General features: G+C 71.5%; 48 protein-coding genes, 1 pseudogene and 1 riboswitch. Of the genes and pseudogenes, 21 read left to right on the top strand and 28 right to left on the bottom strand.

The annotated features are described in order from the left end of the window. Positions 1 to 606 precede the first annotated feature (606 nt). The 8 genes from MRBLMG1_RS26905 to MRBLMG1_RS26870 form a co-directional block, all read right to left on the bottom strand. Positions 607 to 1,011: a DUF3040 domain-containing protein gene (locus tag MRBLMG1_RS26905; RefSeq protein ID WP_015032957.1), complete on the bottom strand. Its 405-nt coding sequence runs from the start codon at positions 1,009 to 1,011 to the stop codon at positions 607 to 609. Positions 1,012 to 1,283: 272 nt separating this feature from the next. Beyond that, on the bottom strand, positions 1,284 to 2,072 hold the full coding sequence (locus MRBLMG1_RS26900) for a class I SAM-dependent methyltransferase (RefSeq protein WP_367826703.1): 789 nt from the start codon (positions 2,070 to 2,072) through the stop codon (positions 1,284 to 1,286). A gap of 67 nt (positions 2,073 to 2,139) precedes the next feature. After that, positions 2,140 to 2,670, bottom strand: coding sequence for an SAV_6107 family HEPN domain-containing protein (locus MRBLMG1_RS26895; RefSeq protein ID WP_367826702.1), 531 nt, complete (start codon positions 2,668 to 2,670; stop codon positions 2,140 to 2,142). Positions 2,671 to 2,812: 142 nt separating this feature from the next. After that, positions 2,813 to 3,586 carry a hypothetical protein gene (locus MRBLMG1_RS26890; protein ID WP_367826701.1) on the bottom strand — a complete coding sequence of 258 codons (774 nt, stop codon included), beginning with the start codon at positions 3,584 to 3,586 and terminating at the stop codon, positions 2,813 to 2,815. Between the two features lie 200 nt (positions 3,587 to 3,786). Further along, complete coding sequence (locus MRBLMG1_RS26885) at positions 3,787 to 4,848, bottom strand: TniB family NTP-binding protein (RefSeq protein ID WP_367826700.1); 1,062 nt, start codon at positions 4,846 to 4,848, stop codon at positions 3,787 to 3,789. Continuing rightward, positions 4,845 to 6,917: a Mu transposase C-terminal domain-containing protein gene (locus MRBLMG1_RS26880; RefSeq protein WP_367826707.1), complete on the bottom strand. Its 2,073-nt coding sequence runs from the start codon at positions 6,915 to 6,917 to the stop codon at positions 4,845 to 4,847. Before MRBLMG1_RS26880 ends, MRBLMG1_RS26885 begins: the two co-directional genes overlap by 4 nt. After that, positions 6,917 to 7,612 carry a TnsA-like heteromeric transposase endonuclease subunit gene (locus tag MRBLMG1_RS26875; protein ID WP_367826699.1) on the bottom strand — a complete coding sequence of 232 codons (696 nt, stop codon included), beginning with the start codon at positions 7,610 to 7,612 and terminating at the stop codon, positions 6,917 to 6,919. The genes MRBLMG1_RS26880 and MRBLMG1_RS26875 overlap by 1 nt, the downstream gene beginning before the upstream one ends. A gap of 309 nt (positions 7,613 to 7,921) precedes the next feature. Continuing rightward, positions 7,922 to 8,608: a hypothetical protein gene (locus MRBLMG1_RS26870; protein WP_367826698.1), complete on the bottom strand. Its 687-nt coding sequence runs from the start codon at positions 8,606 to 8,608 to the stop codon at positions 7,922 to 7,924. Between the two features lie 709 nt (positions 8,609 to 9,317). Between MRBLMG1_RS26870 and MRBLMG1_RS26865 the strand changes: the two genes are divergently transcribed. The 5 genes from MRBLMG1_RS26865 (at position 9,318) to MRBLMG1_RS26845 (ending at position 15,512) form a co-directional block, all read left to right on the top strand. Then, on the top strand, positions 9,318 to 10,283 hold the full coding sequence (locus MRBLMG1_RS26865) for an ATP-binding cassette domain-containing protein (protein ID WP_367826697.1): 966 nt from the start codon (positions 9,318 to 9,320) through the stop codon (positions 10,281 to 10,283). Continuing rightward, positions 10,255 to 12,342, top strand: a complete 2,088-nt coding sequence (locus MRBLMG1_RS26860) for a YhgE/Pip family protein (RefSeq protein WP_367826696.1) — start codon at positions 10,255 to 10,257, stop codon at positions 12,340 to 12,342. The genes MRBLMG1_RS26865 and MRBLMG1_RS26860 overlap by 29 nt, the downstream gene beginning before the upstream one ends. A gap of 43 nt (positions 12,343 to 12,385) precedes the next feature. Beyond that, a complete protein-coding gene (locus tag MRBLMG1_RS26855) occupies positions 12,386 to 12,994 on the top strand; it encodes a TetR/AcrR family transcriptional regulator (RefSeq protein ID WP_367826695.1) in 609 nt (202 codons plus the stop codon). Between the two features lie 328 nt (positions 12,995 to 13,322). Further along, a complete protein-coding gene (locus MRBLMG1_RS26850) occupies positions 13,323 to 13,973 on the top strand; it encodes a DUF4126 domain-containing protein (RefSeq protein WP_367826694.1) in 651 nt (216 codons plus the stop codon). Positions 13,974 to 14,051: 78 nt separating this feature from the next. Then, positions 14,052 to 15,512: a phytoene desaturase family protein gene (locus MRBLMG1_RS26845; RefSeq protein WP_367826693.1), complete on the top strand. Its 1,461-nt coding sequence runs from the start codon at positions 14,052 to 14,054 to the stop codon at positions 15,510 to 15,512. A 15-nt stretch (positions 15,513 to 15,527) separates the two neighbouring features. Here the strand turns inward: MRBLMG1_RS26845 and MRBLMG1_RS26840 are convergent, their stop codons facing one another. The 5 genes from MRBLMG1_RS26840 to MRBLMG1_RS26820 form a co-directional block, all read right to left on the bottom strand. After that, positions 15,528 to 16,412, bottom strand: coding sequence for a hypothetical protein (locus tag MRBLMG1_RS26840; RefSeq protein ID WP_367826692.1), 885 nt, complete (start codon positions 16,410 to 16,412; stop codon positions 15,528 to 15,530). Between the two features lie 54 nt (positions 16,413 to 16,466). Beyond that, entirely contained in the window at positions 16,467 to 17,384 is a 918-nt protein-coding gene (metF, locus tag MRBLMG1_RS26835) for a methylenetetrahydrofolate reductase [NAD(P)H] (RefSeq protein ID WP_367826691.1), read from the bottom strand. Positions 17,385 to 17,592: 208 nt separating this feature from the next. Further along, positions 17,593 to 18,246 carry a thiamine phosphate synthase gene (thiE, locus tag MRBLMG1_RS26830; protein WP_367826690.1) on the bottom strand — a complete coding sequence of 218 codons (654 nt, stop codon included), beginning with the start codon at positions 18,244 to 18,246 and terminating at the stop codon, positions 17,593 to 17,595. A gap of 165 nt (positions 18,247 to 18,411) precedes the next feature. Beyond that, positions 18,412 to 18,777, bottom strand: a complete 366-nt coding sequence (locus MRBLMG1_RS26825) for an Rv2175c family DNA-binding protein (protein ID WP_367826689.1) — start codon at positions 18,775 to 18,777, stop codon at positions 18,412 to 18,414. A 43-nt stretch (positions 18,778 to 18,820) separates the two neighbouring features. Continuing rightward, the gene (locus MRBLMG1_RS26820) at positions 18,821 to 20,035 is read right to left on the bottom strand and encodes an NAD(P)/FAD-dependent oxidoreductase (RefSeq protein WP_367826688.1); all 1,215 of its coding nucleotides are present in this window, start codon (positions 20,033 to 20,035) and stop codon (positions 18,821 to 18,823) included. Between the two features lie 82 nt (positions 20,036 to 20,117). Continuing rightward, positions 20,118 to 20,230: riboswitch (TPP riboswitch) on the top strand. Here MRBLMG1_RS26820 and thiO point away from each other — a divergent pair. The 6 genes from thiO (at position 20,228) to MRBLMG1_RS26790 (ending at position 26,010) form a co-directional block, all read left to right on the top strand. Continuing rightward, positions 20,228 to 21,421, top strand: a complete 1,194-nt coding sequence (thiO, locus tag MRBLMG1_RS26815; protein WP_367826687.1) for a glycine oxidase ThiO — start codon at positions 20,228 to 20,230, stop codon at positions 21,419 to 21,421. (Overlaps the previous riboswitch by 3 nt.) Beyond that, positions 21,418 to 21,624 carry a sulfur carrier protein ThiS gene (thiS, locus tag MRBLMG1_RS26810; RefSeq protein ID WP_367826686.1) on the top strand — a complete coding sequence of 69 codons (207 nt, stop codon included), beginning with the start codon at positions 21,418 to 21,420 and terminating at the stop codon, positions 21,622 to 21,624. Before thiO ends, thiS begins: the two co-directional genes overlap by 4 nt. Positions 21,625 to 21,629: 5 nt before the next feature. Beyond that, on the top strand, positions 21,630 to 22,424 hold the full coding sequence (locus MRBLMG1_RS26805) for a thiazole synthase (RefSeq protein WP_367826685.1): 795 nt from the start codon (positions 21,630 to 21,632) through the stop codon (positions 22,422 to 22,424). A 90-nt stretch (positions 22,425 to 22,514) separates the two neighbouring features. Next, positions 22,515 to 24,416 carry a Stk1 family PASTA domain-containing Ser/Thr kinase gene (gene pknB, locus MRBLMG1_RS26800; RefSeq protein WP_367826684.1) on the top strand — a complete coding sequence of 634 codons (1,902 nt, stop codon included), beginning with the start codon at positions 22,515 to 22,517 and terminating at the stop codon, positions 24,414 to 24,416. A 6-nt stretch (positions 24,417 to 24,422) separates the two neighbouring features. Continuing rightward, positions 24,423 to 25,274: a deoxyribonuclease IV gene (locus MRBLMG1_RS26795; RefSeq protein WP_367826683.1), complete on the top strand. Its 852-nt coding sequence runs from the start codon at positions 24,423 to 24,425 to the stop codon at positions 25,272 to 25,274. A gap of 85 nt (positions 25,275 to 25,359) precedes the next feature. Further along, the gene (locus MRBLMG1_RS26790; protein WP_414721647.1) at positions 25,360 to 26,010 is read left to right on the top strand and encodes a DUF4396 domain-containing protein; all 651 of its coding nucleotides are present in this window, start codon (positions 25,360 to 25,362) and stop codon (positions 26,008 to 26,010) included. Between the two features lie 48 nt (positions 26,011 to 26,058). Here MRBLMG1_RS26790 and MRBLMG1_RS26785 read toward each other — a convergent pair whose 3' ends face one another. Beyond that, positions 26,059 to 26,703 (bottom strand): sulfite oxidase-like oxidoreductase, encoded by a 645-nt coding sequence (locus tag MRBLMG1_RS26785; RefSeq protein ID WP_367826682.1) that lies wholly within the window; start codon positions 26,701 to 26,703, stop codon positions 26,059 to 26,061. A 183-nt stretch (positions 26,704 to 26,886) separates the two neighbouring features. Here MRBLMG1_RS26785 and bfr point away from each other — a divergent pair, with 183 nt between their 5' ends. Beyond that, a complete protein-coding gene (gene bfr / locus MRBLMG1_RS26780; RefSeq protein WP_043223049.1) occupies positions 26,887 to 27,363 on the top strand; it encodes a bacterioferritin in 477 nt (158 codons plus the stop codon). A gap of 13 nt (positions 27,364 to 27,376) precedes the next feature. On the opposite strand, the gene MRBLMG1_RS26775 is transcribed toward bfr, so the two are convergent. Together MRBLMG1_RS26775 and MRBLMG1_RS26770 are read right to left on the bottom strand one after the other, a co-directional pair. Beyond that, positions 27,377 to 27,631 carry a (2Fe-2S)-binding protein gene (locus tag MRBLMG1_RS26775; RefSeq protein WP_367826681.1) on the bottom strand — a complete coding sequence of 85 codons (255 nt, stop codon included), beginning with the start codon at positions 27,629 to 27,631 and terminating at the stop codon, positions 27,377 to 27,379. 122 nt (positions 27,632 to 27,753) lie between these two features. Further along, on the bottom strand, positions 27,754 to 29,106 hold the full coding sequence (locus MRBLMG1_RS26770) for a class II 3-deoxy-7-phosphoheptulonate synthase (protein ID WP_414721646.1): 1,353 nt from the start codon (positions 29,104 to 29,106) through the stop codon (positions 27,754 to 27,756). A gap of 154 nt (positions 29,107 to 29,260) precedes the next feature. Here MRBLMG1_RS26770 and MRBLMG1_RS26765 point away from each other — a divergent pair, with 154 nt between their 5' ends. The 3 genes from MRBLMG1_RS26765 (at position 29,261) to MRBLMG1_RS26755 (ending at position 34,195) form a co-directional block, all read left to right on the top strand. After that, positions 29,261 to 32,071: an N-acetylmuramoyl-L-alanine amidase gene (locus MRBLMG1_RS26765; protein ID WP_367826680.1), complete on the top strand. Its 2,811-nt coding sequence runs from the start codon at positions 29,261 to 29,263 to the stop codon at positions 32,069 to 32,071. Between the two features lie 95 nt (positions 32,072 to 32,166). Beyond that, the gene (locus tag MRBLMG1_RS26760) at positions 32,167 to 32,223 is read left to right on the top strand and encodes a trp operon leader peptide (protein WP_071892416.1); all 57 of its coding nucleotides are present in this window, start codon (positions 32,167 to 32,169) and stop codon (positions 32,221 to 32,223) included. A gap of 100 nt (positions 32,224 to 32,323) precedes the next feature. After that, complete coding sequence (locus tag MRBLMG1_RS26755) at positions 32,324 to 34,195, top strand: anthranilate synthase family protein (protein WP_367826679.1); 1,872 nt, start codon at positions 32,324 to 32,326, stop codon at positions 34,193 to 34,195. On the opposite strand, the gene MRBLMG1_RS26750 is transcribed toward MRBLMG1_RS26755, so the two are convergent. From MRBLMG1_RS26750 to MRBLMG1_RS26735, 4 genes are all read right to left on the bottom strand, one after another. Further along, the gene (locus tag MRBLMG1_RS26750; protein WP_367826678.1) at positions 34,192 to 35,199 is read right to left on the bottom strand and encodes a 2-hydroxyacid dehydrogenase; all 1,008 of its coding nucleotides are present in this window, start codon (positions 35,197 to 35,199) and stop codon (positions 34,192 to 34,194) included. The genes MRBLMG1_RS26755 and MRBLMG1_RS26750 overlap by 4 nt on opposite strands. 75 nt (positions 35,200 to 35,274) lie before the next feature. Next, a complete protein-coding gene (locus MRBLMG1_RS26745; protein ID WP_414721648.1) occupies positions 35,275 to 35,922 on the bottom strand; it encodes a response regulator in 648 nt (215 codons plus the stop codon). A 32-nt stretch (positions 35,923 to 35,954) separates the two neighbouring features. Next, positions 35,955 to 37,166: a MacS family sensor histidine kinase gene (gene macS / locus MRBLMG1_RS26740; RefSeq protein WP_367826676.1), complete on the bottom strand. Its 1,212-nt coding sequence runs from the start codon at positions 37,164 to 37,166 to the stop codon at positions 35,955 to 35,957. A 32-nt stretch (positions 37,167 to 37,198) separates the two neighbouring features. Continuing rightward, positions 37,199 to 37,930: a lysophospholipid acyltransferase family protein gene (locus MRBLMG1_RS26735; RefSeq protein ID WP_370468176.1), complete on the bottom strand. Its 732-nt coding sequence runs from the start codon at positions 37,928 to 37,930 to the stop codon at positions 37,199 to 37,201. Positions 37,931 to 38,117: 187 nt separating this feature from the next. Between MRBLMG1_RS26735 and MRBLMG1_RS26730 the strand changes: the two genes are divergently transcribed. Both MRBLMG1_RS26730 and MRBLMG1_RS26725 read left to right on the top strand, forming a co-directional pair. Further along, entirely contained in the window at positions 38,118 to 38,900 is a 783-nt protein-coding gene (locus MRBLMG1_RS26730; RefSeq protein ID WP_367826675.1) for an alpha/beta hydrolase, read from the top strand. Continuing rightward, positions 38,893 to 39,618 (top strand): hypothetical protein, encoded by a 726-nt coding sequence (locus tag MRBLMG1_RS26725; RefSeq protein ID WP_367826674.1) that lies wholly within the window; start codon positions 38,893 to 38,895, stop codon positions 39,616 to 39,618. Before MRBLMG1_RS26730 ends, MRBLMG1_RS26725 begins: the two co-directional genes overlap by 8 nt. A 101-nt stretch (positions 39,619 to 39,719) precedes the next feature. On the opposite strand, the gene MRBLMG1_RS26720 is transcribed toward MRBLMG1_RS26725, so the two are convergent. The 6 genes from MRBLMG1_RS26720 to MRBLMG1_RS26695 all read right to left on the bottom strand — a co-directional run bounded on the left by MRBLMG1_RS26720 (position 39,720) and on the right by MRBLMG1_RS26695 (position 44,523). Beyond that, entirely contained in the window at positions 39,720 to 40,466 is a 747-nt protein-coding gene (locus MRBLMG1_RS26720; protein WP_367826673.1) for an endonuclease/exonuclease/phosphatase family protein, read from the bottom strand. Between the two features lie 89 nt (positions 40,467 to 40,555). After that, positions 40,556 to 41,497, bottom strand: coding sequence for an ROK family glucokinase (locus MRBLMG1_RS26715; protein WP_367826672.1), 942 nt, complete (start codon positions 41,495 to 41,497; stop codon positions 40,556 to 40,558). 66 nt (positions 41,498 to 41,563) lie between these two features. Next, a complete protein-coding gene (locus MRBLMG1_RS26710; protein ID WP_367826671.1) occupies positions 41,564 to 42,022 on the bottom strand; it encodes a DUF5304 domain-containing protein in 459 nt (152 codons plus the stop codon). A gap of 41 nt (positions 42,023 to 42,063) precedes the next feature. Then, positions 42,064 to 43,194 carry an ArsA family ATPase gene (locus MRBLMG1_RS26705; RefSeq protein WP_367826670.1) on the bottom strand — a complete coding sequence of 377 codons (1,131 nt, stop codon included), beginning with the start codon at positions 43,192 to 43,194 and terminating at the stop codon, positions 42,064 to 42,066. Positions 43,195 to 43,225: 31 nt separating this feature from the next. Further along, on the bottom strand, positions 43,226 to 43,666 hold the full coding sequence (locus tag MRBLMG1_RS26700; RefSeq protein ID WP_367826669.1) for an SRPBCC family protein: 441 nt from the start codon (positions 43,664 to 43,666) through the stop codon (positions 43,226 to 43,228). Between the two features lie 89 nt (positions 43,667 to 43,755). Beyond that, positions 43,756 to 44,523: a metallophosphoesterase family protein gene (locus tag MRBLMG1_RS26695; RefSeq protein WP_367826668.1), complete on the bottom strand. Its 768-nt coding sequence runs from the start codon at positions 44,521 to 44,523 to the stop codon at positions 43,756 to 43,758. A gap of 255 nt (positions 44,524 to 44,778) precedes the next feature. Here MRBLMG1_RS26695 and MRBLMG1_RS26690 point away from each other — a divergent pair, with 255 nt between their 5' ends. Both MRBLMG1_RS26690 and MRBLMG1_RS26685 read left to right on the top strand, forming a co-directional pair. Continuing rightward, positions 44,779 to 46,575: an AMP-dependent synthetase/ligase gene (locus tag MRBLMG1_RS26690; protein WP_367826667.1), complete on the top strand. Its 1,797-nt coding sequence runs from the start codon at positions 44,779 to 44,781 to the stop codon at positions 46,573 to 46,575. A 162-nt stretch (positions 46,576 to 46,737) separates the two neighbouring features. After that, entirely contained in the window at positions 46,738 to 47,265 is a 528-nt protein-coding gene (locus tag MRBLMG1_RS26685; protein ID WP_367826666.1) for a hypothetical protein, read from the top strand. Here the strand turns inward: MRBLMG1_RS26685 and MRBLMG1_RS26680 are convergent. Continuing rightward, on the bottom strand, positions 47,249 to 48,391 hold the full coding sequence (locus MRBLMG1_RS26680) for a glycosyltransferase family 4 protein (protein WP_367826665.1): 1,143 nt from the start codon (positions 48,389 to 48,391) through the stop codon (positions 47,249 to 47,251). The two genes, MRBLMG1_RS26685 and MRBLMG1_RS26680, sit on opposite strands and share 17 nt — an antisense overlap. 91 nt (positions 48,392 to 48,482) lie before the next feature. On the opposite strand from MRBLMG1_RS26680, the gene MRBLMG1_RS26675 reads away from it, so the two are divergent. Together MRBLMG1_RS26675 and MRBLMG1_RS26670 are read left to right on the top strand one after the other, a co-directional pair. Beyond that, on the top strand, positions 48,483 to 49,760 hold the full coding sequence (locus tag MRBLMG1_RS26675) for a glycosyltransferase 87 family protein (protein WP_367826704.1): 1,278 nt from the start codon (positions 48,483 to 48,485) through the stop codon (positions 49,758 to 49,760). 54 nt (positions 49,761 to 49,814) lie between these two features. Further along, entirely contained in the window at positions 49,815 to 51,266 is a 1,452-nt protein-coding gene (locus MRBLMG1_RS26670; RefSeq protein WP_367826664.1) for a DUF2079 domain-containing protein, read from the top strand. 22 nt (positions 51,267 to 51,288) lie between these two features. Here MRBLMG1_RS26670 and MRBLMG1_RS37475 read toward each other — a convergent pair. Further along, positions 51,289 to 51,389: pseudogene (locus MRBLMG1_RS37475) on the bottom strand (IS982 family transposase); the annotation flags it as partial.

Raw genomic sequence — 51,389 nt, 5'->3', positions numbered from 1 at the left:
GCTGGGGCGGGACGGGTGGGCACACGGGACGGCGCCCTCGGCGGCGCCTCCGCCCCTTGTACCTGCCCGCACCTCTACCTGGGCGCGCAACCGGTGCGGGTTCGGGCGCGGAAGCCTAGGCCCGGCAAGGGGCGCCGTTCCGTTGTGCCCACCCGTTCCGCCCCAGCGGAACGATTGCCCACAACGAGGGGGGCCGGGGAGGGCGACGTCCGTCGCGCCCACAACGAGGGGGGCCGGGGAGGGCGACGTGCGTTGCGCCCGCGACGAGGGGGCCGGGGAGGGCGACGTCCGTCGCGCCCGCGACGAGGGGGCCGGGGAGGGCGACGTCCGTCGCGCCCACAACGAGGGAGGCCGGGGAGGGCGACGTGCGTTGCGCCCGCGACGAGGGGGCCGGGGCGGGGTAGGCACCGCCCCTGGCGGACGGATTGCCCGCAGCGGGGGTGGGCGCGGCCCGCGAGAGAGTGGGGTGGCGGCTTGCCGCAAGGGGGAGCGGGGGCTGCGGCGGGGTGGGGAGAGGGGGACGCACGGAGCCCCGCGGGGTGCGCGGGGGCGCGGGCCGCGGGGCTCGGTGGGGTAAGGGGTGCGGGGCTTCCGCTCAGGGGGCCGTCAGTGGCCGCCGCCCTGCTGTTCGTCGCGGCGGCGCTGCCACCGCTCTTCGATGCGGTTCATCATGGAGCGTCGCTGCCGGGTCTGACGGCCTCCGGCCGCCACCCCTCCTCTGGCCTGCTGCTCGCCCGGCTTGGGCGCCTTGCGCCATCCGGTGACGGCCAGGACCGCGCAGCCCAGCATGACGAGGAACCCCACCACGCTGATCCAGATCTGCTGTGCGACCATTCCGGCCATGAGGAGCGCGATACCCACCAGGAAGCCGGCGACTGCTTGGTAGACCCGTCGTCGGGTGTACGTACGCAGTCCGCTTCCCTCGAGCGCTGTCGCGAACTTGGGATCTTCGGCGTACAGCGCTCGCTCCATCTGCTCGAGCATTCGCTGCTCGTGCTCCGAGAGCGGCACGGAGTCCTCCTAGTCGTCGGTCGCGGGGGCGACCGGTTTGCGGCCCTTTCAGGATAGGCAGGGAATCGCCCCCGTGAAACCCGCCCTCAATGCCGAATAGCCAATCCGGGCCGCCATGCGGATCGGTTGCTGAGGCGTTGATTCCCCAGCCCCTTGTCCGTCATGCCGGATGGTGTCCCCCGATCATACGGGGCGGAACCCCTTGACGGGCGGGCTGTGGCGTACTGCATGGGGTGCCGTGGCCCGCACCGCCGAACGGGTGGCCGTCCCGATCAGGCGCGCTTCTCGCCCAGCAGGTGCAGCTGGGTCGCGATGGCCTGGAAGGAGGGCAGTTCGGCGGCGGCCGCTTCCAGCTTGAGGAGGGCCTCGGCGGCGCCGGGCTCGGTGTCGACGAGGGCTCCGGGGACGAGGTCGGCGAAGACCCGGACTCCGTGCACGGCGCCGACGTCGAGTCCGGCCGCGTGGGACAGCTCGGTGAGCTGTTCGGCGGTGAAGCGCCGGGGCACGGGGTCGCCGGTGCCCCAGCGGCCTGCCGGGTCGGAGAGCGCGTGCCGGGCCTCGGTGAAGTGCCCGGCGAGGGCCCTGGCCAGGACGGCTCCGCCGAGTCCGGCGGCGAGCAGGCTGAGGCTGCCGGCGGGCCGGAGCGCGGCGACCGCGTTCCGTACGCCTTCGGCGGGGTCGTCGACGTACTCCAGGACGCCGTGGCAGAGCACGGCGTCGAAGTCCTCGCGGCCGACCACGTCGAAGAGGCCCCGGATGTCTCCCTGGACGCCGGTGACGAGGTCGGCGACGCCGGCTTCGGCGGCCCGGCGCTCCAGCGCGAAGAGCGCGTTGGGGCTGGGGTCGACGACGGTGACCCGGTGGCCGAGGCGGGCCACCGGGACCGCGAAGTTCCCGGAGCCGCCGCCCGTGTCGAGGACGTCGAGGCTGTCCTTCCCGGTGGCCTCGATCCGGCGGTCGAGGGCGTCTTTGAGGACGTCCCAGACGACGGCGGTACGCAGGGAGGCTCGCGACGGTCGCGACGACGCCTCTCGACCGAAGACAGGGGAAGGGTCCGGCACGGCTGTTGACTCCTCGGTGACGGGTACGGACGCTCCCCACCCTATGGCCTCGGTAACGCCTTTCGGATCATCCGCCGGACTCGTCCGCCCCCGTCTGCCGCGGCAGCACCGGCTGGAGGACGAGGAGCCGCTCGACCAGGCGCAGGAAGAGCGCGGCGTCCCTGAGCAGGTCGTCGGCCTCGCGCCGGGTGGCGGCGCTGGTGATGCCCGCCTCGGCGCGGGCCCTGCGCTGCGCGCCCGAGGCGAAGAGGGCGCTCCACTCGGTCAGCTCGGGTGCCAGCTCGGCGAGGAGCTCCCAGGCGCTCCGTATCCGCTGCCGCCTGCGGGGGCCGGTCTCGGGTCTGGCGCGTGCGGCGAGCACCGCGGCGGCGGCGCGCAGGGCTGCCAGGTGGGCGGCGGCGTACCGCTCGTGGGGGCGGTCGAGTGCGGCGGCCTCGACGAGGCCGGCGCGGGCCTTGGCGAGGAGGTCGAGGGCGGCGGGCGGGGCGGCGGCGCGGCGCGGGACGGGGTGGATGTCGGATGCGGGTCCGGACTGTGCGGTTGCGGGACGGCCTCCGGGGCGGCGCCGGGGCGCGGCGGCTGCGGATGAGCTGGCCATGACGAACCTCCTGTCGTCGCGTGACGGCGCTGTGGCCGTATGTGTTCATCCTGCCCGCCCCCACTGACAATCGCGCTGACCTGGTGTTCTTTCCGCGTCGAGGTGGCGAGGGTGTTCGCGTCTGAGCTGGGGTTCGCCAGGTTCATCGGGTGTATCTGGGCGTTGCCGTCTCTGTGATCATGACGCTTCTGGGGTCGCGCCAGCGGGCCCGGTTGCTCTGGACGATGCGGACGAACGCCTTGATGGGATCGTTCATCGAGTACGGGATGGGGTTCAGGCCCAGGCTGGTGCGGAGGTCGGCGCTGAATCTCCGAAACTGAAACTCGGTGCGAGTGAAGTAGGCCGGGTCTGTGTAGTTGGATGCCAGAGCAGCTGTCAGGGTCGCAACCTCTGGGTGGGTGACGATCCGCGCCGGCAGTTCGTAGTTCCTGTGCCACGGCGCCAAACCGAGGGCTGTCCTCCGGGTGTGCCAGCGATCGGTGAGTTCCGGTTCTCGGCTCGCGTTGCCGATCCAACCCGCGAGGATCCAGCGGGCGTCGCGGACACCGCAGGACATCGCCTGGTTGCCGCGAAGCCTTCGAATACGACGAAGGGTGTACTGCGCCCGTTCGATCTCAGGGACCGCCGAGACGTCGCAAGGCGCAGGCGACTGCCAGACGTGGTGCCGGAGACACACGATGTCGGGAAGAGCCAGGTGGGCAAGGACGTCGGTGGTGATCCCGCGCCTGATGGTGCAGCTGCGGCAGATCACTCCGGAGGGGGCCGTCGCGGCACTCATATAGACCGCGGGGACATCGGCGGGCAGGTAGGGAGGATCGGGGTGGGACCAGGACAGCGCGGGAAGGGACCTCCGCAGTCGTTCCTCTGACAGGCCGGACATGATCACCAGTCGTTCGGTGGCCAGCCAGTTCAGCACGGCCTCCTTGGTCAACAGCGTGGCGCCCACTGTCCTGGCGCAGGGGAGGCCGATATGACGCCAGAGCGCGGTGTGACGCGTTCGGTTCGCCTCGGCAAGCCGGGCGACAAAGGAGGGCAGGGACTCGCGCCCCCAGGGTCGGACTGGGATCGGAAGACTGCGGGCGGGCGTCAGAGGCTCGGGATCGCGTGAGGCACGGCTCATCCAGCGGCCCGGCGCTCGGCAGTGCGAGCCCGGCGCGAACGCGCGCTGAGTGGTGCACTCATCTCAGCGGCAGTGTCGAGTGGGATTTCCGCCAACAGCTGTTTGGTGATCTTCTCCGTGCCCGAGGTCACAGCGCGCAGGGCCGCAGCGCGGATCAGATGAGCGAGACTTCCGATCATGCCGGAGGTGCGTTGGTAGAGGAAGTCCGCATGCAGGGCCAGCATTCCGGGGGTGTGCCTGTGAAGCCGCAAGGACTGTTCCAAAGTTGCCAGCAGTGCGAGCCACTCCTGGCGCTGGGCAGGCGTGGCGATGGTGAACGCTTTGGCATGAATACTGACGAAGCGTCCGGCGATCTGCTTACCGCGAGTGCCAGCAAACAGTCCTGCGGATTCGACATCGATGCCCGCGTAGACGAACGTGGCCGAGATCCGTTCGGAAAGATATTTGAGCTGATCAGAGACCTCGGCGCCCGACCTGGTGGTGAGAGAGATGTTGTGGATCTCATCAACCAGGACGAGCTCGCAACGCAGTTCGCCCAGTACTTCGCAGACCGCATTGGTGATGTCGGTCTGGTTCATTCGGTGAATCAACGGGATGCCGAGGAAGCGGGCGAACTCCACCGCGACCATCTTCGGAGTGGCGGCTGGAGGCACGGTCACGTAGGCGACTGGCAGCCGCGGTCCGCAGTCCGTGGGCAGACGTCGGCGAACATGCTGTTCATGGGCCTTGCCAAGTTGGGTGATGGCTGTGGTTTTGCCGGTGCCGGCCTCACCGGAGACGATGAGACCGCGGCGGGCGGAGACCTGACGGCGGTTGAGGAGGGTCAGCTCCCGACCGGTGCGGATCACTTCCATCATGGTCGGGGTCTTCGCGACGAACAGCTGGGCGTGATGCTCGGCCCGGGCCTCGTCGTAGAACTCGCGCTCGATATCGTTCAGGGCCAGCAGCGCGGGGCGGTCCAGCAGGGGTGCGCTGACCGGAACGTATTGGACGAAGCGACTCCATCCCTCCTTCGTGGTCAGGGGGAACTCGCGGTCGGCCGTCTCAGTCGCGGTCACCGGTAGTCCTCCTCACTGAAGGGGTCGAAGACGCCGAATGGGATGATCTTGGCCAGCTCGATCGGAGCGGTCTCCCCCGGATCGTCGCCGCTGTTGTCCATATCGAGTTCCGAGGCCGTCCGCAGTGGGATCGCCGCAGGTGTGTTCCCCGCCCCCACCCTGGGAGGCGGAACTTGGCGGGACTCGCCTGCCTGTCGTTCTGCCCGTCGCAGCAGCGCGTCCAAGGCCCTGGCGACGGCGGTCTGGTCGTCGCCGTCCTGGCCGCGTTCGACGACTTGGCGCCGGGCCTGGCGCCAGAGTGCGTCGGAGAATGGCCGGGCGACGAGCGGTAGCAGGGTCCACTCGGCGGTGATCCAGCCGCCTTGACGGTGGTTGCGTACGAAGATGTGACTGAGGTCGTGGGGGTCGTAGTGGACCTCCCACTTGCCGCGCTGGACCGCGACACCGGAGGATTGCCGGCGGTAGGCAGCCAACTCGGATGCGTCGTAGGTGCGGTTGGCGATGCGGATGCCGTAGTCGTTGATCACCCGCCAGGTCGCCGGCAGCAGCTCGATGTAGTCGGACGGGCCGAGCGGCATCGGCAGGTAGCCGCTGGCGGCGACCTGGAGCGCGTAGGCGTCGTTGGGGGCCAGGGGCCGGCCGGGCAGGAAGGGGTGTACCAGTCCGTCGTGCGGGCGCAACTGCCACCCGGCGATGACCCATTCCTGTAGTAGGTCGTCGAGTTCGGCAAGGCTGAAGGCGGCTTTGCGGGCCGGGTCGACGCCGCGTCGGCTGACGTCCCGTCCGGTGTAGCTGGCGACGTACTGGCAGAACAGGGTGTTGATTGAGGAGAACGTTCGCTCGACGACGCCCTTGTCGGTCGGGGTGCCGGGGTGGGCAAGCTGGACTGAGATACCCAAGCGCTGGCAGGCGGCGGTGAACGTCCGGGACAAGTAGACAGCGCCGTGATCGGTGACGATGGTCTCCGGGACGATCACCGGTTTCGCGGCAGCATGCTCGAACCGAGCGTCGATCGCCATCAGCCGGGCGTGTGGAAGCCGGGAAGCCGACGCGGCAAGGGCCTTGGGCCAGGTCGGTCGCATCGGCTCCGGCACCAGCATCTTCGCCAGCAGCAGGGCGGCATCCACCGCCTTCGTACTCTCCGGCCGCAGGACTGCCGCGCAGATCGTCCGCGTGGCGATGTCGACCGCGATGGTCAGCTCCGGCCGGCGGACGGTTCCATCGTCAAGGACCGCCAGCAAGTCAAGCTTGGTGGTGTCGATCTGTACCTGTTCGCCCGGACGGCTGGCCAGGGTTGGGGTGAACGGGCCTGTCGGCCGGTTGGCGTTCTGTCGCCGGGTGGTGGCCGCGGTGAACGTGTGCCGCCCTGCGGACAGCTGGTCGACCAGGCGGTAAAAGGACGTTCGGGATGGCGCCGGGACCGCTCCGGGTCCGTGCTCGTCGTCCAGGATCTGCCGGACTCGCCGCATCAGGCGCGAGCGGGTGCCCGTGGACACGTCGGCCTCCTCGCCGATCGCACGGACGATCGCGTCGATCACCCGCTGGTCGGTCCGTCCGGTTGGAGACGAAGGGCGCATTGCCCGGCGGTCCACCAGGCCGAGCAAGCCTTGAGCCCGGTAGCGGGCCCGCATCCGTTGCAGCGTCCGCCTCCCCACCGGATGCCCAAGCACCGCCAGTTCATCGGCCTTGGTCCGTTCCCGTTCCGCCAGCGAGGTGCGGGCCGGATCGTAATCTGGGCGGGGACGGCTGCCCGGGGCGGCGTCGCAAGGCAATCCGCACTCGACTTCTGTCACATGTCGTTCCCAGAACCGGGCCTCGGCCACTGCCGCGGGCGGCAACGACTCCAGAACCCCGACCGAGGCAAACTCCTCCGGGTCCGAGGCGGATCCGACCAGCGCGAAGCCGTCCGAGGCCAGCAGGTAGGGCAACAGGACAACCTGATCCCGCCCGTCGTCGCCGTGCAGGCGCACGGCGGTGCCCTCGATGCCGACGACCGTGTGCTCGCCCTCATCGAAGAGCACCCGGTCACCGACCCGCAGCACCCCGGGTCGGGACGACAGCCCAGCCATCACGCCGCCTCCGCCCTGCGGACCAGGGTGTACTCGCCCAGCAGTACGGACAGATCCGCCGCCAAGCGCCCTGACCACAGCAGATGAAACAGCACCGGCAGGACCGCGATCGGATCGCCCACCCGCTCCACCCCGTCACGCAAGGCCTTCTCCTGGCCGAAGGCACCCAGCAGCCGGTCCGCGACGGCACCCACCAGATGGCGGGGGTGCCGGTATCCCGCCAGCCAACGGACGTTTGCCAGCAGGACGCCATCGGGCGCCCCGGCCAGACGGAATTCCCAACCGATCTCCCGGCAGGCCCGCTCAGTCGCGGCGAACGCCTCCGCGTCCCGCGGCTTGATCCGGTTCAGAGGCCGGCAGTCCACCACCAGCCCGGTGCCGTCCGCCTTTCGCGCGAACCAGTCCGGAGCGTGAGAGCGGCGGCGCCCGCCGGATGTCCAGAACAGCCACATCGGCTGCGACGCGAACGCCGTGACCTGCTGCTCGAAGTCCAACAGCATCGCGTGATCCCGCTCCAGCCAGGACTCGTACCCAACGTGCCGGCCGAGCGTGGCCGCCCACCACAACCCCGGATAGTTGCGCTGCCCCTTCCACGACGGGAACGACCTCACAGGGCGGCAGTCCTCGAACGGAACCGCTGCCGCACCGCTGAGGTCTACGTGATGTTCACCACCGTCCGGGTCGACGTACGTCACCTCGAACCCAGCCCCCGAGGACGGGGCGCCCCCGGTCACCGCTCGCAGAACCGCACCCATGCCCCCAAGGTGGCGAGTCACGGGACGCTGCGCTCGCCACGTTCGCCATCTTCATCAGAACGAGGAGGCCTTCGGTCGCCAGTTCAGTCCGGGGCGACACGCCTCATGGGGCTGGGGTCAGGCTCGCTGGGCGAGTACGTACCAGAGGCGGCCAACGGCCCGGCCCCTCAACCACGGTTGAGCCTCCGCAGCCAACCGTCTTCCGTGGCTCGTTGCACGATCTTGGCCTGGGCGAGGTACCGCATTCCGCTACTCCACCCTGGGACTGGGCTCCGTGAAGAAGCCTGGAGTGAAGTTGCCTGCTCTGCCGCAGACCTCCACCTTGGACCACCCGGTCGCGGGGTCGAGCTTTAGGACGAAGCCTTCATAGCGGTCACCTTCTACGCTAATCACGTCTTCGGCCTTCCAAGTCACCTCGAATGCCTCACCATCTTCCAACTGCACGCGCTGGAAAATATGTTCCGGCCACTTGGACTGGAGTACGCCATCCAGGCTAGGAACCCCGGGGGCAGCCGAGTGCAACGTGCAAGCGAATGCGTACATCCACTTATCGCCGATAGGGAGACCGACGGAAGAACCGATGCGCATCATGTTCATTCTGTCCGCGACCCACCAGGATTCGATCAGAGCCCCTCGGATTCTGAACATACTACCGAGTTGCTTCACCGCAGCTCTTCTGGCCGTTGCCATCTCCGCCTTCGACCGCTCTCTCCAAAAATCAGCAGCATAATCGGCAGCGTTCTTGTGCAGCGCAGCTATGCCCTCAATCCAGTACCAGGACTGATCACCGTCAGCTCCCTGGCTCTGCATCTGGGCGATTCTCTGGGCGTGCGCCTCCACCAAAGCCTTGTAGTAGCGCCTCACATCTGGGTTGGTGCTGGGCCAGTCTGTCTGCATACCGAACTTTTTGGCCTGGCTTCGAGTGAAGAAACCCACGATTCAACCTTCTCCTGGTTGCGGTCAGGGAAATTAGCGGCAGCAGGCCCCTAAGTATCTGAACACCGCTCAGGAGCACTCGCCGCCCTGCGTCAATTAACTGGATGACTCACCCGTATATATCGGCTATGAGGCAGCGTCGCTATTACTAGGCGTAGCCGAGACACGCTTCCAGGAACCAATGGCTCCCCATCCGAGCAAAACGGAGATCGCCAGGTCGACAGCAGCACTAATGAGATCCGGCATCTTGATGGCACTGATCAAGCCACCCAGCGCCAGGCATGTGAGAAGTAGTGCAAGAACCGTCCACGCCAGACGAGCGGGAAGGGGGCGGGTTCTGCCACTCAAAGAAGCCTCCATAGCTGCGCGCACAAGCCCGCGAGCCAGCTCGCCTTCGGCGATGCGCGTGAGCGATCGTACTGGCCCGGACCGGTAGTGCACCCAAGATCTCAGGACCTGGATACCCACTCGTGACCTGCCGATTCCAAGCCGCGGAGGGCAGCGGCAGTCGCGCGTCAGCCACGGATGACCGCATCCCTCGCCACCTTCGCCGACTCAAGCGGGACACGGAGCGGACACTTCGCCAGGTTCGGTGCACATCCGCCAGGTTCGCGAGGACCGGACACCTGGGGTTTTGCCTTAGATCCAACTCGGGGGTAACTTTTGAACTGACTGGTCAGTTCAAAAAAGGGGAATGGGGGGTGAGTCCGTGGGCACGGAAGCCGAGGAGCAGCCGCACGGCGCCGCCGTCGTCGCGGACGGCTTCGGACTGAAGGGCCCGCGCGGCTGGGCCTTCGACAAGGTGTCGTTCCGGGCCGGGCCCGGGTCGCTGGTGGCGATCGAGGGACCGTCCGGTTCGGGCCGCACCTGTCTGCTGCTCGCCCTCACCGGGCGCATGAAGTCCCAGGCGGGTCACGCCGAGGTCGACGGTCTCCCGCTGCCGCGGAAGATGGCCGCCGTGCGCCGGATCACGGCACTGGGGCAGGTCCCCGGCGTCAGCGAGCTCGACCCGGCCTTCACGGTCGCCGAGCACCTGCGCGAGCGGGCCCTGCTCCAGCGCCGCTACGACGGTTCGGTCCGGGCGCTTCTGCGGCGCCCCGCCGAGCGGGCGGCGACGTCCCGGGCCCGGATCGAGGAGGCCGTGGCGGCCGCGGGTCTCGACCTCGACGCCCTGCCCAAGGGCGAGCGGACCTCCGTACGGGATCTGGAGCGACTCGAAGCCCTGCGGCTCTCGATCGCCCTCGCCCTGATCGGCCGCCCCCGGCTGCTCGCCGTCGACGACATCGACCTGAAGCTCTCGGACGCCGACCGGGCCGAGGCCTGGGCGCTGCTGCGCTCCGTGGCCGCGTCCGGGACCACCGTCCTCGCCGTCTGCAGCGAGGCCCCCGCCGACGCCCTGCGCCTCTCCACGCGCGCGGGTGCGCCGAATCCCGCGGAGGACACCCCCGAGTCGGCCGAGAACGGCACCACCGGCACCACCGAGGCGGCCGAGAGCAAGACCACCGGCACCACCGAGGCGCCCGAGAAGAGCGCCACCGGCACCACCCAGGCGTCCGACGACGACACCGCCGACGCCGCCGACCCCGCCGACCCCGCCGACACCAGCACCGATGCACCCGCATCCACGACCGAGGAGGGGGCGGCCGATGCGCTCGCCGAAACTGGCCGCGCTTGAGCTGAAGCGCTTCGGCAGGGGAAAGCTGCCGCGCGCCGCGCTCGTCGCGATCCTGCTGCTGCCGCTGCTCTACGGCGCCCTGTACCTGTACTCGTTCTGGGACCCGTACAGCAGGCTCGACAAGATCCCCGTCGCCCTGGTGAACGAGGACCGGGGGGCCACCGCCGGCGACAAGAAGATCAACGCGGGTGACGACATCACCGAGGGGCTCCTGGAGAGCAAGACCTTCGCGTGGCACCGGGTGAGCGACGCCGAGGCGCGCGAGGGCGTCGAGAACGGGACGTACTACCTGTCCCTGACCATGCCGGGCGACTTCAGCTCGCGCATCGCCTCCAGCTCCGGCGACTCCCCCGAGACCGGGGCGCTCAGGGTGCGGACGAACGACGCCAACAACTACATCGTCGGGCAGATCTCCCGGACGGTCTTCTCCGAGGTCCGCACCGCGGCCTCCACGAAGTCCTCGCGGACCTTCCTCGACAAGATCTTCATCTCCTTCTCCGACATCCACGACGCCACCGCGAAGGCGGCCAAGGGCGCCGGCGACCTCAAGCAGGGCGTGGACAAGGCGAAGAAGGGCTCCAAGGACCTGGCCGACGGGCTGAAGACCGCCAAGACCGGCAGCGGCGACCTGGCGTCGGGCCTGAAGAAGCTCGACAAGGGCGCCAAGGACCTGGAGAGCGGCTCGCGGAAGGTCGCGAACGGCACGCAGACCCTCGCCGACAAGGTGAACGGCACCGCCGACCAGGTCCGTCCGTACCTGGCGAACAACGGCAAGTCGATCCGTGACACCGCCCGGCTCGTGTCCGACTCCACCGCGGCCGCCCAGAACAACCTGGCCGACCTGGTCAGGCGGGCGCCCCTGGTCCGCTCCGCCGCCCACACGGCCGACGACGGTCTCGCCGCGTTCCACCGCGAGGCGTGCGTGGACGCCCCCGCCCCCGACGCCAAGATGTGCGAGCTGCTCAGGAAGGCGTCGGTCAGCGCCGGCGACGTGGCCACGATCGCCGACGACGTGCACGAGCTCACCAAGGACGACGCCGCCGACCTGAAGACCCTGGACGCGCGCCTGACCAAGCTCAAGAAGCAGGCCGACGAGCTGGCCGCCCGCGCCCCGCACCTGGACGAGGACGTCGAGGGCGCCATCAAGAAGATCAACGAGCTCAACGCGGGCGCCAAGCAGGTCGCGGCGGGCGCGGACCGGCTGCACACCGGCGTCACCCAGGCCAAGGCGGGCTCCGTCAGCCTCGACACCGGCGTCGGCAAGCTCACCAAGGGCGCGGGCGCCCTGGACGGCGGCCTGTACAAGCTGGCCGACGGCTCGGGCACCCTCGCGACGGGTCTGAAGGACGGCGTCGCGCAGATCCCGGACTACGACAAGCAGGACCGCGACCGCCGCACGGAGGTCATGGCCGACCCGGTGCGGCTCGCCTCGCAGTCGCTCCACAAGGCGGCGAACTACGGCACCGGCTTCGCCCCGTACTTCATCCCGCTCTCCCTGTGGGTCGGCGCGATGGTGGCGTACATGATCATCCAGCCGCTGAACCGCCGCGCCCTCGCCGCCGGCGGCTCCGCCTGGCGGATCGCGCTGGCCGGCTGGCTGCCGGTGGCGGCGATCGGCGTCCTCCAGGTCGCGGCCCTGATGTCGGTCCTGCACTGGGGCCTCGGCCTCCAGATGACCAGGGCCGCCGGCACGGTCGGCTTCCTCGCCCTGGTCACCTGCTGCTTCGCCGCGATCATCCAGTGGCTCAACGCCCGCTTCGGCGCGGCGGGCCGGATCCTGGTCCTCGCGGTGCTGATGCTCCAGCTGACCTCGGCGGGCGGCACCTACCCCGTCCAGACCAGCCCCGCCTTCTTCAACGCCGTGCACCCCTTCCTGCCGATGAGTTACGTGGTCGAGGCGCTGCGCCGGCTGATCACGGGCGGCGGGATCGGCCCGGTCTGGCAGGCCTGCGCGGTCCTGACCGCGTTCACCCTGGGCGCTCTGGCCCTGACCGCCGTCTCGGCGCGCAGGCGGCAGGTCTGGACGCTCGACCGGCTCCACCCCGAACTGACCCTGTGAGACGGGGCCGGCGACCCCCGCGACACCTGTGAGAATCGATCCCATGGACAGCAGCAGCACCCGACGCCAGGCCACGCGCGCGAAGCTCTACGAGGCGGCCGTCACCCTCATCGCGGAGCAGGGTTTCTCCGCGACGACGGTGGACGAGATCGCCGAGCGGGCCGGCGTGGCCAAGGGCACGGTCTACTACAACTTCAAGAGCAAGACCGAGCTCTTCGAGGAGCTGCTGCGCCACGGGGTGTCGCTGCTCGCCGCCTCCCTGCGGACGGCGGCCGAGGAGACCGCCGAGCGCGGCGGCAGCCGCGTCGACGCCCTCGACGCGATGATCCGGGCGGGCCTCGTCTTCATCGACCGCTACCCGGCCTTCACCCAGCTGTACGTGGCCGAGCTCTGGCGCACCAACCGGGCCTGGAACTCGACCCTCCTGGTGGTCCGCCAGGAGGCCGTGGCGGTGGTCGAGGGGGTCCTGCGGGAGGGGGTCGCGGCCGGTGAGCTCAGCGAGGAGATCGACGTCCAGCTGACGGCCGCGGCGCTGGTCGGGATGGTCCTGGTGGCCGCGCTCGACTGGCAGGCCTTCCAGAGCGAGCGGTCCCTCGACGACGTCCACGCGGCCCTCTCCCGACTGCTGCACGGCCGCGTCGGCGGCCGGTGACGACGAGCGGGGGCACGCGTGCGCGCAGGAGCGCGGTACGGCTCGGCGGATCCACGCGCGCGTAGAGGCCGGAAGCGGCGGAGGCGCGAGAAACGGAAACGCCGGTGCGGCGAGGCTCGATCCCCCCGAGCCTCGCCGCACCGGCTTCTTTCGCACCCCCGTGCCGGCAGGTACGCGGCCCCCGTTCCGCAGCCCCGTGCCGGCGGTACCGGAGCCACGCCCCTTCCGTGGGCTCCACTCTTCCTTCCGGAGGCACCGGGGCCCATCCGCGCACCTACTCATCTCGCCCTCTAGGTACGGGTACTCAGTCCTGGTTACGATCGCGGGCGTGTCCGTACTCCCCCTCGTGTTCACCAGCGGCTGGGCCAGCGGGATCAACGCGTACGCGGTGGTCCTGCTGTTCGGCGTCTTCGGCGCGACCGGGCTGACCGACGAGGTGCCCGAGTCCCTCCAGCGCACCGACGTCCTCGTCGTCGCGGGCGTGCTGTTCCTCTGCGAGGCGGTGGCGGACAAGATTCCGTACGTCGACTCGATATGGGACTCCGTCCACACCGTGATCCGGCCGATCGCCGGGGCCGTCGTGGGCGCCCTGCTCGCCGGACAGAGCGGTTCGCTGCCGGAGCTGGCGGCGGGTGCGGTCGGCGGCACGACGGCGCTGCTGAGCCACTTCGTCAAGGCGGGGACGAGGATGGCGGTCAACACCTCGCCCGAGCCGTTCTCCAACGTCGCGCTGAGCCTGGCGGAGGACCTCGCGGTGGCGGGGATCGTCACCTTCGCGCTCTTCCATCCGGTGACGGCGGCCGTCGTCGCGGCCGTCCTGCTCCTGCTCGGCCTGGCGATACTGGTCTTCCTCGCCCAGCGGATCCGGCGCTTCCTGCGCCGCAGGTCCCAGCGCCGCGAGGAGCGGAGACCGGCGTTCCCGGTGTCCCGCTCCCGGGCCCATCCGCCGCCGGACGACGACGGTTCGGCCCACTTCTGACCCCGCCGCCGCCCGGACGCCGGCAGGACGCCGACCGGGCCTCCGCCGGTGTCCGAGGTGCCGGATAGGCTCGCCGACATGGCACGGATTGTGGTGATCGGCGCGGGACTCGGCGCCATGGCGGCGGCGGCCCGACTGGCCGTGGCGGGCCACCGGGTGACGGTGTACGAGCGGGGGGCGACGTACGGCGGCGCGGTGGGCCGGTACGAGCGCGACGGGTTCGCCTTCGACACGGGCCCGGGCCTGCTGCACCTGCCCGCGGTCTACCGGGACCTGTTCGTGAAGACGGGCAAGGAGCCCCTGGAGGAGTGCGTCACCCTGACGCAGGTCGATCCGGCGAGCCGTCACGTCTTCGCCGACGGCACCGGCGTCGACCTGCCGAACGCCTCCCGGGCCGGCGCGGTCGCCGCCCTGGACGCGGCGCTCGGCGCGGGCGCGGGCGAGCGGTGGGGCGATTTCCTGACGCGGGCCCGCGAGGCCTGGGACCGGACCCGGCGCCCCCTCCTTGAGGAGCCGCAGCCGGCGGATCCGGCGCCGCTGGCCCGCGAGCCGTACCCGGCGCTCAAGGCGGGCCTGCTGCGCCGTCCGACGACGACGCTCGCCCAGGTCGGGGCGCGGGAGCTGCGCGATCCCCGGCTCGCCGCCCTCCTCGACGCGTACGCGTGGTCGTACGGCTTCGACCCGGCCACCGCCCCGGCCTCGGCCGCCGTCCTGCCGTACATGGAGCAGACGTTCGGCAGCTGGTACGTGGCCGGCGGGCTGCGGGCGCTCGCCGACGCGGTGTACGAGCGCTGCCGGAAGCGGCGGGTGGAGTTCGTCTTCGGCACGCCGGTCGAGGACGTCCTGGAGAAGGACGGGCGGGCGGTCGGTGTCCGGCTCGCCGACGGCACGACCGTCGAGGCCGACCACGTCGTCTCCGGTGCCCCGGTGCCCGCGCTCTACCGCGACCACGTCGTCGAGTGGGAGCACGGCGACGACCGGCCCCGCCACCAGGTGAACGGGACGGGGCGGGTGACGGTCTGCCTGGCCCTGCGCGGCTCCCGGGAGGCGGACGCGGTCCACCGGACCGTCGTGCACGCGGAGGGCGGGCGCCCGACCGTGACCGTGCTGCGGCCGGACGACCCGGCGCTGCGCCCGGACGGCGCCTACGAGTCGGTGACGGTCACGGCGACCGTGCGGACCTCCGCCGAGCAGGACGGGGAGCCCTTCGCCGACCGGATGGCCGGGACGGCCGTCCCGGACCTGATGGTGGAGGCGGCGGGCCGGGCGATCCCGGGGCTGCGGGAGCGGCTGCTGTGGCGGCACGTGCGCACCCCGGAGGACGTACGGCGCGACACCGGGTCCGCCGAGGTGCCCGGCCCCGCGCTCGCCGGGGCGCGGGGGGTGCTGCTGCCGGCCGCCAACCGTTCCCCGCTGCCGGGGCTCTGGTTCGCCGGCGGCTGGTCGCACCCGGGCGGCGGGCTCGCCCACGCGGGCATGTCGGGCGCGCTGGTGGCGGGCCTGATCGTGGAGGGCGACGGCTTCCGCGGCTCCCAGTAGCGAGCCGAGGGGCGCTCAGTACCGGTACTGCTGCCGGTCGTCGGGGTGCGGCTCGTAGCCGTACGGGTCCGGGGCCGGCGGCTGCTGCTGGTTCGGGTCCGGCTCGGTGTCGCGCTGCTGCGGGACCCACACCCCGCCGGGCGGGGTGTCGTAGGTGTACGAGGGGGCGTAGGGGTCGGCGTAGTACGGGGCGTACTGCTGGCCGTCCGCGCCGGGGCCGATGTACGGGTCGGAGTAGGTGGCGTACTGCTGCTGTCCGGCTGCGGTGCCGTAGTCGTAGGCCGGCTGCTGCTCGTAGGAGGCCTGTTCGTACGCGGCCTGCTCGTACCCGGCATGCGCGGGCTGCTCGTACCCGGCCTGCGCGGGCTGGTCGTACCCGGCCTGCGCGGGCTGCTCGTACCCGGTGGCGTAGGGGTCGCTTCCCGTCCCGTAGCCGGTTCCGGCGCCGTGGCCGCCGTCGTAGACCCCGTACTGGCCGGTGTCCTCGGGCATCGGCTCGGGCTCGTAGACCGCGGCGGCCCCGTCGACGGACGGGTCGGCCGTGCCGTACTCGGTGTCCTCCGCGCCGTAGGAGAGCTCGGTGACCTCCAGGGTGGGCCCGGCCTGGACCGCCGCCCCCGACCTGCGGCGGCGGCTCGCCCCCGGGTTCCCGCCGATCGCCCAGCCGGTGGAGAAGCCGCGGCGGAACGACAGGGTCACGTAGGTCTGGCCGACGGCGAAGGCGACGGCCCCGACGACGATGACCGCGACCGAGGGCATCAGCACGCCCAGGACCACGCCGAGGAAGCCGCAGAAGGCGAGAACACGCCAGCGCAGCCGCGCCTTGTACTGGAGGAGCACCTCCCCCAGCAGCCACAGTGCGACCACGCCGAACGCGATGTAGAGGACCGTCCACCCCATGCCCCGCCGCCCCTCTCCACGGTCACCGCCGCGGGTCGGGGCGGGTACGACCGGTCACGACTGCTGGTGCAGTCCGAGATTCTCGTAGATCTCGAGCGTCGCGGTGGAGTTGTTCAGCGTGATGAAGTGCAGTCCGGGGACACCCTCGGAGAGCAGACGCGCGCAGAACTCCGTCGCGAACTCGATACCGATGGAGCGTACAGCGGCGGGATCGTCCTTGACGGCGAGGATGCGGTCTTTCACATCCGCGGGGAAGGCGGCGTTGCTCAGCTGGGGCAGCCGGTCGAGCGTCCGCACGTTCACGACGGGCATGACCTCGGGGATGATCGGGGTCTCGCAGCCCGTCTTCGCGACGCTGTCGCGGAGCCGCAGATAGTTCTCCGGGTCGAAGAACATCTGGGTGATGGCGTAGTCGGCGCCGGCGCGGCACTTGTCCACGAAGTGCCGGACGTCCGTGTCCCAGTCCGTGGAACGGGGGTGCATCTCGGGGAAGGCCGCGACGCCGACGCAGAAGTCGCCCGACTCCTTGATCAGCCGGACGAGGTCGGCGGCGTACCGGACGCCCTCGGGGTGCTCGATCCAGTCCCCCAGCGGGTCGCCCGGCGGGTCGCCGCGGACGGCGAGCATGTTCCGGATGCCGGCGTCGGCGTACTGGCCGAGGATGTTGCGCAGCTCGGCGACGGAGTGGTCGACGGCCGTGAGGTGCGCGACGGGGGTGAGCGTGCTGTCGGAGGCGATCTTCTGGGTGGCCTTGACGGTGCCGCCGCGGGTGGAGCCGCCGGCGCCGTAGGTCACGGAGACGAAGCTGGGGCCGACCGCCTCGACCCGGCGCATGGTGTTCCAGAGGGCCTGCTCGCCCTTCTCGGTCCGGGGCGCGAAGAACTCGAAGGAGTACGACGCGTCACCGGAGGCGAGGATCTCGCGCACGGTGCGTGCGCGGTCCGATCGGACGGAAGCGGTACCTAGGGCCATACCGGCAGGTTAGACGGGGTCCAGGGAGGCGCGACAACCGTGTCCGAGGAGTGGACATGATTTTGGACGGTCTCCGGGGGCCCGCCGGGCCGCCGCGGGAACGTCCGCCAGGCCTCGCCCGGCATCCCGCGGACCCTGCTGAGGGCGCCCGATGGGCGTCCGCGGAGCCGCCCGCCGGGGTCTCCGCCGGGCGCCGTCCGCCGCGGTCTCAGGATCCGGCGCGCTCGCGGACGCGCTTGGCGAGGGAGGCGGTCGCGGCCACCGGGTCGTCGGCCTCGGTGATCGCCCGGACGACGACGATGCGGCGGGCGCCGGCGTCCAGGACCTCGTCGAGGTTGGTCTCGTCGATGCCGCCGATGGCGAACCAGGGCCGGTCCTGGGCGAGGCCGGCCGTGTACCGCACGAGGTCGAGCCCCGGGGCGTAGCGCCCGGGCTTGGTGGGGGTGGGCCAGCAGGGCCCGGTGCAGAAGTAGTCCACGCCCGGCTCGACGGCCGCCGCGGCGGCCTCGCTCTCGGCGTGGCAGGAGCGGCCGATCAGGACCTGGTCGCCGAGGATCGCGCGGGCGGCGGGCACGGGCAGGTCGCCCTGGCCGAGGTGCAGCACGTCGGAGCCGATGGCGTGGGCGACGTCGGCCCGGTCGTTCACCGCGACCAGCTTGCCGTGCCGGCGGGCGGCCTCGGCGAGGACGGCGAGGTGGTCGAGCTCCTCACCGGCTTCCATGCCCTTGTCGCGGAGCTGCACGATGTCCACGCCGGAGGAGAGCACGGCGTCGAGGAAGGCCGGCAGGTCGCCCTGGCGCTTCCGGGCGTCGGTGCACAGGTAGAGGCGTGCGTCGGCGAGCCGCTCACGAGGCGTGGGCATGGATGGGTTCCCCCCGTCGGATGTCGCCGGCGCCGCGGCGGGCGGCCCGGGGAGGGCCACCCGCCGCGGCACCCGCTGGTGGTGTCGTCGGTGCTCACGCACGCGCGGGGCGTACGTGCCCCGCTCATGGGGACGCGTCGGCGTCCGCGCTTCGGCGCGCGGGCGTCAGAGAGCGAGCGCCTGGGCGCGGCGCTTCACCTCCGTGCCGCGGTTCTCGTTGAGCGCCTGCGCGGGCGTGCCCGGCAGGCTCTCGTCCGGAGTGAAGAGCCACTCCAGCATCTCCTCGTCGGTGAAGCCGTCGTCCCGCAGCACGGTCAGCAGGCCGACGAGGCCCTTGACGATCTTGTCGCCCTGGATGAAGGCGGCGGGAATCTGCAGGGCGTTGTTCTCTCCACGACGCACGGCGATCAGCTGGCCTTCCTTGATCAGCTGTCGCACGCGCGTCACCTCGATGTCGAGCATCTCCGCGATGTCGGGCACGTAGAGCCAGGCGGGGATGAGCGCATCGATCTTCACGTCAATCTCGGTCACGGGACAAGCCTGCCATCCCGGACCGACACCCGGTAGTCGGGCCCTACCTGACCGCCGCCTTCAGGGGGACGGACGGGTCGGCGGCGCGCGCGGGATCGACCGGGGTGGCGGCCTCGATGAGCTTGCGACCCTGGGCCAGGTCGCGGGGGCGGCCGACGGCGAGGAGGGCGACCGGCACGCCGGCGCGCAGCCAGAGCACGGACCATGCCTCGTCGGCCGGGTCGCCGCGCCACAGCAGCTCGTCGGCGCCCGCGTGGTGTCCCGCGTACTGGACGAAGCGGCCGAACTGCTCGGACCAGAAGTACGGCACGGGGTCGTACGGCCCCGAGTCCGCTCCGGTGATCGTCGCGGCGACCGTGCGGGGGCCCTGGAGCGCGTTGTCCCAGTGGTGGACGAGGAGCCGCTCGCCGTAGCGGGCGGAGGGGAAGGAGGCGCAGTCGCCGACGGCGTACACGTCGGGCAGGGAGGTGCGCAGCCGGTCGTCGGCGGTGACGGCGCCGCTCGGGTCGAGGGCGACGCCGGAGCCGGCGAGCCAGCCGGTGGCGGGGCGGGCGCCGATGCCGACGACGACGGCGTCGGCGGGCAGGGCGCGGCCGTCGGCGAGGACGACCCGGCCGGGTTCGACGGTGTCCACGCGCGCGTGGGTGAGGAGTTCGGCGCCGTTGCCCGCGTACCACTCGGCCATGGGGGCGGCGACCTCGGCGGGGAGGGCGCCGGTGAGGGGGAGGTCGGCCGCCTCGACGACGGTGACGGCGCAGCCGGCCTCGCGCGCGGCCGTGGCGAACTCGGCGCCGATCCAGCCGGCGCCGACGACCACGACGGCGTGTCGCCGTTCCAGGACGGGCCCGAGGCGCACGGCGTCGTCGAGGGTGCGCAGCAGATGGACGCCGGGGACGCCCTCGGCGCCGGGCAGGGTGATCGGGTGGGCGCCGGTGGCGAGGACCAGGGCGTCGTATCCGACGGGTCCGGCCTCGGTGTCGATCTCGTGGTCGGCGGCGCGCAGGCCGGTGACGTCGAGGCCGAGGCGGAGTTCGATCCCGAGGTCCTCGAAGTCGACGTCGAAGGCGGAGTCCTCGGCCTTGCCGAGGAGGATCGCCTTGGAGAGCGGGGGTCGGTCGTAGGGCTGGTGGGGTTCGGCCCCGATGAGGGTCACGGGGCCGGTGAAGCCCTGCTCCCGCAGGGCGACGGCGGTCTGGACGCCCGCCATCCCCGCCCCCACGATCACGACGCGCTCCTGGGCCTGCTTCTGCTCGCTCACCCGACCACCTTACGTATCTGACGGATCATCAGGAAGGGAGGGGTCTGTGACGCCTCCGCGACGGAAGCTAGTCTGGCGGGCGTAAAGCACTCGCGGGAGCCCGGACGACCGGGCTGAGAGGGAGGCTGTACCGGCCTCCGACCGTACGAACCTGATCCGGGTCATGCCGGCGAAGGGAGGGGCTGGACGCCCATGCGTTCTTCCGATGTCCTCAGCGACGACGGAGCATCCGATTCCGGATCCGACGTCCTCGTGATCGGGGGCGGCATCATCGGCCTGGTCACGGCCTGGCGGGCCGCGCAGCGCGGACTGCGCACCGCCGTCGTCGACCCGGACCCGGGCGGCGGGGCCGCACGGGTCGCGGCCGGCATGCTCGCCGCCGTCACCGAACTCCACTACGGCGAGGAGACCCTGCTCGGTCTCAACCTCGCCTCCGCAGCCCGCTACCCCGCGTTCGTCGCCGAACTGGAGGAGTCCGCCGGCCACGACGTCGGCCACCGCTCCTGCGGCACCCTCGCCGTCGCCCTCGACGCCGACGACCGGGCCCACCTGCGCGAACTGCACGCCCTCCAGACCCGCTGCGGGCTCACCTCCGAGTGGCTCAGCGGGCGCGAGTGCCGCCGCCTGGAACCGATGCTCGCCCCCGGGGTGCGCGGCGGCCTGCGGGTGGACGGCGACCACCAGGTCGACCCGCGCCGGCTCGCCGCCGCGCTCCTCGTCGCCTGCGAACGGGCCGGGGTGGTCTTCCACCGCACCCTCGCCGAACGACTGACGGTGGTTCGGGACCGGGCCCGCGGCGCCGTGCTCGCCGGCGGCGGCGAACTGACCGCCGACCAGGTCGTCCTCGCCGCCGGCAGCCTGAGCGGGCGGCTCGCGGGCGTGCCGGACGAGGTGCTGCCGCCCGTACGCCCGGTCAAGGGCCAGGTGCTGCGGCTGCGCGTGCCCGCCGCGTACGCCCCGTTCCTCTCCCGGACCGTCCGGGCCGTCGTCCGGGGCAGCCACGTCTACCTGGTGCCCCGCGAGAACGGCGAACTGGTCGTCGGCGCCACCAGCGAGGAACTCGGCTGGGACACCACGGTGACGGCGGGCGGCGTGTACGAACTGCTGCGCGACGCCCACGAGCTCGTCCCCGGGATCACCGAGCTGCCGCTCACCGAGACGCTGGCCGGACTGCGGCCCGCCTCGCCGGACAACGCGCCGATGCTCGGCCCCACCTCCCTGCCCGGCCTGCACCTGGCCACCGGCCACTACCGCAACGGGGTGCTGCTCACCCCCGTCACCGGCGACGTCATGGCCGAGGTCCTCACCACGGGCGTCCTCCCCGACGAGGCACGCCCCTTCACCCCCCGCCGTTTCTCCTCCGTACGTCTGGAGCAGCCCGTATGAGCCTGTCCGTATCCGTGAACGGAGAACCCCGCGAACTCTCCGGCCCCGTCTCCCTGGACACCCTCGTGGCCACCCTGACCACGGCGCGCTCCGGGGTCGCCGCCGCCCTCAACGAGACGGTCGTGCCGCGCGGCGAATGGGCCGCGACACTGCTCGGCGACGGCGACCGGATCGAAGTCATCACCGCGGTGCAGGGAGGCTGAGCCCGATGTCCGACGACACCTTCCTGCTCGGCGGTACGGAGTTCTCCTCCCGCCTCATCATGGGCACCGGCGGCGCGCCCAGCCTCGACGTCCTGGAACGCTCCCTGATCGCCAGCGGTACGGAGCTCACGACGGTCGCCATGCGGCGCCTCGACCCGACCGTCCAGGGCTCGGTCCTCTCCGTGCTCGAACGGCTCGGCATCCGGGTCCTGCCCAACACCGCGGGCTGCTTCACGGCCGGCGAGGCGGTCCTGACCGCCCGGCTCGCCCGGGAGGCGCTCGGCACCGACTGGATCAAGCTGGAGGTCGTCGCCGACGAGCGGACCCTCCTGCCGGACGCGGTCGAACTCCTCGACGCGGCGGAGACCCTCGTCGACGACGGCTTCACCGTCCTGCCCTACACCAACGACGACCCCGTCCTCGCCCGGAAGCTGGAGGACGTCGGCTGCGCGGCGATCATGCCGCTCGGCTCCCCCATCGGCTCGGGCCTCGGCATCCGCAACCCGCACAACTTCCAGCTCATCGTCGAGCGCGCCGGCGTGCCGGTCATCCTCGACGCCGGCGCGGGCACCGCCTCGGACGCGGCGCTCGCCATGGAGCTCGGGTGCGCGGCGGTCATGCTGGCCTCCGCCGTGACCCGCGCCCAGGAGCCCGTCCTCATGGCCTCGGCCATGCGGCACGCCGTCGAGGCCGGCCGCCTCGCCCACCGCGCCGGCCGGATCCCGCGCCGCCACTTCGCGGAGGCCTCCTCCCCCGCGGAGGGCCGTGCGCACCTGGACCCGGAACGTCCCGCGTTCTGAGTCCGGGCGGCTGGGGCGCTCGTCACAGCTGCGCTGCAGTACCCGCCCGTCCGGGCGGGGGGCGTGTCCACGGCTCGTAGACTCGACGCCGTGGACACGACCCTTCAGGACCCCCTCGTCGGGCGGCTGCTCGACGGCCGCTACCGCGTCGACGCGCGCATCGCCGTCGGCGGGATGGCCACGGTCTACCGGGCCGTGGACGTCCGCCTCGACCGGGTGCTCGCCCTCAAGGTGATGCATCCGGCGCTGGCCGCCGACGCCACGTTCGTGGAGCGCTTCATCCGCGAGGCGAAGTCGGTGGCCCGGCTCGCCCACCCGAACGTCGTGGGCGTCTTCGACCAGGGCGCCGAGGGCGCGTACGTGTACCTGGCGATGGAGTACGTCGCGGGCTGCACCCTCCGCGACGTCCTGCGGGAGCGCGGCGCGCTGGCGCCCAGGGCGGCCCTCGACATCCTGGAGCCGATGCTCGCCGCGCTGGGCGCGGCGCACCGGGCGGGGTTCGTGCACCGGGACATCAAGCCGGAGAACGTCCTGATAGGGGACGACGGGCGGGTCAAGGTCGCGGACTTCGGTCTGGTGCGGGCGGTGGGTTCGGCGACCGCGACGACCGGCTCGGTGCTCGGCACGGTCTCGTACCTGGCACCGGAGCAGATCGAGCTCGGCACCGCCGACACCCGCGCCGACGTGTACGCCTGCGGTGTCGTCCTGTACGAGATGCTGACCGGCGCGAAGCCGCACGGGGGCGACACCCCGGCCCAGGTGCTCTACCAGCACCTCAACACCGACGTGCCGGCCCCGTCGGCCACCGTCCCCGGGCTCGCCCTGGAGCTGGACGAGCTGGTCGCGACGGCCACCGCCCGCAACCCCGACGTCCGCCCGTACGACGCGGTGGCGCTGCTCGCGCTGCTCCGGGAGGCCCGCGCCGCGCTCGGCGACGACCAGCTCGACGCCGTACCCCCGCAGGCGCGGTCCGAGGACCGGGACACCGCCGACGACCGGACCAGCGTGATCGCCCGCGCCGCGACGGCCGCGGCGGACGCCGGGCAGGTGCTGCTCACGAACCGCATGCCGGCGCCGGAGGCGCCCCCCGCGACCCGCCGGCGGCCCCCGCGCGGCCCGCTGCTCGCCGTCGTCGGCGTCCTGCTCGCGCTGGGCCTTGGCACCGGCGTCTGGTACATCAATTCGGGCCAGTTCACCCGCGTCCCGGCCGTCCTCGGACAGACCGAGGCCGTCGCGACGCAGCGGATCGCCGACGCAGGCCTGGAGGTCGGCTCGACGAAGCGCGCCTTCAGCGACGTGTACGGGCGCGGCACCGTCATGGCCGTCGACCCGGCACCCGGCGAGCGCCTCCGGGGCAACGGCACGGTCGTCCTGACGCTCTCCCGCGGCCCCGAGGTCGTGAAGGTGCCCAACATCAGGAACAAGCCGCTCGCGGAGGCCAAGCGCCTCCTTGAGCGGGAGGGCCTGGTGCCCGGTGTGGTCACCACCGAGTTCAGCGACTCCGTGGCACAGGGTGCCGTGATCGGCTCCGACCCGGAGCCCGGCACCGAACGCTCCCCGGACTCGGCCGTCGCCCTGGTGGTCAGCAAGGGCTCCCCGATCGACGTGCCCGGCGTCACCGGCGAGACGGTCGCCGACGCCACGGCCGCGCTCCAGGAGGCCGGACTCACCGTGAAGGTCGCCCCGGAGCGGGTCAACTCACCCGAGGCGGCCGGCGCCGTCGCCGCCCAGTCCCTCGCCGAGGGCAGCCGCGCCGCCGAGGGCGACACCATCACCCTCACCGTCTCCAAGGGACCCCGGCTGATCGAGGTCCCGGACGTCACGGGCGAGACGACCGCGGAGGCGCGCGCGGCCCTGGAGGACGCGGGCTTCGAGGTGAAGGTCGACAAGTCCTTCCCCTATCTCGGCGACACGGTGTCCGGCCAGTCCGTGGAGGGCGGCGCGACCGCCCCCGAGGGCTCCACCGTCACGATCACGATCAAGGGACTGTAGAGACTGATGCGCAACCCCGTCGGCGGCCACGTCCCCGTGGCCGGTGGCCTCGCCACGATCGGCCTCGGCTACGCCCGTGAGCTCGGCGCCGAGGCCGTCCAGGTCTTCGTCGCCAACCCGCGTGGCTGGGCCACCCCGGTCGGCAACCCGGCCCAGGACGAGCGGTTCCGGGCCGAGTGCGAGGCCGAGTCCCTCTCGGCCTGGGTGCACGCCCCGTACCTGATCAACTTCGGCTCCCACACCGAGGCGACCGTCGAGAAGTCGGTCGAGTCGATGCGGCACTCGCTGCGGCGGGGCCGGGAGATCGGCGCGAAGGGCGTGGTCGTGCACACCGGTTCGGCCACCGGCGGCCGCCCGCGCGCGGTGGCGCTGGCCCAGGTGCGGGAGCGGATGCTGCCGCTCCTCGACGAGCTGTCGCACGAGGACGACCCGTACCTCCTCCTGGAGTCGACGGCGGGCCAGGGCTTCTCGCTCTGCTCGCGCGCGGAGGACTTCGGGCCGTACTTCGACGCCCTCGACCACCACCCCAAGCTCGGGATCTGCCTCGACACCTGCCACGTCTTCGCCGCGGGCCACGACCTGACCGGCCCGCACGGCGCCGCGCAGACCCTCGACCAGCTGGTGGCGACCGTGGGCGAGGGGCGGCTGAGACTGATCCACGCCAACGACTCCCAGGACGTCGTCGGCGCCCGCAAGGACCGCCACGCGAACATCGGCATCGGCCACATCGGCGAGGACGGTTTCCGCAATCTCCTCCGGCATCCGGCGACCGACGGCGTACCGTTGATCATCGAGACCCCCGGCGGCAAGGCCGGTCACCTCGCGGACGTGGAGCTGCTGAAGAAGCTCCGGGACTGACCCGCATTCCCGTTGAGGAATACCCCAGGGGGGTATACGGTTCCTGTGAAGGCAGGCACCGCTACCCGACCATGGGGGGCACCCGATGCAGCACGACCCGCACACCCATCACGACCACGGCACCCACACGGACCACGCGGCCCACGGGGACCACACGGCACACACCGGCCACGCGGGCCACGCGAGCCACTCCGCCCACACGGACCACGCGGGACACGCAGGGCATGTGGGGCACGCCGACCACCAGGGCCACCACGGCCATGAGGGCCACCAGGGTCACGAGGGTCACGCCATGGGCAAGGTCTCCTGGGCCATGGCCGCGAAGGCCACGCTGCACTGCCTCACCGGCTGCGCCATCGGCGAGGTCCTCGGCATGATCATCGGCACCGCGTTCGGCTGGGGCAACACGCAGACGATGATCCTCGCGATCATCCTGGCCTTCTTCTTCGGCTACGCGCTGACCCTGCGCGGCATCCTGGCCGCCGGCGTCGACTTCAAGACGGCCTTCAAGGTCGCCCTCGCCGCCGACACCCTCTCCATCGCGGTCATGGAGATCATCGACAACGGCGTGATCGCGCTCTGGCCCGGCGCCATGGACGCGCACCTCTCCGAGCCGCTGTTCTGGATCGTGCTCGCCATCGCGCTCGCCGCCGCCTTCGTGATCACGACGCCGGTCAACAAGTGGATGATCGGCCGCGGCAAGGGCCACGCGGTGGTCCACCAGTACCACCACTGAACCAACGCGGGACGACCGCGCCGAGGGACCCTCGACGGTCCGGAGCCGCTACAGCTCCGGGCCGTCTCCCGGTTCCTCCTGGTACGAGTAGCGCTGCTCCGTCCACGGGTCGCCGAGGTTGTGGTAGCCGCGCTCCTCCCAGAAGCCCCGGCGGTCGGCGGCCATGTACTCCACGCCGCGGACCCACTTGGGGCCCTTCCAGGCGTACAGGTGCGGGACGACGAGGCGGAGCGGGAAGCCGTGCTCGGCGGTGAGCAGCTCCCCGTCCTTGTGGGTGGCGAAGATCGTGCCGTCGGCGGCGAAGTCGGCGAGCCGCATGTTGGCGCTGTAGCCGTACTCGGCCCAGACCATCACATGGGTGGCCGAGGGCGCCGGCGGGGCGAGCTCCAGGATCGTACGGGCCGCCACGCCGCCCCATTCGGAGCCGAGCATGCTGAACTTCGTGACGCAGTGCAGATCGGCCACGACCGAGGAGAACGGGAGCGCCGAGAACTCCTCGTGGTTCCAGCACCGCTTGTCGCCGTCGGCCGTCGCCCCGAAGACGCGGAACTCCCAGCGGTCCGGCTTGAACTTGGGTACGGGCCCGTAGTGGGTGACCGGCCAGCCGCGCTGGAGCCGCTGGCCCGGCGGAAGATCCGGCGAACGATCCGGCTGCCCCGCTTCCCGGTGTACTCCGCTCTCCGGCTGACCCATGTCATCCATGGTGACAGACGGCGAGGGGTGGTCATGACCAGCCGACCTTCCACCCGATCCGATTCGGGCAAGTCCGACTAAGCCTGCACTTACTGGACGCCCCCCATTCGGGGTGCGAGGATGCGGCCATCCTGCCCAGTGACGGCGTATACACACAGCGTGGAAGTGGAAGGAGCCTCTGCGATGCAGGGCGACCCCGAGGTCCTCGAATTCCTCAACGAGCAGCTGACCGGCGAGCTGACGGCCATCAACCAGTACTGGCTGCACTACCGCATCCAGGACAACAAGGGGTGGACGAAGCTCGCCAAGTACACCCGTGAAGAGTCCATCGACGAGATGAAGCACGCGGACAAGCTGACCGAGCGCATCCTGATGCTCGACGGCCTGCCCAACTACCAGCGGCTCTTCCACGTGCGCGTCGGCCAGACGATCACCGAGATGTTCCAGGCGGACCGCCAGGTCGAGGTGGAGGCGATCGACCGCCTCAAGCGGGGCATCGAGGTGATGCGCGCCAAGGGGGACGTCACGTCGGCCAACCTCTTCGAGGAGATCCTCGCCGACGAGGAGCACCACATCGACTACCTGGACACGCAGCTGGAGCTGATCGAGTCCCTGGGCGAGGCGCTCTACATCTCGACGCTGATCGAGCAGCCGAGCTAGTCCGGGGAGTCCCTCAGGCCGCTTCGCCGAGTTCCGCGACGGTGTCACTCTCGGAGGCCAGGGCGGGCATGCCCTGGTCCACGAGCTCCCGTCGCGGGCAGTTGCCGCGCCCGAGAATGGCCTGAATGCGACGGACACAGGAACCGCAGTCCGTTCCGGCCTTGCAGGCGGATGCGATCTGGCGGGGAGTGCAGGCGCCCGCGTCCGCGTGGTCCTTGACCTGCTTCTCCGTGACACCGAAGCATGAGCAGACGTACACGCGGTTCACCTCCCGCCGAGATCGATAAGGCTAACCTAACCTTACCCGGCGGCCCGGAGCCCCAAAAGCCCCCGATACCACGATGGGGCGCGGATCACATGGATCCGCGCCCCATCGTCGTGGGTATCTACTTACTGATCGCGGTACATCTCCGCCACCAGGAACGCCAGGTCGAGCGACTGGCTCCGGTTGAGGCGCGGGTCGCAGGCCGTCTCGTAGCGCTGGTGCAGGTCGTCGACGAAGATCTCGTCGCCGCCGCCCACGCACTCGGTGACGTCGTCACCGGTGAGCTCGACGTGGATGCCGCCCGGGTGGGTGCCGAGACCCTTGTGGACCTCGAAGAAGCCCTTGACCTCGTCGAGCACGTCGTCGAATCGACGCGTCTTGTGGCCGGAGGCGGCCTCGAAGGTGTTGCCGTGCATCGGGTCGGTGACCCACGCGACGACCGCACCCGACGCGGTGACCTTCTCGACCAGCTCGGGGAGCTTGTCGCGGACCTTGTCGGCGCCCATGCGGACGATGAAGGTCAGCCGGCCCGGCTCGCGGTCCGGGTCGAGGCGGTCGATGTACGTCAGCGCCTCGTCCACCGTGGTGGTCGGGCCGAGCTTGATGCCGATCGGGTTGGCGATCCGCGAGCAGAACTCGATGTGCGCGTGGTCCAGCTGACGGGTGCGCTCACCGACCCAGACCATGTGACCGGAGGTGTCGTACAGCCTGCCGGTGCGCGAGTCCGTACGGGTCAGGGCACCCTCGTAGTCGAGCAGCAGCGCCTCGTGGGAGGCGTAGAACTCGACCGCCTTGAACTCGGCCGGGTCGGTGCCGCAGGCCTTCATGAAGTTCAGCGCGTTGTCGATCTCGCGGGCGAGCGCCTCGTAGCGCTGGCCCGAGGGGGACGACTTCACGAAGTCCTGGTTCCAGGCGTGCACCTGGCGCAGGTCGGCGTATCCACCGGTGGTGAAGGCGCGCACCAGGTTGAGCGTCGAGGCGGACGCGTTGTACATCCGCTTCAGGCGCTCGGGGTCCGGGATGCGGGACTTCTCGTCGAAGTCGAAGCCGTTGACCGAGTCGCCCCGGTACGTCGGCAGGGTCACCCCGTCGCGCGTCTCGGTGCCCTTGGAGCGGGGCTTCGAGTACTGGCCGGCGATGCGGCCGACCTTCACCACCGGCACGGAGGCCGCGTAGGTGAGGACGGCGCTCATCTGGAGCAGCGTCTTGAGCTTGGCCCTGATGTGGTCGGCGGACACGGCGTCGAAGGCCTCGGCGCAGTCGCCGCCCTGGAGCAGGAACGCCTCGCCACGGGCGACGGCTCCCATCCGGGCGCGCAGCTGGTCGCACTCGCCGGCGAAGACGAGCGGAGGATACGACTCGAGGTCCGCGATCACATCGCGCAGAGCCTCGGCATCGGGGTACTCGGGCTGCTGCGCCGCGGGCAGGTCTCGCCAGGTCGCCTCGGCGACGGCGTGGGAATCAGCGTTCACGGTCACGCGCACCACATTACGGGGTTCTTCGTCCGGTCCTGTCCCCCTGACCAGTGGCTGAGACGCACGCCCGAAATGTCACCCGGTGCCGTTCACGCCTTCGAGTGGTGTTACCCTCTGGCCCGTTTCACAAGAACACAGTCGAACCACAGGGGTGGGCGTGACCCAGAGGCACCGCAGGGACCGCAAGAAGAAACGACTCTTGTACGGAGCGGCGGCAGCCGTCGTCGCCACCGCCACGATCGGCACCATCGCGGTCGCCTCTCCGGGCCTCCTCGGCGCGGCCGGCGACACGTCCGGAGGTGACCCTTCCCTCCAGGCGCAGTTCGCAAACGCGGCACGCGAGTTCGACGTGCCGCAGAGCGTGCTGATGGCGGTGTCGTACCGCCAGACGCGGTGGGAGTCGCACGACGGCGTGCCCAGCACCACGGGCGCGTACAACGTCATGGGTCTGACCAAGGTCGACCCGGAGGACGTCGAGCGGGACACGGACGAGCACCTGCTCGACCTCATGAACCGAAGCGGCGACCCTCGCATCGAGAAGAAGTTCGACAAGCAGAAGGCGCTGGCCGCTCTCCCCGAGAAGCCGGTCGACACCGCCGACCCCACCCTCCACACCCTGGACAAGGCCGCCGAGCTGATCGACAGCTCGACCGACTCCGTCCAGAAGGACAGCGCGGCGTCGATCCGCGCCGGGGCCGCCCTGCTCGCCGAGTACCAGAAGCAGGCCGGCGCCGAGCTCTCCGACGACGCGGGCGACTGGTACCCGGCCGTGGCCCGCTACAGCCAGTCGACCGACCGGAAGGGCGCCGACCTCTTCGCGAAGCGCGTCTTCGAGTCGATCAAGACGGGTGAGCGCGAGGTCACCGCGGACGGCGAGCAGGTCGTCCTGCCGGCGGATCCGTCGGTGAATCCGGTGCAGCCGTCCAACGTGCCGCTCGCGGCGGGCTTCGCGAGCACGACCGAGAACCCGCCGGTCGAGTGCCCGTCGGGCCTGGTCTGCACCTTCGATCCGGCCGCCTACTCGCAGAACGACGGCAACTACAACATCGCGAGCCGTCCCGCGAACGGCTTCGACGTCCGCCAGATCGTCATCCACGACATCGAGGGCAGCCACGACGCGGCGGTGACGGTCTTCAAGAACCCCACCAGCTACGCCAGCGCCCACTACATCGTGCGCAACGACGGTCGCGTGACCCAGATGGTCGAGACCAAGAACGAGGCGTACCACGCGGGCAACAAGACCGTGAACATGCACTCGATCGGCATCGAGCACGAGGGCTACGCCATCAAGGGCGGTGGCGGCTGGTACACCGAGCCGCAGTACGAGTCCTCCGCGGCCCTCGTGAAGTACCTGGCGGCGAAGTTCTCGCTCCCGCTCGACCGCGAGCACGTGATCGGTCACGACGACGTGCCCAGCATCCTGGACACCAAGGTCCAGGACCACTGGGATCCGGGCCCGTTCTGGGACTGGAACCGCTTCATGGCCCTGCTCGGCGCGCCCACCGGCGCCGGCGGCGCGGGCGGCCTGCTCCAGACCGGCCAGCTCGTGCGCGTGGTCCCGCCGTTCACCTCGGCCAACCAGCCGACGCTGACGTACACGGAGGACGGCACCACCAAGACGGCCCCCGCCCAGCCGGTCAACTTCGGCTACCTCTACTCGGAGCCGGTGGCCGACCCGGCGAAGTCCCTGACCGACCCGTACTTCTCGTCCCTGTGGTCGCAGGGATCGAACTGGGGCAACAAGGTCACGGCCGGCAGCACCTACGTCGTCGCCGGCACCTCGGGGACCGACTGGACCGCCATCTGGTACGGCGGCAAGAAGGCGTGGTTCCGCAACCCGGGCGGCCAGTTCACCGCGCCCGTGGGCACGACCGCCCAGACGGCGATCACCGCCAAGGACGGCGCCACCTCGATCCCGGTCTACGGCCGCGCCTACCCCGAGGACGCCGCCTACACCGGCACGGGTGTCCCGGTACAGGCGAGCAACAACGCGTCGCTGACGAAGTACAGCCTCGCCGCCGGGCAGATGTACGCGAAGGCCGGCAACGCCGTGCCGGGCGACTACTACTACAGCGCGTACAACGTCGACGGCACGCGGGTCGAGGGCAAGACCAACATCTTCATCCCGATCCGCTACAACCACCGCCTGGCGTGGGTGAAGGCGAGCGACGTGAAGGAGGTCGCCACCAAGGCGCCCGTCTCCACCACCAACCGCTACAACCTCCTCGCCCGTGACGGCTCCGGTGTGCTCTGGCAGTACCAGGGCACCGGGAAGGCCTCCGCGCCGTTCCTGGCGCGGTACAAGGTGGGGACGGGGTGGAACGCGTACAACCTGGTGACGCCGCTGACGGCGCTGCGGGCGGACGGTACGGGCGATGTGATCGCGCGGGAGCCGAGCGGGGCGCTGTGGTACTACCCGGCCAGTGGGAACCCGTCGCAGCCGTTCAAGACGCGGGTGAAGGCGGGCACCGGGTGGGGTGTGTTCAACCAGGTCGTCGGTGTGCGGGACCAGACCGGCGACGGGATGCCCGACGTGATCGGGCGGGAGAGCTCGGGCGTGCTGTGGCTGTACCCGGGCACCGGGAACCCGAGCTCGCCGCTGGGGCCGCGCCTGAAGGTGGGTACGGGCTGGCAGACGTACAACAGCATCGTCAGCACCGGTGACCTCACGGGTGACGGCAAGCCCGACGTCATGGGCCGCGACACGACGGGCGCGTTGTACCTGTACAACGGCACCGGCGTGGCATCCAAGCCGTTCGGGCCCCGGCTCAAGATCGGCACCGGCTGGCAGACGTACAACACGGTCCTCGGCCCGAGCGACCTGAACACGGACGGCCGTCCGGACGTCATCGCCCGGGACGGAGCGGGTGCGCTGTGGCTGTACGCCAACAACGGCAGCCCGACGTCACCGTTCCCGCCGCGTGCGCAGGTCGGCAGCGGCTGGCAGATCTACAACCTGATCTTCTGATCGGGTAGTCGGCCCACGGCCTCCGGGGCCCGGCCCGCACCGTCCAGGGTGCGGACCGGGCCCCGTTCCGTGCCCGGCTGCGTTACAGTGCTCGCATGTTCGCGCCTCAGATCCAGAACTGGTGGTGGACCGCTCATCCGGCGGCCCACTGACTGCGCGTACAGCGAACGCACACAGGCCGCCCCGAGGGGCGGCCTTTCTCGTACCCGGGCCGTTCCCCTCCGCACTCCACCGGAAGGAACGACGCACCCCATGGACCTCTCCCGTCTCCTCGACGACGACTGCCCTCCCTTCGCCCTGCTGCGCAGGCGCACCCCGGGCCGCGACCACGACACCGTCGAGGTCCTGATCGGCCCCGTCCACGAGGCCGAGCGCCTCGCGGACCTGCCGGTGGGACCACTCCCGACGCTCGCGCTCGTGCCCTTCCGGCAGATCCGGGAGCGCGGCTTCGACGTCCGTGACGACGGCACCCCGCTCTCCGTGCTCGTCGCCGAGGAGTCGTACGAGCTGGCGCTCACCGACGCCCTCGAAGCGCTTCCCGCGCACGACGTGACGGTCGAGGACGGCCGGTTCGACGTCTCCGACGAGGAGTACGCCGGGACGGTGCGCCGGGTCATCGACGAGGAGATCGGCTCGGGCGAGGGGGCGAACTTCGTCATCCGGCGCACCTACACCGGCGAGATCCACGGCTTCGGGCGGGCCGACGCGCTCGCCCTGTTCCGGCGGCTGCTCGCGGGCGAGCGGGGCGCGTACTGGACGTTCGTCGTGCACACCGGCGACCGGACGCTCGTCGGGGCCAGCCCCGAGGTGCACGTGCGGATGTCGGGCGGGACGGTCGTGATGAACCCGATCAGCGGCACGTACCGCTACCCGGCCGGTGACGCCCCGACCGCCGAGGGCCTGCTCGCCTTCCTCGCCGACCGCAAGGAGACGGAGGAGCTCTCCATGGTGGTCGACGAGGAGCTGAAGATGATGTGCACGGTGGGCGACATGGGCGGGGTGGTGATCGGCCCGCGCCTGAAGGAGATGGCCCATCTCGCGCATACCGAGTACGAGTTGCGCGGACGGTCCTCGCTCGACGTGCGGGAGGTGCTGCGGGAGACGATGTTCGCGGCGACCGTCACCGGCTCGCCCGTCCAGAACGCCTGCCGGGTGATCGAGCGTCACGAGACCGGCGGCCGCGGCTACTACGCGGGCGCGCTCGCGCTGCTCGGCACGGACGAGAGCGGGGCGCAGACGCTCGACTCCCCCATCCTCATCCGCACCGCCGACATCGACGCGGGAGGGCGGCTGCGGGTGCCCGTCGGGGCGACCCTCGTCCGGCACTCGGAACCCGCCGGCGAGGTGGCCGAGACGCACGCCAAGGCCGCCGGAGTGCTCACCGCGCTCGGTGTGCGGGAGGGCCGGCCGGCCGGCGGCGACGCCCCGGCGCCCGTGCGGCTCGCGGACGATCCCCGGGTGCGGGCCGCCCTGGACGCGCGCCGGGCGGACCTCGCGCCGTTCTGGCTGAAGATGCAGGTCAGGTCGGCGGAGCTGGCCGGGCACGCGCTCGTGATCGACGCCGAGGACACGTTCACGGCGATGCTGGCGCACGTGCTGCGCTCGTCGGGCCTCGAGGTGTCGGTGCTCCGCTACGACGAGCCGGGACTGCGGGAGCTGGCGCTCGCCCACGAGGGGCCCGTCGTGCTCGGCCCCGGCCCCGGGAACCCCTCGGACACCGCCGACCCCAAGATGCGCTTCCTGCGCGCCCTGACGGCCGAGCTGGTGCGGGACCACCGCCACGGCCTGCTCGGCGTCTGCCTCGGGCACGAGCTGATCGCCGCCGAGCTCGGCCTGGAGATCGTCCGCAAGCGGACCCCCTTCCAGGGGGCCCAGTTGAGGATCGACCTCTTCGGACAGGAGCGGACCGTCGGCTTCTACAACAGCTTCACGGCCCGCTGCGACGACCGGTCCGCGACGGAACTCGCCCTGCACCGGATCGAGGTCAGCCGCGACGAGGACACGGGCGAGGTCCACGCGCTGCGCGGACCGGGCTTCGCGGGCGTCCAGTTCCACCCGGAGTCGGTGCTCACGATGGACGGTGCGGCCCTGACGGCCTCGCTCCTCGCCGGGGTACTGGTCTAGGCAGCGGGAGCGTCCCTCGGGACCAGGACGTTCTCGCTGCGCCGCCCGGCGGTGTAGTCGAGGACGTTCCGGACCGTGGTGTCGATGATCTGGCCGACCGCGTCGACGGTGTAGTAGGCCTGGTGCGAGGTGACCAGGACGTTCGGGAAGGTGACGAGGCGGGCGAGGGTGTCGTCCTCGACGACCTCAAGGGACTTGTCGAGGAAGAAGAGCCCGGCCTCCGCCTCGTAAACGTCCAGGCCGACGCCGGCGAAGCGGCCGGCCCGGAGCTCGGTGACGAGGGCATCGGTGTCGACGAGTCCGCCGCGGCTGGTGTTCACCAGGATCGCGTCGTTCTTCATGGACGCGAGGGCGGCGGCGTCGATGAGGTGCCGGGTGGCGGGGAGCAGCGGTACGTGGAGGCTGATGAGGTCGGCCTCGGCGAAGAGCCGCTCCTTCTCGACGTACGTCATGCCGAGCGCGGCGCAGGCGGGGTTCTCGGCGACGTCCCAGCCGAGCAGCTTCATGCCGAAGCCGTGGGCGATCCGGGTGAAGGCCTCGCCGATCTTGCCGGTGCCGAGGACGCCGACGGTACGGCCGCGCAGGTCGCGGCCCATCAGCCCGTCGAGGCGGAAGTCGAAGTCGCGCGTGCGGATGGAGGCGCGGGTGATGCGGCGGTTGACGGCCATCGCGAGGGTCCAGGCGAACTCGGCGACGGAGTAGGGCGAGTAGTTCGAGACGCGGGCGACGGTGAGGCCGAGGCGTTCGGCGACGTCCAGGTCGATGTTGTTGAAGCCCGTGGAGCGCTGGGCGATCATCCGGGTGCCGCCGGCGGCGATGGTCTGCAGGACCCGGTGGTCGAGGCTGCAGTTGACGCTGGTGGAGACGGTCTCGTAGCCGGCCGCGATGGGGGCGGTGTCCTCGGTGAGGAAGACGTTCAGGGAGCGGACGTCGTGGTGGCCCTCGAACGCCTTCTCGATGAGGGGCTCCTCGTCCGCCTGCACGCCGAATGCCAGGATCTCCACGGATTTCCCCTCGTCGCCTTGGGCCGCATATGCACGAATATCGCGAATATACGGCCCAGCGCCCCGCCGGGCGTCTCAGGCGTCGTCGAGCCCGCGCTCGATGGCGTACCGGACGAGCTCCACCCGGTTGTGCAGCTGGAGCTTGCCTAGGGTGTTCTGCACGTGGTTCTGCACCGTCCGGTGCGAGATCACCAGGCGCTCGGCGATCTGCTTGTAGCTGAGGCCCTTGGCGACGAGCCGCAGGACCTCGGTCTCGCGCTCGGTCAGCTGCGGGGCCTTCGGTTCGCCGCCGCCGGCCGCCGGGGCGGGCTCGGAGGCGAGCCGGCGGTACTCGCCGAGGACGAGCCCGGCGAGACCGGGGGTGAAGACGGGGTCGCCGACGGCGGTGCGCCGCACGGCGTCGGTCAGCTCCTCCGTACTGGCCGACTTGAGGAGGTAGCCGGTGGCGCCGGACTTGACCGCCTCCAGGACGTCGGCGTGCTCGCCGCTCGCCGAGAGGACGAGGACGCGTAGGCCCGGGTGCGCGCCGACCAGTTCCTTGCAGACCTGGACGCCCGGTTTGACCGGCAGGTTGAGGTCCAGGACGAGGACGTCGGGCGTCGCCGCCGTGGCCCGGCGTACGGCCTGCTCTCCGTCGCCCGCGGTGGCGACCACGTCGAACCCCGCCTCGGCGAGGTCGCGGGCGACCGCGTCCCGCCACATCGGATGGTCGTCGACGACCATCACCCTGATCCGGCGCTCGGCCTGCTGCTCGCTCACTTCTCCCCTGCCTTTCCCCGTGGGACCTTCAACTCGACTTCCGTGCCCTGGCCCGGTACCGAGATCAGCTCGGCCGTGCCGCCCAGATCCCGCAGCCGGCCCCGGATGGAGAGGGCGACGCCCATCCGGCCCTCGCCCTCGGCCTGGGTGAGACGGCCCTCGGGGATGCCGGGGCCGTCGTCCCTGACGGTGACGATCACCTCGTCCGGCCAGTCCTCGACCAGGATCCACGCGCAGGCGTCGTCGCCCGCGTGCACCCGCACATTGTCCAGGGCGGCGCCGACCGCGGCGGCCAGCTCCCGGGCGGCGGGCGCCGGCAGCAGGACCGGGGCGCCCGGCTCGGAGAGGGTGACGCGGGCCCCGGCGCGCGGGGCGAGGAGCAGGCGCAGGTCGACGGGTGTGTCGTCGCCGGGCTCCTCGTCGACCTCGACGATCCGGACGACCGCCCCTTCGGACTCGTCCTCGGAGACCAGGCTGGGGCGGGCGAGCCCGCCGGCGACGAGGGTGCGGAGCGCCACTTCCTGCTCCCCCGCCATCCGGCCGAGTTCGGCGGCCTCGCCGCCGAGGGCGGTGCCGCGCCGCTGCACCATGGCGAGGACCTGGAGGACGCTGTCGTGGATGTCGCGGGCGAGCCGTTCCCGTTCCCGGGTGGCGGCCTCGATCTCCAGGGCGCGGGCGAGGGTGCGCTCGGAGGCGCGGGCGACCTCGACGACGTAGCCGATGGCGATGGAGGCGACGCAGACGAGCAGCACGTTGTGGAGGGTGTCGCGGCTGGGGTGGCCGCGCTCGACGATGTTGGCGACGGCGACCAGGGAGGAGGCGACTCCGGCCCAGCGCCAGCCGCCCTTGATCGCGTACGCGAGGACGGAGCCCGCGGTCCATATCGACGGCAGCGTGGGGCCGTCGACGGTCTGGGCCTGGGCGTCGGCGAGCGGGGTGAGGAGGATGCCGACGAGGGCGATGGTGAGGTCGGCGACGAGGAAGCGCTTGGTGCAGCTGGCCGCGTTCGCCACCTTGGGGAGGGTGACGAGGGTCCAGACGCACAGCACCGCCAGGTAGCCGACGACGATCCAGGGTCGCTCGAACGCGCTCCGGCCGAACACGAACAGCAGGACCGCGTAGACCATCGTCAGGACGCGGTAGCCGGTCAGCGCCCGCCACAGCGGCTGCTCGACCGACATGCGCACGACACGCTCGCGCTTGGCCATCTCCCCCACCCCTGGAAAACCCTCGCGGGGAGCTACGCGCCGGACTCTTCCCGAGCGGCGATCTCGGCCTTGACGGCCTCCTTGGCCGCCTTCTCCGCGTCCGCGATCTGCCGCTTGGCGGCGGTCGCGTAGATGTCGACGTACTCCTGGCCGGACAGCTTCATGATCTCGTACATGACCTCGTCGGTCACCGAGCGGAGGATGAAGCGGTCCCCCTCCATGCCCTGGTAGCGGGTGAAGTCCAGCGGCTTGCCGATCCGGATCCCGGGGCGCATCAGCTTGGGGACGACCTTGCCGGGCGGCTGGATCTTCTCGGTGTCGATCATGGCGACCGGGATCACCGGCGCGCCGGTGGCCAGGGCCACGCGGGCGAGACCGCCGGGCTTGCCCCGGTAGAGGCGGCCGTCGGGCGAACGGGTGCCCTCGGGGTAGATGCCGAAGAGGCCGCCGCCCTCGATGACCTCGATGCCGGCCTTGATGGCCGCCTCGCCGGCGCCGCGGGCGCCCGAACGGTCCACCGGGAGCTGGCCGACGCCCTTGAAGAAGGCGGCGGTGAGCTTGCCCTTCACGCCGGGCGTCGTGAAGTACTCGGCCTTGGCGATGAAGGTGACCTTGCGGTCGAGGACGGCGGGGAGGAAGAAGGAGTCCGAGAAGGAGAGGTGGTTGCTCGCCAGGATCGCCGGCCCTTCGGCGGGAATGTTCTCCAGACCCTCCACCCAGGGCCGGAAGGCAAGCTTCAGAGACCCTCCGAGGGAGAACTTCATTGCGCCGTAGATCAACTCGCCATGCCTTCCGTGTGCCGTGGCCCCGACTTTATCCCGTACCGACGTACGCCCTCCGCTACGGCCCTGGTCGGTGTCGGTCCGGTCGCGTAACGTGAAGGTCCTTCCCCATCTTCCGTCGCTCCGGCGCCCCCGAACACGCCGGAGTCGCAACGAACAGGAGACCCCGGTGCCGGTCCTTCCCGGAGCCGAGCCGTACCGCCATGAAGGCGGAGAGGTCGGCGTCCTTCTCTGTCACGGATTCACCGGTTCCCCGCAGTCGATGCGCCCGTGGGCCGAGTATCTGGCCGAGCGCGGGCTGACGGTGTCGGTGCCGCTGCTGCCCGGCCACGGGACCCGCTGGCAGGACATGCAGGTCACCACCTGGCACGACTGGTACGCGGAGGTGGACCGGGCGCTGCGCGAGCTCCTGGACCGGTGCACGACCGTCTTCGTCTTCGGCCTCTCCATGGGCGGGGCGCTGACCCTGCGGCTCGCGGCCCGGTACGGGGACGCGGTGAAGGGCATCGTCCTGGTCAACCCGGGGAACAAGGTGCACGGCCTGGCGGCCCACGCGCTGCCGGTGGTCCGGCACCTGGTCCCGTCGACCAAGGGCATCGCGAGCGACATCGCCAAGGAGGGCGTGGCCGAGGTCGGCTACGACCGGGTGCCGCTGCACGCGGCGCACTCCCTGCGCCAGTTCTTCAGGACCGTGGACGGGGAGCTTCCGCAGGTCACGCAGCCGGTGGTGCTGCTGCACAGCCCCCAGGACCACGTCGTGCCGCCCGACGACTCGGCCCGGATCCTCTCCCGCATCTCCTCGACCGACGTCCGGGAGATCCTGCTGGAACAGAGCTACCACGTCGCGACGTTGGACCATGACGCGGAGCGGATCTTCGACGAGAGCCTGGCCTTCGTCGAGCGCCTCGCGCCGGGTCTTGTCGACGGAAAGGGGAGCAGGAGCGGTGGCTGAACAGCAGGACGGCGGCGAGCGGGAGCCGCAGCCCATCGACGAGGAGGCGGCCTGGGCCGCCATCGTCGCCGGGTACGGCCAGGAGCCCGCGGACCCGCCGGGGGCGAAGCCGTTCCGGCCGATAGAGAACCTGGCGCTGCCGGAGCCCGAGGACGAGGACGGCGACGAGCCCGACGGGGAGGTCCGGCCCGTGCGGCCGAGGCCCGCGGTCGGGAAGGGCACGCCCTGGAAGCCGCGGCCGAACACCGGGGACACGACCCCGCCGAAGGCCTCGGACGAGCCCGGGACGGAGGGCGGGCCCGGGACGGACGACGCTCCCGAGGCGGGCGACGGGCCCGAGGCCGGTGACGGGCCGGAGCGGCCCGCGCTGGGCAGCTCGATCGTCTTCGCGCCCGGGGTGCGGCCCGCCGGACCCCGTGACTACGCGCCCGCCGAACCGGACGACGCCGCGGGCGGTTCCGACGAGGGCCACTTCGTCCCGCCGGAGCCGCCCCCGCTGCCCGAGGCCGACGTGACGACCAGGTTCGCCTGGCTCGCCGTGGTCGGCGGCCCGGTCCTCATGCTGGTGGCCGTCCTCCTCCAGTGGGACATGACCTGGTGGCTGACGACCCTCTGCATCGGCGGCTTCCTGGGCGGTTTCGCCACCCTGGTCGGCCGCATGAAGCACGACGACGATGACGACGGCTTCGACGACCCGGGCCGCGGGGCGGTCGTCTGACCCTCCCGGCGCCGCCCTCGCACCGGTAGGCGCACGGGTGTAGGGCGGCCGCGCCGGGCTCCGGCCGCCGGAGACGTGGCGCGGGCACCGGCGCCTGCCGTTCAGTCCGTCGCGGGGACGCGGACCGCCGCGAGGACCGGCAGGTGGTCGGTGGCGGCCCGCAGGTCCGCCGGGTCGAGGTGCGGGGGGACGCCGCAGCCGAGGAACTCGACGCCCGGCGTGGCCAGGATCGCGTCGATGCGCTGGTGGGGGTCGCCGGGGGTCCAGGTGTGCTCGCCGCCCCAGGGCGCTGCCTCCCAGCCGTCCCGGAGTTCCGTGGTCAGCCGCGTGAAGGCGGGACCGCCGGGGCGTTCGTTCAGGTCGCCGGCGACGATCGTGTACGGGGTGCCCAGGGCGGCGACCCGGTCGAGGACCATGCCTGCCTGGGCGTACCGCTCGTCCTTCCGCAGGCTCAGATGGCAGCTGATCAGCCCGACCCGGGCCCCGGCGAAGCGGACGACGGCGGTCGCCAGGCCGCGGCGGTGGAGGCCGGGGGTGAGCGGCAGCAGGACGTCCTCGGTGCGTTCGACGGTGGCGCGCAGGGAGCAGAGCAGCAGGGGTCCGGCCGCGGGGGCGCCGCCGCCCAGGACGACGAGGTTGCTCCTGGCGGCGAGCCGGGCGGCGTGCTTGCGCCAGCGGAAGAAGCGCGGGGCCTCCTGGACGAGGACGACGTCAGGGGCGCAGGCGCGGATGACCCGGGCGAGGGCGTCCTCGTCGTCGCGCAGGGAGCGGACGTTGTAGCTCATGACCCGGAGGACGGCCGACCCGTCGTCCCCGGTGCTCGACTCGGGCAGTGCGCTGATCGCCATGCCGGGCAACATACGCCGACCGCCCGCCGGGTCCGTGGGGACGCGGCGGGCGGTCGGCGTATGCCTTCGAGGGCTTCTTCGTGCGGCGGTCAGCCCTGGCGGGCCAGGTCCGCGGCGCCGACGAGGCCGGCCTTGTTGCCGAGCTGGGCGGCGAGGACCTGGGCGTGCGGACGCCACTGGCCGCCGATCAGCCAGCGCCGGAAGGACTTGCGGATCGGGTCGAGGACGAGGTCGCCCTCGTCCGAGACGCCGCCGCCGACGATGAACGCCGACGGGTCGAAGAGCGAGGCCAGGTCGGCCAGGCCGGCGCCGGCCCAGCGGGCCAGCTCGCGGAAGGAGTCGACGGCGACCGGGTCGCCGGCGCGGGCGGCCTGGCTGACGTGCTTGCCCTCGATGCCCTCCGGGGTGCCGTCGCCGAGACCGAGCAGGATCTCCGCCCGCTCCGGGGTGGCGTTGGCGCGCTGCTTGGCGTACCGGACGAGCGCGCGACCGGAGGCGTACTGCTCCCAGCAGCCCTGGCTGCCGCAGCCGCACAGCAGGCCGTCGGGGACGACCCTGATGTGGCCGAATTCGGCGGCCACGCCGAAGCGACCGCGGCGCAGCTTGTTGCCGATGATGATGCCGCCGCCGAGGCCGGTGCCGAGGGTGATGCAGATGACGTCCTCGTGGCCCTGGCCGGCGCCGAACCTGTACTCGCCCCAGGCCGCGGCGTTGGCGTCGTTCTCGACGACGACGGGCAGGCCGACCCGCTGCTCGACCTTGTCCTTGAGCGGCTCGTGGCGCCAGTCGATGTTCGGCGCGAAGAGGACGGTGGCACGCTTGTCGTCGACGTAGCCCGCGGCGCCGATGCCGACGGCCTCGATCGAGTGGCCCTTGCCGGCCTCGGAGACGGCAGCGCTGATCGCGTCGACGATCCCCTCGGGGGTCGGCGGGGTGGGCACCTTGTGCGTGTCGAGGATCTTGCCGTCCTCGTCGACCACGCCGGCCGCGATCTTCGTGCCGCCGATGTCGACGCCGATGGTGAGTCCCATGTGTCCCTCAGTTTTCGGTCGAGCCCCGCTAAGGCCCACCGTACCCGAGGGCGGGACGGCTACTGATCAGTCAAGGTCGATGTGCTGGCCGGTTCCGGGCCCTTCGTCGTCCTTGCGCGGCTCGTCGGCGTCCGGCCGGGGCCCGTCGGCTTCGCGGCGCGGGTCGTCCTCGGCCACGGGGCCGCCCCGGGTCCAGCGGGTCTCGTGGCCCTCGACGGCCGAGCGGTAGGCGGCGAGGAGTTCGCTGCCTGCGGCGGCGAGGTGGTCGAAGACCTGCGGGTTGCGCTCGACGACGGGCTCGACGACGGCCTTCGCCTGGTTGACGAGCTGCTGCACGGTCTGCACGGCCTGGCCCGCGAGGGGGTTCCCGAGGCCACCGGAGACCTTGTCGGCGACGGCCTCGAAGAGCTTGCGGAACTCCTCGGTGGGCGAGCCCGGCTCCGCCCCGCGCTGCGCCCTGCGGCGGGCCTTCTCCGCGTCCAGGTCCTCGGCGCACGCTTTGGCCCAGGCGTCCGAATCGCTCATGGCGCACTCCTCACTGGCTGGTACTTCGACGGTACACGGCCTCAGGAACTGCGCGGCCACAGTCCCGGGTCGGGTGTGAAGCGCACGCGGAGGTCCCCGTCGACGAGGCCCGCCCCGGTGACGGTGCAGCGGCGCAGGGCGCCCGGCAGGGGGATGTTGCGGCGGAAGGGTCCGACGGTCAGCAGCAGTTCGTCGCCGCGCCGGACGAGCGCGAGTTCCTCCTTGACGGCGCCCGGCAGGGCGATGTGCCAGACGAGCACGCCGTCCTCGTCCCGCCGGTCCTCGACGGGCCAGCGCGGTACGGGCACGGGCGGGGCGTCCGGCCGTACGGGCGCGAGGAGGGCGAGGTCCTCGGCTCCGCGCGGCTCCCGCCCGAGGTGCGGGAGCTCGTACAGGACGTCGGTGGCGGTACGGAGCTCGGCCAGGTGCCGGTGCTGCTCGGCGGTGAGTCCGGCGAGCCAGGGGTCCTCCGACGCGGCGGGCAGCAGCCGGTTGGCGACGACGGCCTCCAGCGCGAGGCCCTGGAGGGCGAGCCCCAGCCGTGCGGTGCGCACGGCCCGGACGGCGGCGGGGCCGGGTTCGAACACGAGCCGGACGCCGGTCCCGGGGGCCTCGACGACTGCCTGGACGGCGGCGAGCTCCGCCTCCCAGCGCCCGGTCGTCTCGTACAGCCACTGCGCGGGCATCGGGACGCCGGCGAGCTGCGCCAGCATCGGGCGCAGGGCGCGGGCGGCCTGCCGCTCGGGCGGGAGGAGGCGGCGCACATAGCGGCGGAGCTGCTCGGGCAGCGCGAGGACGGCGAGCGCGTCCGCCGTCGGCGGCAGGTCGACGACGGCGACGTCGTGATCGCCGCGGGCCGCGTCGCGCACCGCTCTCAGCAGCGCGAACTGTCGGCTGCCGGGCAGCTCCGTCAGCTCCGCGTCCTCGAACGGCGCGGCACCGAGGAGGTCGAGTGCGGCCGCCGACCTCGCCTGGAACCCGAGGAACTCCCGTCGGAAGTCGGCCGCGGGATCGGGCCGCAGCACCGTGAGCCCTGCGCCTTCCACGCTCGCGTCGGCGTCCTCGGAGAGGAGCGCCACCCGCTTCCCCGCGCCCGCCTCCGCGAGGGCGGTCGCGGCGGCGACGGTGGTGCGCCCCGCGCCGCCGGGCCCTGTGACAAGGATGATCCGCATGCGGAGGACGTTACCCGCGCCCTCCGAGGGGTCACGCGCCGGATTCGACGCGCTTCTTCAGGCCGGCGAGGGCGCGGTCGATGATGACCTTCTCGGCCTTGCGCTTGATCATGCCGAGCATGGGGATCTTGACGTCGACGGTGAGCTGGTAGGTGACTTCGGTGCGGGCGCCGTCGAGCGGGGCGAGCCGGTAGGAGCCGTCGAGGGAGCGGAGCATCTGCGACTTGACGAGGGTCCAGCTGACCTCGTTGGCGCCGGTCCAGGTGTAGGCGAGGGTGTGGTCGTCCTTGATGGCGCCGGCGTCGAGGAGCAGCCGGACCTTCTCCGCGCGGCCGGAGCCGTCGGTCTCCAGGACCTCGGCCTCCTTCACCTCGCCGGTCCACTCGGGGTAGCGGGCGAAGTCGGCGATCACACCCATGACGTCGGCCGGTGCCGCCTCGATGGTGATGCTCGAGCTGGTGTGTTCGGCCATCGCGGTGGCTCCTCCACGGTGCGGTCCGGCGGAAGTGAAAGGGCACAGTCGTGCCTACGGCAGGCTATCGCGCCCCGACTCCGGCCCCGTCACCACTCCAGCGCGAAGGGTGTGCCGGTCGAGGCGAAGTGGCCGACGTTCACGCACTCGGTCGCGCCGATCCGCATGCGCCGCGCGAGCGGCTGGTGGACGTGGCCGAAGAGGGCGTAGCGGGGCCGGACGCGGTGGATCGCGTCGAGCAGGGCCCGGCTGCCGCGCTCGAAGCGGCGGGCGACGGTGTCGTAGGTCAGGTCCGGCACGTCCGGCGGGATGTGGGAGCAGAGGACGTCGACGTCCCCGAGCGCCTCGACCTTCGCCGCGTACTCCTCGTCCGAGATCTCGTACGGAGTGCGCATGGGGGTGCGCAGGCCGCCGCCGACGAAGCCGACGGTGAGGCCGCCGAGCTCGATCCGCTCGCCGTCGAGGACGGTCGTGCCCGGCCCGGCGAAGTCGGGCCAGAGCCGGGGGATGTCGACGTTGCCGTAGGTGGCGTACGTGGGGGTGGGGAAGGCGGCGAAGAGTTCGGCGTACTGGCGGCGCACGGCGGCCTCGATGGCGGTGTCCCGGTCGACGTCGAGCCCGGCCCAGAGGCGGCGCCCCAGGTCACGGGCCTCGTCGAAGCGGCGGGCGGTGCGCAGCTCGACCAGCCGGTCGGCGTTCTCGGTGCCGAAGAGGTCGGGGAAGATCCCGCGGCTGTGGTCGGCGTAGTCGAGGAAGAGGACCAGGTCACCGAGGCATATCAGGGCGTCGGCGCCCTCTCCGGCCTTGGCGAGGTCGTCGGCGTTGCCGTGTACGTCACTGACCACATGGACTCGCATGAGCCCACCTTAGGGGGTGTCACCTGCGGTTACTTGGGAGTCGCGAAACAGGTGGATTACTGTGCGCAGAGCACCGCCACATATGTGTGACGCACGGAACATCTGGTCGGGACCCCCTATCGGGAACCGCGTACTGGTGGGTAACGTCCGGGCAGTCCAGTCGTGCTCATCCCCACTGAGCACCTGCCCGAACATGGACTTCACCGGTGCATCACACAGAGCCGTGGCGCCGGCGCCCGATGAGGAGCAGCAGTCTTGCGCGAGTTCAGCCTTCCGGCCCTGTACGAGGTCCCCGCGGACGGCAACCTGACGGATCTCATCCGCCGCAACGCCTCCCAGCATCCAGACGTCGCCGTGATGGGGCGCAAGGTCGACGGCGTCTGGACGGACGTCACCGCCACCCGGTTCCTCGCGGAGGTCCGCGGGGCCGCCAAGGGCCTGATCGCCGCGGGCGTGGAGCCGGGCGACCGGGTCGCACTGCTCTCCCGCACGCGTTACGAGTGGGTCCTGCTCGACTTCGCGATCTGGAGCGCGGGCGCGGTCACCGTGCCCGTGTACGAGACGAGCTCGCCGGAGCAGATCCAGTGGATCCTCGGCGACTCGGGCGCGACCCTGGCGCTCGTCGAGAGCGCCGCGCACCTGGCCTCGGTGGAGTCCGTACGCGCGAACCTGCCCGAGCTCAAGGGCGTCTGGCAGATCGAGGACGACGCGGTCGCGCGGCTCACGGCCACCGGCGCGGACGTCTCGGACGAGCTGCTCGACGCGCGCATGTCGGCGGCGAACGCGGACGACCCGGCGACGATCGTCTACACCTCGGGCACGACCGGCCGCCCCAAGGGCTGCGTCCTGACCCACCGGGCCTTCTTCGCCGAGTGCGGCAACGTGGTGGAGCGGCTGAAGCCCCTCTTCCGTACGGGCGAGTGCTCGGTGCTGCTGTTCCTGCCGGCCGCGCACGTCTTCGGGCGGCTCGTCGAGGTCGCGTCCGTGATGGCGCCGATCCGGCTCGGCTGCGTCCCGGACATCAAGAACCTCACCGACGAGCTGGCCTCGTTCCGGCCGACGCTGATCCTGGGCGTGCCGCGGGTCTTCGAGAAGGTCTACAACTCGGCGCGGGCGAAGGCCCAGGCCGACGGCAAGGGCAAGATCTTCGACAAGGCCGCGCACACGGCCATCGCGTACAGCCGGGCGATCGGCACCCCGCAGGGCCCGTCCCTCGGGCTCAAGCTGAAGCACAAGGTCTTCGACAAGCTGGTCTTCAGCAAGCTGCGAGCGGTGCTCGGCGGGCGCGGCGAGTACGCGATCTCGGGCGGCGCGCCGCTGGGCGAGCGGCTCGGCCACTTCTTCCGGGGCATCGGCTTCACGGTCCTGGAGGGCTACGGCCTGACGGAGTCGTGCGCGGCGACGGCGTTCAATCCGTGGGACCGGCAGAAGATCGGCACGGTCGGCCAGCCCCTGCCGGGTTCGGTGGTGCGGATCGCCGACGACGGCGAGGTGCTGCTGCACGGCGAGCACATCTTCACGGAGTACTGGAACAATCCGGCGGCGACGGCCGAGGCGCTGGCGGACGGCTGGTTCCACACGGGTGACATCGGCACGCTCGACGAGGACGGCTACCTCGCGATCACCGGCCGCAAGAAGGAGATCCTGGTGACGGCGGGCGGCAAGAACGTCGCGCCGGCGGTCATCGAGGACCGGATCCGGGCGCACGCGCTGGTCGCGGAGTGCATGGTGGTCGGCGACGGGCGCCCGTTCGTGGGCGCGCTCGTCACCATCGACGAGGAGTTCCTCGGCCGCTGGGCCGCCGAGCACGGCAAGCCGGCGGGTTCGACGGCGGCCTCGCTCCGTGACGACGCGGAGCTCATGGCGGAGGTCCAGCGGGCGGTCGACGACGGCAACGCGGCGGTCTCCAAGGCCGAGTCGGTCCGCAAGTTCCGTATCCTGCCGGCCCAGTTCACCGAGGAGGCGGGCCACATCACGCCGTCCCTGAAGCTGAAGCGGAACGTGGTGGCGAAGGACTTCGCGGACGAGATCGAGGCGATCTACCAGGGCTGAGGCCCTCGGCGGGTGCACTGTCCGGCCGGAGGCCCGGAGCGATGTCGCTCCGGGCCTCCGGCCGTTTCGCGCTGCTCGCCTTCCGCCCCGGCGGCGCCCGGGCACACTCCTCCCACCCCTCGGACTTGAACACGTTCAACTCCGGGTGGCAGGATGCCTCACGTGAAGACCACGAGGGGAAACGCGGCGCGCGCGCTCACGAGGTACGGGGCGGTGGCGGCCCTGCTCGCCACCCTGACCGCCTGCCTCGCCGGGCCGGCCCAGTACTACGCGGGGACGGACGTCCACGACGCCACAGCGGCCGAGGTCGCCGGGGCCTGGGAGTCCACGGAGGGCACAGCGATGACGCTGCGCCCGGACGGGACGGCGACCGTCACCCGGCTCGACGGCGAGGACTTCGACTTCGACCAGGGCTGGCGGCTCTCCGGCCAGGGCACCTGGTCCCTCACCGACGACCGGGACGGGCAGGAGGTGCGCCTGGAACTCACCGCGCGCACCAAGGTCGACCACCGGGCCGACGCGACCATGCCCCTGCCGGACGGCACGGACGCGCCCACCACCTACACCTGGCGCTTCTACGTGGACCGCGACGAACGACGCAAGCCCGTCCTGTTCTTCTTCTTCGGCGACCCCGACAGCGGCAGCAGCTACGTCATGACGCGCGAGCCGTCCGCTACAGCAGCTCCCTGAGACGCTCCGCCAGCAGGTCCCAGCGCCACTTCTCCTCGACCCAGGCACGACCCCGCTCCCCCATCCGCGCCCGCAGTTCGGGGTCGAGGAGGAGGGTCGTGACGCGGTCGGCGGTGTCCTCCGGGACGTCACCGCGGACGACCCAACCGGTCTCGCCGTCGAGGACGGCGTCGGGGGCGCCGCCGGAGTCGCCGGCGACGACCGGAAGCCCGGTGGCCGAGGCCTCCAGATAGACGATGCCGAGGCCCTCCACGTCGAGGCCGCCGCGCCGGGTGCGGCAGGGCATGGCGAAGACGTCGCCGGCCCCGTAGTGGGCGGGGAGTTCCGACCAGGGGACGGCGCCGGTGAACCGTACGGATCCGGCCACACCGGTCTCCGCGGCGAGGCGCCGCAGATCCTTCTCGTACGGGCCGCCGCCGACGATCAGGAGGACCGCGTCCGGCACCCGGGCCAGGATTCGCGGCATCGCCCTGAGAAGGGTGTCCTGGCCCTTGCGCGGGACGAGCCGGGAGACGCAGACGACGACGGGACGGTCGCTGAGCCCGAGCCGGGCTCGGACCTCGGCGCCGCCCGAGCCGGGGTGGAAGGTCTTCTCGTCCACCCCCGGCGGGAGCTGCACCATCCGGTCGGCGGCGGCGGGCGTGAGGGCCGCCGCGATCCGGGATCGGGTGTACTCGCCGAGGTACGTGATCGTGTCCGTGCCCTCGCCGATCCGGCGCAACAGCTGCCGGGAAGCGGGGAGTTGGGCCCAGCCCGCCTCATGGCCGTGCGTGGTGGCGACGAGCCGCCGCGCTCCCGCCCTGCCCAGGGCCGGAGCCATCAGACCGAGCGGTGCGGCGGCACCGAACCACACGGACTCACAGCCGTGTTCGCGCAGCAGCGCGGTGGCGCGGGCCGTGACCCGAGGGGTCGGCAGCAGCATGGTGGTGCGATCCCGGACGACCGTGAAAGGCTGTTCGGCGTCGAACGCGGCCGTCGCCTCGATCCCTTCGCGGCTGCGCTTCCACGTGGAGGCGTAGACCACGATCCGATCGGGATCCAGGCGGAGCGCCATGTTGTGCAGGAAGGCCTGGATTCCGCCGGGACGCGGCGGGAAGTCGTTGGTTACGATCAGGGTCTTGTGCATCGTGGCCGACAGTACCGCGAGCGCGCGCACCGCCCGGCACCACCACTTCCTCCCGTACGAACGAGCCGACAGGACAGGAACCAGGACGGTCATGACGGGTGCGGCGGGCAACGACTCCTGGATACACCTGCGGCTCCCCCTCTTCCTCTGGGGTCTCACCCGGATCATCGTGCTGCTGTGCGCCTTCAAGGTCGTGGTGGTCCCGGGCCCCGACGTGACGTGCGAGGTCGGGGAGATCTACCAGGGCTGGTCCGAGGTCCTGAGGTCCGGGACGTACCCGCTGGACGACGCGACCTGGCAGTACCCGCCGGCCGCCGCGTTCGCGGTCCTCGCGCCCGCACTGCTGCCGTTCCTCGGCTACACGGCCGCCTTCTTCTCCCTGGCGTTCCTGTGCGACGCCTTCGTCTTCGGGCTCCTCGTGCGTACGGGCCGCCGTCCCGGCCGGTCGATGCGGGGCGCCTGGCTGTGGCTGGCGGCGGTGCCGCTGCTCGGCCCGACCGCGTACGCCCGCTACGACATCATGGTGGCCGCCGTCGCCGTGGCGGCCCTGCTCGCCGCCGTCCGCAGCCCTCGGACGCTCGGTGTGCTCGCCGGTTTCGGCGCGGTGCTCAAGGTGTGGCCGGCGCTGCTGCTCGCGGGTACCCCGAAGGGGCCGGTGACCTGGCGCTCCTGGCGGGTGGCGGCGGGCGCGGGTGCCGCGGTCCTGCTGTGGTGCGTGGTGTGGATGCCGGGGTCGCTGGCCTTCCTCTCCTACCAGAGCGAGCGGGGCACGGAGGTCGAGTCGCTGGGCGCGACGGTCTTCCACGTGGCCAGGCACTTCGGTTGGGACGGCGTGGCACGGATGAACTACGGCTCGATGGAGTTCATCGGCCCGTACGTCTCGTGGGTCTCGGCCGGCGCGATGGGCATGACGGTCGCGGCCTTCGGCTGGCTGGCGCTGTGGCGGTTCAGGGCCCGCCGCTTCGTCTCCTCGACGATGGCGGACGCGGCGTTCGTGGCGGTGCTGCTCTTCACCGTGACGAGCCGGGTGATCTCGCCCCAGTACATGATCTGGCTGTTCGGTCTCGCCGCGGTCTGCCTCGCCTACCGGTCGAGCAGGATGCGCCGCCCCGCCCACCTGGTGCTGTGGGCGACCGCCGTGACGCAGTTCGAGTTCCCCGTCTGGTTCTGGCACGTGACGGAGAGCGATCCGCTGGGCCTCGCGGTCCTGTTCCTGCGCAACGGCCTGCTCGTGGCCGCCGCCTTCTCGGCCTGCCGCACGCTGTGGCGTCACACGGTGACGGAGGCCGTCGTGGTCCGGATCCCCGTCCCGGCGGACCGGCCGGAGCGCGAGCGGGTACTGACCGGTTCCGGCTCGTCCCGTCGATAGGTGCCGGTGCTACCCTGATGGACCTTTGCCTCCCTGTTAGGTTTCCCTGCTGACATGAACAACCCGAATATCTCGGTCGACACGCTTCAGCGGCGCGCGGGGGCAGGGGTCACCGGGACAGCCGTACGGGAATCACGGCAGGCCCCGGCGGGGACATTCTCGAAGCCCGCGTACCTGGTCGCCGGTGCTTTCTTCCTGGCGTATCTGCTCCTGTCGCTACGGCGCCACGCGGCGAACCTCTCCACGGGCTACGACCTGGGCATCTTCACGCAGATCGTGAAGTCCTATTCGGAACTCTCTGCTCCGTATTCGCCCCTGAAAGGGCCCGAATACAACACCCTCGGTGACCACTTCCACCCGATCCTCGCCCTGCTCGCTCCGGCTTATCGGGCATTTCCGTCCAGCTATACGCTGCTCGTCTGCCAGGCGGCCCTCGTCGCCTTTTCCATAACCCCCTTGATGAAGTGGGCGTACGAGGCCAGGGGCCGGAAATTCGCCTACTGGATCGGTGTCTCGTACGGGGCTTCCTGGGGCCTCGCCAAGCTGATCTCCTTCGACTTCCACGAAGTCGCCCTCGCCGTACCGCTGCTGACGCTCTCCCTCTGCGCCGCCGGGCGGCAGAACTGGCGCGCGGCCCTCCTCTGGTCGCTTCCGCTGGTGCTGGTCAAGGAGGACCTCGGTCTCACGGTCGCCGCGATCGGCGCCTACGTGGCCTGGAAGGGGCCGCGGACCGCGGGGCTCGCCGTCGCCGCCTTCGGGGCCGCCGCGACGGCCCTGGAGATGCTGGTGATCCTCCCGTACTTCAATCCCGTCGGGAAGTTCGCCTACTGGCCCGCCCCGACCCCCGAGGAGACGGGCCTGCTGATGCAGGCCGCCGAGGCCTTCTGGCCGCCGGTCAAGTGGCTCACGGTCCTCATGATCGTCGCCCCCACCGGATTCCTCGCCCTCCGCTCCCCGCTCCTGCTCGTCACCCTGCCGACGCTGGCCTGGCGCTTCACCTCGCCGAACCCCTTCCACTGGGGGACGGACTTCCACTACAGCGCCGTCCTCATGCCCGTCGCCTTCGCCGCCGCCGTCCACGCCGTCGCCACGGGCCGGGTGACCGCGCGCGCGTTCCTGCCCGCCTGCGTCATCGGCGCGGTCACCACCGCCGTCACCTTCTTCACCCACCCCCTGCACGAACTCGTGCTCCCGCGCACCTGGAGCGAGTCCGCCCACGTCAGGACGGCGGACGAGTTGCTCGCCGAGATCCCCGACGGCGCGACCGTGGCCGCGTCCAACCGCCTGGCCGCCCAGCTCGCCGACCGCGCCACCGTCAGCGAGATATGCCTCTTCCCCCGGTCCTTCCCGCCGTCCGAGCCGCCCCAGTGGCTGATCTACGACGACACCGACCCCAGCGACCCGGACTGCGCCGCCGGCAAGGCGATGGAAGCCGCCACCCCGGACGTGCCCGGCTACCGCATGGTCGCCCGACGGGACGGGATCTCCCTCTTCAGTAAGAGCTAGACGAGTAAGTCCGAAGTGCTGGTCAGTGGTCGTAGGCGATGAGTGACCTGGTCAGGGCTGTGGTGTTGGCCCGGTTGTGCCAGATGGCGGCGGTCAGGGCCAGGATGCGTTGTCCGACGCGGG

The organism is Streptomyces sp. LMG1-1-1.1, assembly GCF_040815545.1.
Lineage (GTDB): Bacteria > Actinomycetota > Actinomycetes > Streptomycetales > Streptomycetaceae > Streptomyces.
Note: the sequence above shows the minus strand (reverse complement) of the source record. Positions and strands in the feature narration are given on the sequence as shown.

Excerpts from the sequence above, each read along its gene's own strand:
- MRBLMG1_RS26895 (WP_367826702.1), bottom strand. The coding sequence starts at position 2,670 with ATGGCCAGCTCATCCGCAGCCGCCGCGCCCCGGCGCCGCCCCGGAGGC.
- MRBLMG1_RS26880 (WP_367826707.1), bottom strand. The coding sequence starts at position 6,917 with ATGGCTGGGCTGTCGTCCCGACCCGGGGTGCTGCGGGTCGGTGACCGG.
- MRBLMG1_RS26860 (WP_367826696.1), top strand. The coding sequence starts at position 10,255 with ATGCGCTCGCCGAAACTGGCCGCGCTTGAGCTGAAGCGCTTCGGCAGG.
- MRBLMG1_RS26855 (WP_367826695.1), top strand. The coding sequence starts at position 12,386 with ATGGACAGCAGCAGCACCCGACGCCAGGCCACGCGCGCGAAGCTCTAC.
- MRBLMG1_RS26845 (WP_367826693.1), top strand. The coding sequence starts at position 14,052 with ATGGCACGGATTGTGGTGATCGGCGCGGGACTCGGCGCCATGGCGGCG.
- MRBLMG1_RS26840 (WP_367826692.1), bottom strand. The coding sequence starts at position 16,412 with ATGGGGTGGACGGTCCTCTACATCGCGTTCGGCGTGGTCGCACTGTGG.
- metF (WP_367826691.1), bottom strand. The coding sequence starts at position 17,384 with ATGGCCCTAGGTACCGCTTCCGTCCGATCGGACCGCGCACGCACCGTG.
- thiE (WP_367826690.1), bottom strand. The coding sequence starts at position 18,246 with ATGCCCACGCCTCGTGAGCGGCTCGCCGACGCACGCCTCTACCTGTGC.
- thiO (WP_367826687.1), top strand. The coding sequence starts at position 20,228 with ATGCGTTCTTCCGATGTCCTCAGCGACGACGGAGCATCCGATTCCGGA.
- thiS (WP_367826686.1), top strand. The coding sequence starts at position 21,418 with ATGAGCCTGTCCGTATCCGTGAACGGAGAACCCCGCGAACTCTCCGGC.
- MRBLMG1_RS26805 (WP_367826685.1), top strand. The coding sequence starts at position 21,630 with ATGTCCGACGACACCTTCCTGCTCGGCGGTACGGAGTTCTCCTCCCGC.
- MRBLMG1_RS26795 (WP_367826683.1), top strand. The coding sequence starts at position 24,423 with ATGCGCAACCCCGTCGGCGGCCACGTCCCCGTGGCCGGTGGCCTCGCC.
- MRBLMG1_RS26790 (WP_414721647.1), top strand. The coding sequence starts at position 25,360 with ATGCAGCACGACCCGCACACCCATCACGACCACGGCACCCACACGGAC.
- MRBLMG1_RS26785 (WP_367826682.1), bottom strand. The coding sequence starts at position 26,703 with ATGGGTCAGCCGGAGAGCGGAGTACACCGGGAAGCGGGGCAGCCGGAT.
- bfr (WP_043223049.1), top strand. The coding sequence starts at position 26,887 with ATGCAGGGCGACCCCGAGGTCCTCGAATTCCTCAACGAGCAGCTGACC.
- MRBLMG1_RS26755 (WP_367826679.1), top strand. The coding sequence starts at position 32,324 with ATGGACCTCTCCCGTCTCCTCGACGACGACTGCCCTCCCTTCGCCCTG.
- MRBLMG1_RS26745 (WP_414721648.1), bottom strand. The coding sequence starts at position 35,922 with ATGGTCGTCGACGACCATCCGATGTGGCGGGACGCGGTCGCCCGCGAC.
- macS (WP_367826676.1), bottom strand. The coding sequence starts at position 37,166 with ATGGCCAAGCGCGAGCGTGTCGTGCGCATGTCGGTCGAGCAGCCGCTG.
- MRBLMG1_RS26735 (WP_370468176.1), bottom strand. The coding sequence starts at position 37,930 with ATGAAGTTCTCCCTCGGAGGGTCTCTGAAGCTTGCCTTCCGGCCCTGG.
- MRBLMG1_RS26720 (WP_367826673.1), bottom strand. The coding sequence starts at position 40,466 with ATGGCGATCAGCGCACTGCCCGAGTCGAGCACCGGGGACGACGGGTCG.
- MRBLMG1_RS26715 (WP_367826672.1), bottom strand. The coding sequence starts at position 41,497 with ATGGGACTCACCATCGGCGTCGACATCGGCGGCACGAAGATCGCGGCC.
- MRBLMG1_RS26710 (WP_367826671.1), bottom strand. The coding sequence starts at position 42,022 with ATGAGCGATTCGGACGCCTGGGCCAAAGCGTGCGCCGAGGACCTGGAC.
- MRBLMG1_RS26705 (WP_367826670.1), bottom strand. The coding sequence starts at position 43,194 with ATGCGGATCATCCTTGTCACAGGGCCCGGCGGCGCGGGGCGCACCACC.
- MRBLMG1_RS26700 (WP_367826669.1), bottom strand. The coding sequence starts at position 43,666 with ATGGCCGAACACACCAGCTCGAGCATCACCATCGAGGCGGCACCGGCC.
- MRBLMG1_RS26695 (WP_367826668.1), bottom strand. The coding sequence starts at position 44,523 with ATGCGAGTCCATGTGGTCAGTGACGTACACGGCAACGCCGACGACCTC.
- MRBLMG1_RS26680 (WP_367826665.1), bottom strand. The coding sequence starts at position 48,391 with ATGCACAAGACCCTGATCGTAACCAACGACTTCCCGCCGCGTCCCGGC.
- MRBLMG1_RS26675 (WP_367826704.1), top strand. The coding sequence starts at position 48,483 with ATGACGGGTGCGGCGGGCAACGACTCCTGGATACACCTGCGGCTCCCC.
- MRBLMG1_RS26670 (WP_367826664.1), top strand. The coding sequence starts at position 49,815 with ATGAACAACCCGAATATCTCGGTCGACACGCTTCAGCGGCGCGCGGGG.